General features: G+C 71.5%; 42 protein-coding genes and 3 pseudogenes. 20 read left to right on the forward strand and 25 right to left on the reverse strand.

Features of this window, described 5'->3' with window-relative positions:
- Positions 1-52: 52 nt before the first annotated feature.
- Complete coding sequence (locus IEZ17_RS23880) at positions 53-589, reverse strand: DUF4245 domain-containing protein (protein ID WP_189303497.1); 537 nt, start codon at positions 587-589, stop codon at positions 53-55.
- Between the two features lie 217 nt (positions 590-806).
- Between IEZ17_RS23880 and glpX the strand changes: the two genes are divergently transcribed.
- A complete protein-coding gene (glpX, locus tag IEZ17_RS23885) occupies positions 807-1838 on the forward strand; it encodes a class II fructose-bisphosphatase (RefSeq protein ID WP_189303344.1) in 1032 nt (343 codons plus the stop codon).
- A gap of 105 nt (positions 1839-1943) precedes the next feature.
- On the opposite strand, the gene IEZ17_RS23890 is transcribed toward glpX, so the two are convergent.
- Both IEZ17_RS23890 and IEZ17_RS23895 read right to left on the reverse strand, forming a co-directional pair.
- Positions 1944-2303: a WhiB family transcriptional regulator gene (locus IEZ17_RS23890; RefSeq protein ID WP_189303346.1), complete on the reverse strand. Its 360-nt coding sequence runs from the start codon at positions 2301-2303 to the stop codon at positions 1944-1946.
- Positions 2304-2550: 247 nt separating this feature from the next.
- The gene (locus IEZ17_RS23895) at positions 2551-3432 is read right to left on the reverse strand and encodes a DUF1707 SHOCT-like domain-containing protein (RefSeq protein ID WP_308427690.1); all 882 of its coding nucleotides are present in this window, start codon (positions 3430-3432) and stop codon (positions 2551-2553) included.
- Positions 3433-3602: 170 nt separating this feature from the next.
- On the opposite strand from IEZ17_RS23895, the gene IEZ17_RS23900 reads away from it, so the two are divergent.
- Positions 3603-5300 carry a fumarate hydratase gene (locus tag IEZ17_RS23900; protein WP_189303348.1) on the forward strand — a complete coding sequence of 566 codons (1698 nt, stop codon included), beginning with the start codon at positions 3603-3605 and terminating at the stop codon, positions 5298-5300.
- A gap of 384 nt (positions 5301-5684) precedes the next feature.
- On the opposite strand, the gene IEZ17_RS23905 is transcribed toward IEZ17_RS23900, so the two are convergent.
- The gene (locus IEZ17_RS23905; protein WP_189303350.1) at positions 5685-5888 is read right to left on the reverse strand and encodes a hypothetical protein; all 204 of its coding nucleotides are present in this window, start codon (positions 5886-5888) and stop codon (positions 5685-5687) included.
- A gap of 480 nt (positions 5889-6368) precedes the next feature.
- Here IEZ17_RS23905 and IEZ17_RS44540 point away from each other — a divergent pair.
- Positions 6369-6632, forward strand: a pseudogene (locus tag IEZ17_RS44540) (Scr1 family TA system antitoxin-like transcriptional regulator); the annotation flags it as partial.
- On the opposite strand, the gene IEZ17_RS44545 reads toward IEZ17_RS44540, so the two are convergent.
- Positions 6540-6728: a hypothetical protein gene (locus IEZ17_RS44545; RefSeq protein ID WP_189303352.1), complete on the reverse strand. Its 189-nt coding sequence runs from the start codon at positions 6726-6728 to the stop codon at positions 6540-6542. The pseudogene IEZ17_RS44540 and the gene IEZ17_RS44545 sit on opposite strands and share 93 nt — an antisense overlap.
- On the opposite strand from IEZ17_RS44545, the pseudogene IEZ17_RS44550 reads away from it, so the two are divergent.
- From IEZ17_RS44550 to IEZ17_RS23940, 7 genes and pseudogenes are all read left to right on the forward strand, one after another.
- Positions 6727-6831 (forward strand): annotated as a pseudogene (locus tag IEZ17_RS44550) (transcriptional regulator); the annotation flags it as partial. The gene IEZ17_RS44545 and the pseudogene IEZ17_RS44550 overlap by 2 nt on opposite strands.
- Before the next feature lie 82 nt (positions 6832-6913).
- Positions 6914-7117: a DUF397 domain-containing protein gene (locus IEZ17_RS23915; RefSeq protein ID WP_189303354.1), complete on the forward strand. Its 204-nt coding sequence runs from the start codon at positions 6914-6916 to the stop codon at positions 7115-7117.
- An 82-nt stretch (positions 7118-7199) separates the two neighbouring features.
- Positions 7200-8594 carry a class II fumarate hydratase gene (locus IEZ17_RS23920; RefSeq protein WP_189303356.1) on the forward strand — a complete coding sequence of 465 codons (1395 nt, stop codon included), beginning with the start codon at positions 7200-7202 and terminating at the stop codon, positions 8592-8594.
- Positions 8595-8696: 102 nt separating this feature from the next.
- Entirely contained in the window at positions 8697-9422 is a 726-nt protein-coding gene (gene fomD / locus IEZ17_RS23925) for a cytidylyl-2-hydroxypropylphosphonate hydrolase (protein WP_189303501.1), read from the forward strand.
- Positions 9423-9643: 221 nt separating this feature from the next.
- Complete coding sequence (locus tag IEZ17_RS23930) at positions 9644-10327, forward strand: class I SAM-dependent DNA methyltransferase (RefSeq protein WP_189303358.1); 684 nt, start codon at positions 9644-9646, stop codon at positions 10325-10327.
- Between the two features lie 87 nt (positions 10328-10414).
- On the forward strand, positions 10415-12724 hold the full coding sequence (locus tag IEZ17_RS23935; RefSeq protein WP_189303360.1) for a SpoIIE family protein phosphatase: 2310 nt from the start codon (positions 10415-10417) through the stop codon (positions 12722-12724).
- A gap of 194 nt (positions 12725-12918) precedes the next feature.
- On the forward strand, positions 12919-14382 hold the full coding sequence (locus IEZ17_RS23940) for a catalase (protein WP_189303362.1): 1464 nt from the start codon (positions 12919-12921) through the stop codon (positions 14380-14382).
- A gap of 86 nt (positions 14383-14468) precedes the next feature.
- Here IEZ17_RS23940 and IEZ17_RS23945 read toward each other — a convergent pair whose 3' ends face one another.
- Positions 14469-16769 carry a transglycosylase domain-containing protein gene (locus IEZ17_RS23945; protein ID WP_189303364.1) on the reverse strand — a complete coding sequence of 767 codons (2301 nt, stop codon included), beginning with the start codon at positions 16767-16769 and terminating at the stop codon, positions 14469-14471.
- 275 nt (positions 16770-17044) lie between these two features.
- Between IEZ17_RS23945 and IEZ17_RS23950 the strand changes: the two genes are divergently transcribed.
- From IEZ17_RS23950 to IEZ17_RS23975, 6 genes are all read left to right on the forward strand, one after another.
- On the forward strand, positions 17045-18025 hold the full coding sequence (locus IEZ17_RS23950) for an SPFH domain-containing protein (protein ID WP_189303366.1): 981 nt from the start codon (positions 17045-17047) through the stop codon (positions 18023-18025).
- A gap of 22 nt (positions 18026-18047) precedes the next feature.
- A complete protein-coding gene (locus IEZ17_RS23955) occupies positions 18048-18332 on the forward strand; it encodes a type II toxin-antitoxin system antitoxin (protein ID WP_189303368.1) in 285 nt (94 codons plus the stop codon).
- A gap of 110 nt (positions 18333-18442) precedes the next feature.
- Positions 18443-18967 carry a PadR family transcriptional regulator gene (locus tag IEZ17_RS23960; protein ID WP_189303370.1) on the forward strand — a complete coding sequence of 175 codons (525 nt, stop codon included), beginning with the start codon at positions 18443-18445 and terminating at the stop codon, positions 18965-18967.
- A complete protein-coding gene (locus IEZ17_RS23965; RefSeq protein WP_189303372.1) occupies positions 18964-19650 on the forward strand; it encodes an ABC transporter ATP-binding protein in 687 nt (228 codons plus the stop codon). The genes IEZ17_RS23960 and IEZ17_RS23965 overlap by 4 nt, the downstream gene beginning before the upstream one ends.
- 200 nt (positions 19651-19850) lie before the next feature.
- Entirely contained in the window at positions 19851-22157 is a 2307-nt protein-coding gene (locus tag IEZ17_RS23970; RefSeq protein WP_189303374.1) for an FtsX-like permease family protein, read from the forward strand.
- Between the two features lie 108 nt (positions 22158-22265).
- Positions 22266-22865, forward strand: coding sequence for a Uma2 family endonuclease (locus IEZ17_RS23975; protein WP_189303375.1), 600 nt, complete (start codon positions 22266-22268; stop codon positions 22863-22865).
- A 74-nt stretch (positions 22866-22939) separates the two neighbouring features.
- On the opposite strand, the gene IEZ17_RS23980 is transcribed toward IEZ17_RS23975, so the two are convergent.
- A complete protein-coding gene (locus IEZ17_RS23980; protein WP_189303378.1) occupies positions 22940-23899 on the reverse strand; it encodes a hydrogen peroxide-inducible genes activator in 960 nt (319 codons plus the stop codon).
- 139 nt (positions 23900-24038) lie between these two features.
- On the opposite strand from IEZ17_RS23980, the gene IEZ17_RS23985 reads away from it, so the two are divergent.
- Both IEZ17_RS23985 and IEZ17_RS23990 read left to right on the forward strand, forming a co-directional pair.
- Positions 24039-24593 carry a peroxiredoxin gene (locus tag IEZ17_RS23985; RefSeq protein WP_189303380.1) on the forward strand — a complete coding sequence of 185 codons (555 nt, stop codon included), beginning with the start codon at positions 24039-24041 and terminating at the stop codon, positions 24591-24593.
- Between the two features lie 5 nt (positions 24594-24598).
- Complete coding sequence (locus IEZ17_RS23990) at positions 24599-25132, forward strand: alkyl hydroperoxide reductase (RefSeq protein WP_189303382.1); 534 nt, start codon at positions 24599-24601, stop codon at positions 25130-25132.
- Between the two features lie 77 nt (positions 25133-25209).
- Here IEZ17_RS23990 and IEZ17_RS23995 read toward each other — a convergent pair whose 3' ends face one another.
- The 4 genes from IEZ17_RS23995 to IEZ17_RS24010 form a co-directional block, all read right to left on the reverse strand.
- A complete protein-coding gene (locus IEZ17_RS23995) occupies positions 25210-26790 on the reverse strand; it encodes an AI-2E family transporter (RefSeq protein ID WP_189303384.1) in 1581 nt (526 codons plus the stop codon).
- Between the two features lie 123 nt (positions 26791-26913).
- A complete protein-coding gene (locus tag IEZ17_RS24000; RefSeq protein ID WP_229852584.1) occupies positions 26914-27609 on the reverse strand; it encodes an aggregation-promoting factor C-terminal-like domain-containing protein in 696 nt (231 codons plus the stop codon).
- 408 nt (positions 27610-28017) lie between these two features.
- The gene (gene phoH2, locus IEZ17_RS24005; protein ID WP_189303388.1) at positions 28018-29355 is read right to left on the reverse strand and encodes an RNA 5'-3' helicase PhoH2; all 1338 of its coding nucleotides are present in this window, start codon (positions 29353-29355) and stop codon (positions 28018-28020) included.
- Between the two features lie 479 nt (positions 29356-29834).
- Positions 29835-30614, reverse strand: a complete 780-nt coding sequence (locus IEZ17_RS24010; protein WP_189303503.1) for an isoprenyl transferase — start codon at positions 30612-30614, stop codon at positions 29835-29837.
- 134 nt (positions 30615-30748) lie between these two features.
- Here IEZ17_RS24010 and mgrA point away from each other — a divergent pair, with 134 nt between their 5' ends.
- Positions 30749-31786 (forward strand): L-glyceraldehyde 3-phosphate reductase, encoded by a 1038-nt coding sequence (gene mgrA / locus IEZ17_RS24015; protein ID WP_189303390.1) that lies wholly within the window; start codon positions 30749-30751, stop codon positions 31784-31786.
- A 208-nt stretch (positions 31787-31994) separates the two neighbouring features.
- Here mgrA and IEZ17_RS24020 read toward each other — a convergent pair whose 3' ends face one another.
- A complete protein-coding gene (locus IEZ17_RS24020) occupies positions 31995-32732 on the reverse strand; it encodes a prepilin peptidase (protein WP_189303392.1) in 738 nt (245 codons plus the stop codon).
- A 41-nt stretch (positions 32733-32773) separates the two neighbouring features.
- On the opposite strand from IEZ17_RS24020, the gene IEZ17_RS24025 reads away from it, so the two are divergent.
- The gene (locus tag IEZ17_RS24025; protein WP_189303394.1) at positions 32774-33130 is read left to right on the forward strand and encodes a DUF192 domain-containing protein; all 357 of its coding nucleotides are present in this window, start codon (positions 32774-32776) and stop codon (positions 33128-33130) included.
- 74 nt (positions 33131-33204) lie between these two features.
- Here the strand turns inward: IEZ17_RS24025 and IEZ17_RS24030 are convergent, their stop codons facing one another.
- From IEZ17_RS24030 to IEZ17_RS42760, 13 genes and pseudogenes are all read right to left on the reverse strand, one after another.
- Positions 33205-33810 (reverse strand): OmpA family protein, encoded by a 606-nt coding sequence (locus tag IEZ17_RS24030; protein ID WP_189303396.1) that lies wholly within the window; start codon positions 33808-33810, stop codon positions 33205-33207.
- Positions 33811-33820: 10 nt separating this feature from the next.
- Positions 33821-34408: a hypothetical protein gene (locus IEZ17_RS24035; protein WP_189303398.1), complete on the reverse strand. Its 588-nt coding sequence runs from the start codon at positions 34406-34408 to the stop codon at positions 33821-33823.
- A 53-nt stretch (positions 34409-34461) separates the two neighbouring features.
- Complete coding sequence (locus IEZ17_RS24040; RefSeq protein WP_189303400.1) at positions 34462-35136, reverse strand: pilus assembly protein TadG-related protein; 675 nt, start codon at positions 35134-35136, stop codon at positions 34462-34464.
- 20 nt (positions 35137-35156) lie between these two features.
- Positions 35157-35321: a hypothetical protein gene (locus IEZ17_RS24045; protein WP_189303401.1), complete on the reverse strand. Its 165-nt coding sequence runs from the start codon at positions 35319-35321 to the stop codon at positions 35157-35159.
- A gap of 382 nt (positions 35322-35703) precedes the next feature.
- Positions 35704-36135: a hypothetical protein gene (locus IEZ17_RS24050; RefSeq protein ID WP_189303403.1), complete on the reverse strand. Its 432-nt coding sequence runs from the start codon at positions 36133-36135 to the stop codon at positions 35704-35706.
- A gap of 3 nt (positions 36136-36138) precedes the next feature.
- Positions 36139-37032 (reverse strand): DUF5936 domain-containing protein, encoded by an 894-nt coding sequence (locus tag IEZ17_RS24055; protein WP_189303405.1) that lies wholly within the window; start codon positions 37030-37032, stop codon positions 36139-36141.
- Between the two features lie 54 nt (positions 37033-37086).
- Positions 37087-38034, reverse strand: a complete 948-nt coding sequence (locus IEZ17_RS24060) for a type II secretion system F family protein (protein WP_189303407.1) — start codon at positions 38032-38034, stop codon at positions 37087-37089.
- Positions 38031-39371: a TadA family conjugal transfer-associated ATPase gene (locus tag IEZ17_RS24065; protein WP_189303409.1), complete on the reverse strand. Its 1341-nt coding sequence runs from the start codon at positions 39369-39371 to the stop codon at positions 38031-38033. Before IEZ17_RS24065 ends, IEZ17_RS24060 begins: the two co-directional genes overlap by 4 nt.
- Positions 39368-39805 (reverse strand): TadE family protein, encoded by a 438-nt coding sequence (locus IEZ17_RS24070; RefSeq protein WP_189303411.1) that lies wholly within the window; start codon positions 39803-39805, stop codon positions 39368-39370. The genes IEZ17_RS24065 and IEZ17_RS24070 overlap by 4 nt, the downstream gene beginning before the upstream one ends.
- On the reverse strand, positions 39805-40188 hold the full coding sequence (locus IEZ17_RS42755; RefSeq protein WP_229852586.1) for a TadE/TadG family type IV pilus assembly protein: 384 nt from the start codon (positions 40186-40188) through the stop codon (positions 39805-39807). Before IEZ17_RS42755 ends, IEZ17_RS24070 begins: the two co-directional genes overlap by 1 nt.
- Before the next feature lie 3 nt (positions 40189-40191).
- On the reverse strand, positions 40192-41637 hold the full coding sequence (locus IEZ17_RS24075) for a CpaE/TadZ family protein (protein ID WP_229852587.1): 1446 nt from the start codon (positions 41635-41637) through the stop codon (positions 40192-40194).
- Positions 41638-41650: 13 nt separating this feature from the next.
- Positions 41651-42370, reverse strand: a complete 720-nt coding sequence (gene cpaB, locus IEZ17_RS24080) for a Flp pilus assembly protein CpaB (protein WP_189303413.1) — start codon at positions 42368-42370, stop codon at positions 41651-41653.
- A 78-nt stretch (positions 42371-42448) separates the two neighbouring features.
- A pseudogene (locus IEZ17_RS42760) lies at positions 42449-42767 on the reverse strand (hypothetical protein); the annotation flags it as partial.

The raw sequence follows: 42767 nt of genomic DNA on the forward strand, positions 1-42767 counted from the left end.
GCATCCGCCGGGCCGGGGCTCCGTGAGCCCGGCCGTCGGCGCCCCGCGGCGCTCAGCCCTTCTTCGCCACCAGGGCCGCGGCCAGCTCCGCGAGCCGCCCGTACGGGGCGGTGCCGGTGACGACCGTGGTCACCCCGGGCTCCTCGTGGACCAGCGCCTTGTACGTGTCGCCCTGGTAGCGGTCCCACTTCTTGTTGCCGACGGCCTGCTCGCCCTCGACCTTCGCGGCGCCCAGCGTGACGTCCTTGATGAACTGCTTCGGGGACGCGTCGCTCTGCTCGATGGCCGCGTACTCCTGCTCCGGGTCGAGCATGCCCAGGTGCCAGGCGCCGCCCTTGCCGTCGTCGCTCGCCTTGTACGAGACGGAGGTGGCCCGCCAGGCGCTGGGCAGGCCCTCGGGGCCGGCGACCGGATACGGGGCCGCTCGCCGGGCCGTGGTGATCTCGACGCGGTAGTCGACCGTCTTGACCGCGCTCTTCTCGGCGCCCGCGCTGTCGTCGTGCGGGATGAAGAAATAGATCGCCCCGACCAGGACGCCGATCACCGCCAGTGACAGGACCATGTCCTGCACCCTTTGCCTGCCTCGCATACCAGCCACGTCCCTATCGTCCCCCATGCCCGCCGAGGCCCGGACACGCCCCCCTGGGACGTCACTCACCTGCGCAAACAGGTCGCCGGCCGCCGTCGCCGCCGGGTGGCCGAGGGCTTGCTCATGCGAAGCCCCCCCTGCTCATTTTCGCGGCCTACCGATAAAGTCGTGCTCACCCTCATCAATCCGGCCGTCGCCGTACAGAAAGGTGCGCTCGATGACCGAGCATCATCTCCCGTCCCAACTCGAAGTCAGCCCCGAGGCGCCGGACCGCAACCTCGCCCTGGAACTGGTCCGGGTGACCGAGGCCGGTGCCATGGCATCGGGCCGCTGGGTGGGCCGTGGTGACAAGAACGGCGCGGACGGTGCTGCGGTGAGGGCCATGCGCGCCCTGATCCACACCGTCTCGATGAACGGCGTCGTGGTCATCGGGGAGGGCGAGAAGGACAACGCCCCGATGCTCTACAACGGCGAGCGGGTCGGCGACGGCACCGGCCCCGAGTGCGATGTGGCCGTGGACCCGGTGGACGGTACGACGCTGACCGCCAAGGGCATGGCCAACGCGGTGTCCGTGATGGCGGTCGCCGAGCGCGGCACGATGTTCGACCCGTCCGCGGTCTTCTACATGGACAAGCTGGCGACCGGCCCGGAGGCGGCGGACTTCGTCGACATCACGGCCCCGGTGGCGGTGAACATCAAGCGGATCGCCAAGGCGAAGAAGTCCGCGGTCGAGGACGTGACCGTCGTCATCCTGGACCGGCCGCGCCACGAGGGCCTGGTCAAGGAGGTCCGGGAGGCCGGCGCCCGGATCAAGTTCATCGCCGACGGGGATGTCGCCGGCGCCATCATGGCGGCCCGCGAGGGCACCGGCGTCGACCTGCTGCTGGGCATCGGCGGTACGCCCGAGGGCATCATCGCGGCCTGCGCGCTGAAGTGCATGGGCGGCACCTTCCAGGGCAAGCTGTGGCCCAAGGACGACGAGGAGCGCCAGCGCGCCCTCGACGCCGGGCACGACCTGGACAAGGTCCTCCAGATCGACGACCTGGTCAGCGGCGACAACGTCTTCTTCGTCGCCACCGGCATCACCGACGGCGACCTGCTGCGCGGCGTCCGCTACCGCGCCGAGACCGCCTACACCCAGTCCCTGGTCATGCGGTCGAAGTCGGGCACCATCCGCCAGATCGACTCCCAGCACCGCCTCTCCAAGCTGCGCGCGTACAGCTCGGTCGACTTCGAGCGCCCGAGCTGAGGCCCGCGCACACCCCTCAACTCCACACCCCGCACAGACACTTCGCCCCCGTCGGAGACTCTCCGGCGGGGGCGAAACGGTCCATACGGCCCGACGATCCGGCGGTCAGCCGGCCGCGGGCATATGGGCGGCGCGCTGGAGCTCCGACTCACGGCGCCGTCGCCGGGTCAGCACGACCCGGCGCTCGGCCGCGGTCAGGCCGCCCCAGACGCCGTACGGCTCCGGCTGGAGCAGCGCGTGCTCCCGGCACTCGACCATCACGGGGCAGCGGGCACAGACCCGCTTCGCGGCTTCCTCCCTGGCCAGCCGTGCGGCGGTCGGCTCCTTGGACGGGGCGAAGAACAGCCCGGCTTCGTCCCGGCGGCACACCGCCTCCGAATGCCAGGGGCCGGCCTCGTCGCGAGCGTGCACCCGCTGGGACGGTACGACAGCGGCATCCTGCAGGGGCTGATGCGGTAGCAGCACGGTCTACTCCTGACGACGGCTTCGGCGAGAGAAATCACCCTTGCCCGTCTCGCTGCGCACGGCCTTTTCGCACCCCGCAGCCGTACGAGAGACGATGCACCAGCCCTACCCGCTGTACGCACGCTTATGCACACCGTGGCGATCGAGAGCGCGGGGCGCGGTGGACGGCGCCCCCGTCAGTCGACCGGGTCGGCGCCCTTCAGCCGCCGTATCGCAGGCGGAGCCGCCGGCCCGTGCAGCCGGCCGGTCAGCCGCGGTAGCGGTCCCGCCGCTCCCGGCGCTCGGCCCGCCGCCGGTCCATCAGCTCGTGCCGCTCCGCCCGGATGCGGTCCATCCGCTCGTGCCGCTCGGCACGCAGCCGGTCGAGCCGGTCGTGCCGCTCCCGGCGCTGGTCGCGCAGCCGGTCGTGCAGATCGTGGATCCAGGCGCCGCGCTTCGGCCTGGCCTCCACACTCCCCAGCAGCGCGAAGCCGTTGACGTGCACGACCGGGGCGTCGGCGTCCTCCGCGTCGTTCGTCTCGACCTCGAAGCTGCCCAGGATGCCGGAGCCGCTGCTGCGCAGCGTGATGTTCTCCGGGACCCGGATCTCGACGCTGCCGCAGAAGGAGGTGACGTTGATCTGGATCTGCTGCTGGGGGAAGACCGCCTCGGTCAGATCGATCTCCACGCTGCCGAAGACCGCGACCGCGTTGATCCGCGCCGGGACCCGCCAGCGGCCCTTCCGGGCGGCGGCGCTGAAGATCGCGACGAGATTCTGGTCCGGGAGGTGGCCGGCCGGCTCGGCCTCGTACGCCGGGCCGGGCTGCCGGCCGCGCTCGCCGGCCACGGGCAAGTCCCGTACGACGGGCTCCAGTTCGCCGAGGGTCTTGGCGCGGTAGACCGCGTCGATCCGCTCGGCGTGCTCCTCGGCGTCCAGCCGGCCCTCGGCGAGCGCCTCGCGCAGGATCTCGGCGATCCGGTCGCGGTCGGCGTCCGAGGCACGCAGGTCGGCCTCGGCGACCGGTTTGGCCTGCGGCCGGGCGGCGTCCTTGGTCAGCTGCACCCGCTGGTCCTCCTGCTTCTGCTGCTTCTGAAGCGTTCCGGGCGGGGTCTCGGGGCCCGGTCGTCCCCCGTTGTCTGAAGCGTCCACGACCACAGCGTACCGAAACGCGATAGATCGCGACTAGGGAACTCGCGAGCCCTGTCCCCTGTCCTTACTGAGCCCTACCTCACAGCAGGGCCCGCCGGCCGGGGTTCTACGCTGTTCTGGCGCTGCCGTAGACGTCAGCCACACCCCTCCGAGTTAGGAATCACCCTCAAATGCCTGCCTCCTCCCACCCGGCCCGCCCGGCATTTGCCTACACCGACCTGCTCCCCGCCGGGGAGGACACCACCCCCTACCGCCTGGTCACCTCGGAGGGTGTGAGCACCTTCGAGGCCGACGGCCGGACGTTCCTCAAGGTCGAGCCGGAGGCGCTGCGCAAGCTCGCGGCCGAGGCGATGCACGACATCGCGCACTACCTGCGCCCGGCCCACCTCGCCCAGCTCCGCAAGATCCTGGACGACCCCGAGGCATCGGCCAACGACCGGTTCGTCGCCCTGGACCTCCTCAAGAACGCCAACATCGCCGCCGCGGGCGTGCTGCCCATGTGCCAGGACACCGGCACCGCGATCGTCATGGGCAAGCGCGGCCAGAGCGTGCTGACCGAGGGCGGCGACGAGGAAGCGCTCTCCCGCGGCATCCACGACGCGTACACCCAGCTGAACCTGCGCTACTCCCAGATGGCCCCGCTGACCATGTGGGAGGAGAAGAACACCGGCACCAACCTGCCGGCGCAGATCGAGCTGTACGCGACCGACGGCGGCGCGTACAAGTTCCTCTTCATGGCCAAGGGCGGCGGCTCGGCCAACAAGTCCTTCCTCTTCCAGGAGACCAAGGCCGTCCTCAACGAGACGTCCATGATGAAGTTCCTGGAGCAGAAGATCCGTTCGCTCGGCACGGCCGCCTGCCCGCCGTACCACCTCGCGATCGTCGTCGGCGGCACGTCGGCCGAGTACGCGCTCAAGACCGCCAAGTACGCCTCCGCGCACTACCTGGACGAGCTGCCCACCGAGGGCTCGCCGACCGGCCACGGCTTCCGCGACAAGGAGCTGGAGGAGAAGGTCTTCGAGCTGACCCAGAAGATCGGCATCGGCGCCCAGTTCGGCGGCAAGTACTTCTGCCACGACGTCCGCGTCGTCCGGCTGCCGCGCCACGGCGCGTCCTGCCCGGTCGCCATCGCCGTCTCCTGCTCCGCCGACCGCCAGGCCGTCGCGAAGATCACCGCCGAGGGCGTCTTCCTGGAGCAGCTGGAGACCGACCCGGCGCGCTTCCTCCCGGAGACCACCGAGGAGGAGCTGACCCAGGGCGCGGGCCCGGACCTCGACGCCGTGAAGGTCGACCTCAACCAGCCGATGGCCGACATCCTGGCCGAGCTGACCGAGCACCCGGTCAAGACCCGGCTCTCGCTCACCGGCACCCTGGTCGTCGCCCGCGACATCGCCCACGCCAAGATCAAGGAGCGCCTGGACGCCGGCGAGGGCATGCCGCAGTACCTCAAGGACCACCCCGTCTACTACGCCGGCCCGGCCAAGACCCCCGAGGGCTACGCCTCCGGCTCCTTCGGCCCGACCACCGCCGGCCGGATGGACGCGTACGTCGAGCAGTTCCAGGCCGCCGGCGGCTCCAAGATCATGCTCGCCAAGGGCAACCGCTCCCAGCAGGTCACCGACGCCTGCGCCGCGCACGGCGGCTTCTACCTCGGCTCCATCGGCGGCCCGGCGGCCCGGCTCGCCCAGGACTGCATCAAGAAGGTCGAGGTCCTCGAATACGAAGAACTCGGCATGGAAGCCGTCTGGAAAATCGAGGTGGAGGACTTCCCCGCCTTCATCGTCGTCGACGACAAGGGCAACGACTTCTTCCAGGACCCGGCCCCGGCCCCGACGTTCACCAGCATTCCGGTGCGCCGGGAGGCGTAAGGCCCCGGCACAACGCCCCGGAATCCCGAATAACGTTCCGGACGGTACGGTTCACGGCCGTCACCCGCTGCGCGCGGGTGGCGGCCGTGAACGTTTCACCGAACTCCCGCAGCACTCGGTTTTCCGCCCGCTGCGACCTGGATACGCGCCATGGAGCACTTTTTCCGCACGGCCGGAAAACCGGCCAGGGGGGCAGACGCCGGCTCTCCGGATCCCGGGGGAAGTGCCCTCCGGAGGGCAGGAGATGCCCGTAGGCGTCACTCGACTTCACACGTGCATTCCGGTGCCCCGGAAGGATGCGCCGGGGGAACAAACCCTGGAGGACTTCCGGCGGCAGCAGACGGCCCGGTCCCCGGTGCCTCCGCCGGCTCCGCCGCCTCGGCGCTAACACCCCTTGTGGCGCGGGCAGGCGCACGGCGGCCAGGCGTGGGAGAGGCCGTAGAGGTCGAGGCGGTCGCTGGCGACGACGTGGATCTGGGCGCGTTCCTGGGTGACGACGCCGTCGCGGGTCGTCTTGTAGACGCGCATGGTCATCAGCGAATGCCGGGATCGCGGGCCGGGCGATGGGTGGCCGGCGCTCAAATCCATGAGAGACGCTCCTGTAGTGCTCGGCGGGGAGTTGACGCTCCCGGTTAGCCGCGAGGGCGACTGCCGGGATCCGTCGTGGGATCCCCTCAACTTCCAGCGGATTGCTACGTTCCGTGTTCCCATCGTCACCCTGCGAAGTAACCTTGGGAAGGGAGTGAGAACTGATTCCTTCAGCCGTAAGCCGCGGGAAGGGGAAGTGGGGCCGTGCGCAGGGAGATTGATCCGGCGTCATCCATGGCCGCGTTGTTCGGGACGCGGCTGCGGAAGGTGCGGCCCGCCGCCAGGCTGACGCAGACCGCGCTCGGCGAGGCGGTGCGGACGCACAGCACGCGTATCAATCAGGTCGAGCGGTGCACGGGGGCCAAGCCGACGCCGGAGCTGGCGCGGGCGCCGGACGGGACGGTGGGCGCGGACGACTTGCTGGTGGAGCTGTGGCCGTTCGTCTACCGGGAGACGTCTCCGGACTGGGCGGAAGTCTTCATGGCCCGTTCGGCGCGGGCAGTGGTGATCAGGCAGTACGCGGCATCGGTGGTGCCTGGTCTGCCGCAAACCGAGGCTCATGCCCGTGCCGTGCTGAGCGTCGGCCGTACGCTCAGGTCGGCGGAGCAGTTGGAGGAACGGCTGGATTCCCGGCTCATGAGGCAGAGGCGGCTACGGCAGCCCGATGGGCCCGTGTCGCGGGTTGTTCTCGATGAGTCGATTCTTCTGCGACCCGTCGGCGGCCCCGATGTGATGCGGGCCCAGCTCGCCCGGCTGCTGGAGACCGCCGACGACCCGCGTATCACCGTCCAGGTCCTGCCGTTCAGCAGCGGGGCACATGGCGCCGTGGGAAGGATCCATGACGCTTCTGACACTGCCGGGCGAGCCCGAGTGCGCCTACGCCGAAAGCTCCGAATGCGGTCAACTCGTGGACGAGCCGGAGGAAGTGGCCACCTTTGCGGAGACGTACGACCAAGCTCGGGCTCCGGCCCCGCCGCCGAGCATGTCACTTGACATGATGCGATCCGTGATGGAGGGCACCCATCGTGCAGTGCACATCCCGTCCCGACCTGAGCGCCGCCGTCTGGCGCAAGTCCAGCTACAGCAACAAGGAGGGTGGCGACTGCGTCGAGGTGGCGGACGGCAGCGCCGGTCTGGTTCCCGTCCGTGACTCGAAGGCCCCGCAGGGCCCCGCCCTGGTCTTCCGTGGGGGTGCCTGGACCGCCCTCATACGCGCCCTGAAGGGCTGACGCCGCCGGCCTGCGCCCCGCACCCAGGTGACAAAGCACCAGGCCCGGGAAGAGATCGGCGTTCTCGGGCACTGTCATAGGCATGAGCGAAAACAGCGCGTACAGGATCGAGCACGACTCGATGGGTGAGGTGCGGGTGCCCGCGCATGCCAAGTGGCGGGCGCAGACGCAGCGTGCCGTGGAGAACTTCCCGATTTCGGGGCAGCGGCTGGAGCGGGCGCACATCGAGGCGCTGGCGCGGATCAAGGGGGCGGCGGCGGTCGTCAACGCCGAGCTGGGGGTGCTGGGCAAGGAGGTCGCGGGGGCCGTCGCGGAGGCCGCGGCGGAGGTGGCCGAGGGACGATGGGACGAGGACTTCCCGATCGACGTGTTCCAGACCGGATCGGGGACGTCGTCGAACATGAATGCCAATGAGGTCATTGCGACGCTGGCGAGTGAGCGGCTGGGGAAGGATGTGCACCCCAATGACCATGTCAATGCCAGCCAGTCGTCGAACGATGTGTTCCCGTCGTCGATTCATATCGCGGCGACGTCGGCGGTGCTCAACGATCTGATTCCGGGGCTGGAGCATCTGGCGGCGGCGCTGGAGCGGAAGGCGGAGGAATTCGCCGGGGTGGTGAAGTCGGGGCGGACGCATTTGATGGATGCGACGCCGGTGACGCTGGGGCAGGAGTTCGGGGGGTACGCCGCGCAGGTGCGGTACGGCGTCGAGCGGCTGCGGGCGTCGCTGCCGCGGCTGGCCGAACTGCCGCTCGGGGGCACGGCGGTGGGGACGGGGATCAACACTCCGCCGGGGTTCTCGGCCGCGGTGATCGCGGAGGTGGCGCGGGCGACGGGGCTGCCGCTGACGGAGGCGCGCAATCACTTCGAGGCGCAGGGGGCGCGGGACGGGATCGTGGAGACGAGCGGGCAGCTGCGGACGGTTGCGGTCGGGCTGACGAAGATCGCGAATGATCTGCGGTGGATGGCGTCGGGGCCGCGCACCGGGCTCGCGGAGATCAATCTGCCGGATCTCCAGCCGGGGTCGTCGATCATGCCGGGGAAGGTCAATCCCGTTATTCCGGAGGCGGTGCTGATGGTCACCGCGCAGGTCACCGGCAATGACGCGACGGTCGCGGCGGCGGGGGCGGCCGGCAACTTCGAGCTGAATGTGATGCTGCCGGTCATCGCGCGGAATGTACTGGAGTCGATCCGGCTGATCGCCAATGTCTCGCGGCTGCTGGCTGACCGGACGGTGGACGGCATCACGGCGAATGTGGAACGGGCCCGGGAATACGCCGAGTCGTCGCCGTCGGTGGTGACGCCGCTGAACAAGTACCTGGGGTATGAGGAGGCCGCCAAGGTGGCCAAGCGGTCGCTGGCGGAGCGGAAGACGATCCGCGAGGTGGTCGTCGAGGGCGGCTATGTCGAGCGGGGGCTGCTGACGGAGGAACAGCTCGACGAGGCGCTGGATGTGTTGCGGATGACCCGTCCCTAGCGGCCCCGTAGCAGCGCCGGTGGCCCGTCCGTAACCGCGGGTGCGGTGCATGTCACCACGCGCGTAACGCGCCGCGCCTAAGATCTGCTCATGACGGCGGACATGGTGGAGACGACGGAGGGCGAAACGGCCGGCAGAGGTGCGACGGCGGCCGGGGCGGGGGGATCGGCGGCCGTGCCGGGGCGCTGGGCGCCGGGGGACCACATCCTGTGGCGCTACCGGGACAACGCCGAGGCCGACCGGTTCCACATCTGTCGTCCGGTGACCGTCGTGCAGGACACCGAGGAGTTGCTCGCGGTGTGGATGGCGCCGGGCACGCACTGCATCAAGCCGGCGCTCGCCGACGGGACGCCGGTGCACCGCGAGCCGCTGGCCACCCGCTACACCACACCGCGACGCACCGTCCGCGACCAGTGGTTCGGCAGCGGTGTGCTGAAGCTGGCCCGGCCGGGCGACCCCTGGTCGGTGTGGCTGTTCTGGGAGCCCGGCTGGCACTTCAAGAACTGGTACGTCAATCTGGAGGAGCCGCGCCGCCGTTGGGCGGGCGGAGTCGACTCACTCGATCATTTCCTGGACATCTGCGTCTATCCGGACCGGCATTGGGAGTGGCGGGACGAGGACGAGTTCGCCCAGGCGCGGCGGGACGGGCTGATGACGGACGCACAGGCGGACGCGGTCAGATCCGCCGGGCGCGCCGCGGTCGCACAGATCGCGGCGTGGGCCGGGCCGTTCTCCGACGGATGGGAGGACTGGCGGCCCGATCCGGCCTGGGGCGTTCCGGAGCTGCCGGAGAACTGGGACCGGTCACCCGATCGTTTGCTCTCGTGAGGCAGCAAACGGGAAAAGAGGAGATTGAAGGGAGTGAAGGGGGCGAACGGTGGAAAGGTGCGCCTATGGGCAAAGCTGTTTCCCGCCCCGCGAGAAGCGGTACCCAGCCCCCTTGCTGCGCCCTGGGTCTTCAAACGTAGGATCGTCCTCCGCAGGACTGCACAGGCGCAACTCCAGAACGGGAAAACGAACTTGACCGCGGTCGCAGGAGGGGCGAGGTCGTGAGCGCGACAAGCTACGACGCGTACGAGGGTCTGAACCGGTTAGCGCTGGACCGAGCCGGACAGGCCGAGGCGTTCGACGCGATCGGTGACCAATACGAAACGGCCTTTCCGTACAAGGAAGGGCAGATCGCTTCCGGCGACTGGCTGGCCGGCGCGCTGCCCGCCGGGTCGCGGATCCTGGACGCGGGCTGCGGTACGGGCGTGCCGACCGCTCGTCAACTGTCCGGCGCCGGCCACCGGGTCGTGGGAATCGACCTCTCCCCCGTCATGGTCGAGCTGGCCCGGGACAACGCCCCGGGCGCCGAATTCCACCGGCTGGACATCGCCGATCTGCGCGGTGGCCGGCTCGGCGGTGCCGGTTCCTTCGACGGAATCGCCGCCTATTTCTCGCTCTTGATGATGCCTCGTGCGGAAATCCCTTACGCGCTGGGCATGCTGCATGATCTGCTGCGTCCTGAGGGGCTGATGGCCCTGGCAATGGTCGAGGCGGATGTCGACGACTTCACCATTCCGTTCCTGGGCAAGTCGATCCGGGTATCGGGATACCTGCGGGACGACCTGCGCCGGGTCGTGCGCGACGCGGGATTCGATGTCGTCGGGGAGGACTCGTATGCGTATGCCCCGGCGAGTACGGACGTACCACCGGAAATCCAGCTCTTTATGCACCTGCGACGCGCTTGACCCGCACCGCGTCAGGCGCGCCCGCCCGAGCGGCGCGCCGGGAACGCGGCGCGTAGGCGCCAGCCCCGGACGGATGGAATCCCACGCGTGACGGAGCACCCCACCTCCCACGAATCGCGGCGGTCGGCCCCGACCGCCGCGCCCTCGGCGTCCCCTTCCACGGGGACGGCCGGGACGGCGCCGCCCGGCGGCGTACCGGACCCGCGCAGCGCCCTGCAACAGCCCGCCGCCACCGGATACGTCCCGGTGCCGGGGACGGGCTTCGCGGTGCGCGGCGCGGATGACACCGGCATCGGCGGTGACCGTCCCGTCACCGCCTCCGCGGGTCCGCCGGACGGACAGGGAGCCACGCGGGGGGACGCGGAGCCGGCCGCGGACCACGGCCCGGCCGGTGACGCCTCGCGGGCGTACGGCGATGCCCGCGACAGTTCTTACGGCGCCTCGTACGGGGGCTCGTGCGGCGGGTCGTACGACTCGTACGGGGAGGTGGCCATGCCCGCTGACGGGCCGGGAGGCGTGCCGGGCGACGAGCCGGGGCACGGGCAGCAGCGCCCGCGGCCGGACGGCGAGGGGGCGGAGGTCACCGGAGCGCAACTGCCGCCGCAGGGGCCGCCGACGGTGCCGCCGGCGCGGTCGGCGCATCCGGGCGAGAGCAGTGAGGTGACCGCGGCCCGGCAGGCGAGCGGCGACCGGCTGCGGTTCATCGGGGCGGCGACCCGGCGGATCGCCCGCGGTATCGATCTGGACGAGATCGTGCTGGGGCTGTGCCGGGCGACGGTGCCGACGTTCGCCGACGCGATCCTGGTCTATCTGCGCGATCCGCTGCCGGTGGGCGACGAGCGGCCGACCGGCCCGGTGGTGCTGCGGCTGCGGCGTACCGACCGGATCCCGGAGGAGCCGGACACCAACGGGCTGCGGCTGCCGGTGCTGCCCGCGCAGCCGGATCTGGGGCCCGCGATGGGCGGTACGGCGGCGGAGCTGTCGGAGGTGCGTCCGGGCGGGCCGCTGGCGGAGGTGCTGCGCGGGGTGCGCCCGCTGTTCGGTGAGGCGCAGGCGGCGCGGACCGCGCTGCCCGAGCTGCTGGGGCCGGACACCCGGCTGCCGGGCGGCCACCGGGTGATCCTGGCGCCGCTGCGCGGGCGCCGGCGGGTGATCGGTGCGGCGGTGTTCCTGCGCCGCCCGGACCGGCCGGCGTTCGAGCCGGACGATCTGCTGGTGGCGGCCCAGCTGGCGACGCACACCGCGCTGGGCGTGGACAAGGCGGTGCTCTACGGCCGGGAGGCGTACATCGCCGACGCGCTCCAGCGCACCATGCTGCCGGACTCGCTGCCGCAGCCGACCGGCGTGCGGCTCGCCAGCCGCTATCTGCCGGCCGCGGAGACGGCCCGGGTGGGCGGCGACTGGTACGACGCGATCCCGCTGCCGGGCAGCCGGGTGGCGCTGGTGGTCGGCGACGTCATGGGGCACTCGATGACCTCGGCGGCGATCATGGGCCAGCTGCGGACGACGGCGCAGACGCTGGCGGGGCTGGACCTGCCGCCGCAGGAGGTGCTGCACCATCTCGACGAGCAGGCCCAGCGGCTGGGCTCGGACCGGATGGCGACGTGCCTGTACGCGGTCTACGACCCGGTGGCGCACCGGATCACCATCGCCAACGCCGGGCACCCGCCGCCGGTGATGCTGCACCGCGGCGGGCGCGCGGAGGTGCTGCGGGTGCCGTCCGGGGCGCCGATCGGGGTCGGCGGGGTGGACTTCGAGGCGGTGGAGCTGGACGCTCCGGCGGGCGCCACCCTCGTGCTGTACACGGACGGCCTGGTCGAGTCGCGGATCCGGGACGTGTGGACCGGTATCGAGCAGCTGCGGGAGCGGCTGGCCGAGACGGCCCGGCTGACCGGTCCCAACCCGCCTCCGCTGGAGCCGATGTGCGACGAGGTGCTGGACATGCTGGGGCCCGGCGACCGCGATGACGACATCGCGCTGCTGGCGGCCCGGTTCGACGGGATCGCGCCGAGCGATGTCGCGTACTGGTACCTGGACCCGAAGGCGCAGACGGCCGGCCAGGCGCGCCGACTGGCCCGCCGGGCGCTGGCGCGCTGGGGCCTGGACGAGCTGACCGATCAGCTGGAGCTGCTGGTGAGCGAGGTGGTCACGAACGCGGTGCGGTACGCGGAGCGGCCGGTGACGCTGCGGCTGCTGCGCACGGACGTGCTGCGCTGCGAGGTCGGCGACGACGTTCCGCAGCTGCCGCGGCTGCGCCAGGCCCGGCCGTCCGACGAGGGCGGGCGCGGGCTCTACCTGGTCAACCGGATGGCGCGGCGCTGGGGCGCGACCCGGCTGAGCATGGGCAAGGTCGTCTGGTTCGAGCTGTCGATGCCGCCGGGAGCGCCGCGCGGCTGACCGCAGCGCCGCGCCGTCCGCGCAGGGACCCCGTCCGGGACCGGGCGGGGTCCCGGGCGTTGCGGGCCCTTTCGCCCTTGCCGACATGCCGCGGACGGCGTTGACTGCTTGGGTGGGGGCAAAAGGGACTGAAGGGGCCATTCACCCCTGCTCCCCGCCCCACGGCCAGTCATCGAACGGGAGGCACTCCTCCAATGACCAGCACCGCCCAGAACGTCCCGCGCACGACGAGCAACACCGGCATCCCGGTGGAGAGCGACGAGCACTCGCTCACCGTGAGTCCGGACGGCCCCATCCTGCTCCATGACCACTACCTCATCGAGAAGATGGCCCAGTTCAACCGCGAACGGGTCCCCGAGCGGGTGGTGCACGCCAAGGGCAGCGGCGCGTACGGATTCTTCAAGGTCACCAACGACGTCAGCCAGTTCACCAAGGCGGATCTCTTCCAGCCGGGCAGGACCACGGAGATGCTGGCCCGCTTCTCGACCGTCGCGGGCGAGCAGGGCTCCCCGGACACCTGGCGCGACCCGCGCGGCTTCGCCCTCAAGTTCTATACCGAGCACGGCAATTACGACCTGGTGGGCAACAACACGCCGATCTTCTTCGTACGGGACACGATCAAGTTCCAGGACTTCATCCGCTCCCAGAAGCGCCGCCCGGAGAACGGGCTGCGCGACAACGACATGCAGTGGGACTTCTGGACGCTGTCGCCGGAGTCGGCCCACATGGTCACCTGGCTGATGGGCGACCGCGGCATCCCGAAGACCTACCGCAACATGAACGGCTACGGCTCGCACACCTACATGTGGGTCAATGCGGGCGGCGAGAAATTCTGGATCAAGTACCACTTCAAGACCGACCAGGGCATCGACTTCCTCACGCAGGAGGACGCGGACCGGATCGCCGGCGAGGACGCGGACTGCCACCGTCGCGATCTCTACGAGGCGATCGACAGCGGTAACGCACCGTCGTGGACGCTGTACGTGCAGGTCATGCCGTTCGCGGACGCCGTGGACTACCGGTTCAACCCGTTCGACCTGACCAAGGTGTGGCCGCACGGCGACTACCCGCTGATCGAGGTCGGCCGGATGACGCTCGACAGGAATCCGGAGGACTACTTCATCCACATCGAGCAGGCCGCGTTCGAGCCGTCCAACATGGTGCCGGGCATCGGCCCGTCCCCGGACAAGATGCTGCTCGGCCGGCTCTTCTCGTACCCGGACACCCACCGCTACCGGATCGGCCCGAACTACGCGCAACTGCCGCCCAACCGGCCCCATGTGCCCGTCCACTCGTACGCCAAGGACGGCCCGATGCGCTTCGACCCGTCGCGCGCGGCCCGGCCGTACGCCCCGAACTCCTACGGCGGCCCGGCGGCCGACACCGCGGGTTTCGGGGAGCCGGCGGGCTGGGAGAGCAGCGGCGAGATGGTGCGGCACGCGTACACCCTGCGGAGCGACGACGACGACTTCGGGCAGCCGGGGACCATGGTCCGCAACGTCCTGGACGACGCGGCCCGGGAGCGGCTGGTCGGCAACGTGGCCGGGCATCTGCGGAACGGCGTGAGCCGTCCGGTGCAGGACCGGGCGCTCCAGTACTGGCGCAACATCGACAAGAACGTGGGCGACCGGATCGCCGCCAAGGTCAACGGCGGCTGACCGCCCTCCCGCACAGCACCGCAGCGCGACACCGCGGCCCCCACCCGGAAAGGTGGGGGCCGCGGTGTGCTGCGACGGGGCGGGCGTCAGCCGCCGAAGTTGTTCGGCACGGGGTTGCCGCCGTTGGTCCCGTTGGCGCCGCCTGGTGTGCCGTTCCCGCCGGTGCCGTTGCCGCCGCCGATCCCGTTGGCCCCGCCGGTGCCGTTGGTGCCGCCGTTGGGCGGGCCGGAGGTGCCGCCGGTCGGCGTCGGGCGGCCCGTCGGGCGGCCGGACTCGCTGCTCGACGGGGAGCCGGACGGCGTCGGGGTGCCGGACGGGGTGTGGCTGGGCGTCGGGGTCGGGGTCGTCGACGGGATGCGGCTGGGCGTCGGCGTGGGCGTCGGGGGCACCCCGGCGCCGAGGTCCGTCTCCAGGTCGAACTCGCCGGCGCCGCTGTCGCCCAGCGCGCTCTGGGTGTAGTCGGCCCACACCCGCGCCGGGTAGCCGCCGCCGTTGACCCGGCCGCCGCCCCCGGCGCCCTTCAGGGAGACCTGGGCGCCGCCGGACGGGGCCTCGCCGAACATGCCGACCGCGGTGACGAGCTTGGGCGTGTAGCCCACGAACCAGGCCGACTTGTTGTCGTCGGAGGTACCGGTCTTGCCCGCCGCCTTGTACGAGGCGTTCTTCACGGCGTCCGACGCGGTGCCGTCGTTGACCACGCCGGTCAGCACGGAGGTGACGGTGTCGGCCGTCCTGCGGGACAGGACCTGGTCGCCGATCGGGTTCTTCAGCCGGACGCTCTTGTCGCTGCCGTTCGTGCTGTGGACCGCCTTCACGACCAGGGTCGGAGTGACCTTCGTGCCGTGGTTGTCGAGGGTCGCGTACGCGCCGGCCATCTGGAGCGGGCTGGCGCCCATGGTGCCCAGGGTCATGGCGGGCTTGACGTCCATCCTGGAGCCGTTCAGGCCCAGGCTGACCGCGGTCTGCTTGACCTTGTCCAGGCCGACGTCGGCGCCCATCTGCGCGAAGACCGCGTTGACGGAGTTGTTGGTGGCCGTCTGGACGGTGATCTTCCCGTACTCGTGCTCGTCCTCGTTGGGCGGCGCGAAGGGGATGGTGCCGCCGACGACCGGACGGCGGTTGTGGCCGTCGTAGATCGCGTTCGGGGTGATCGGGACGCCGCCCTGGGTCTGCGCGTGGTTCTCCATCGCGGACGCCAGGATCAGCGGCTTGAAGGTGGAGGCCGCCTGGTAGTCCTCGCGGGTCGCGTTGTCGGTGTAGTGCTTCGGGTACCCGGCGCCGCCGTACAGCGCGACGATGTAGCCGGTCTTCGGGTCCACCGACGTGGCGCCGAGCTGGGCGTCCGCGTCGACCGAGCGCGTCTTGGGGTCGAGGTCGTCGGTCAGCTTGCGCTTGACCGCCTGCTCCAGCGCCTTCTGCTTGTCCTTCTCGATGCCGAGGGTCACGGTCCAGCCGCCGGCCTCGAACTCGGTCTCGTCGACGCCCTGGGCGAAGAGCTCCTTCTTCGCCTCGGTGACGAGGTAGCTGGTCTGGCCGGTCAGGCCGGGCAGCGGCTTGGGCGGCTTGGGTATCTCGAACTTCTGCTGGGCGCGCTCCTCGGGCGAGAGCCACTTCATCTCGACCATGTTGTTCAGGGTGTACGCCCAGCGCTCCTTGACCAGCTGCTTGCCGGTGTCGCTGGCGAGGGCCCAGTCGTACTGGTTCGGCGCCTGGAGCAGCGAGGCGAGGTAGGCGCCCTGGGAGACGGTGAGCTTGTCGACGTCCACGCCGTAGTACGCCTGCGCGGCGGCCTGGATGCCGTACGCGCCGCGGCCGTAGTAGCTGGTGTTGATGTAGCCGGCGAGGATGTCGTCCTTGGAGTACTTCTGGTCCACCTTGAGGGAGATGACGATCTCCTGGAGCTTGCGGGAGACCGTCTGCTCCTGGCTCAGGTAGTAGTTCTTGACGTACTGCTGGGTGATCGTCGAACCGCCCTGCTTGCCCTGGCCCTTGAGGGTGTTCAAGATGCCGCGCAGGGTGCCCTTCAGGTCGACGCCGGAGTCCTGGTAGAAGGTCTTGTTCTCGGCGGCGACGAAGGTGTGCTGGACGTCCTTGGGGATCCGGCTGAGCGGGACGGTCTCGCGGTTGAGCTGGCCGACCCGCGCCATGACCGAGCCGTCCGCGTACTTGAAGACGTTGCTCTGGAACTGGGCCTGCTTGTTGCCGGCCGGTATGTCCACGTACAGGTAGAGGCCGATGAAGCCGAGGATGCCCAGCAGGCAGACCCCGAGGAACGCCCCGAGGATCTTCTTCCAGGTGAAGAACCGGCGTATGCCGGACCCCTTCTGCGCCGGTTTGCCCCGGCGGGCGCTCCCCTGCCGCGCCCGTCTCACGTCCGCTCGGCCCATCGCTCCAGCAACTCCAGTCGTTCCGCCCCCGGATAACTCAGCTGTCGAAGCTAACACCGCATCTATAAACAAATCCTCATCGATCAAGGCTTTTCCCGACGTGACATACAGCACGGGGCAGACGCGCAACCGTCGGAGGGGTCAAGCGGTACGGGCCTGGACCACGCCGGGTCGAGGGGTTAAAGTGCTATCACTTTGCTAGACCAGCGAAAGCACGCACTGCGGCGCACATCACGCGCCGCACGGTGCGCCTTCCTTGAGAAACGGGGACCCCCATGTCCGACCCGACACCGACCCGCTCCGACTCCGCACCGGCCGACCGGGCCGCCGCGGACACCGTCGACGCCCCCGAGATGCCGGCCCCGCAGGTCCGCGAGCGGACCGCGCACAGCATCCCCGGCGGCCTGGCCATGCTGCTGACCGTCCTCGGCGTCGCCCTGGGCATCGTGGTGATCGCCGTCGGCGGCGTCATCGGCAACGGCGGCAACAACGCCGCCGCCGTCCCGATGGTCATCGCCGGCGCCCTGCTGCTGATCGGCTCGCTCTTCTGCATGACCGGCGTGAAGATGGTCGCCCCCGGCGAGGCCCGGGTGATCCAGCTGTTCGGCCGGTACGTCGGCACCATCCGCACCGACGGCCTGCGCTGGGTGAACCCGCTCACCACCGCCCGCCGGATCTCCACCCGCGTGCGCAACCACGAGACCGCGGTCCTCAAGGTCAACGACGCCTACGGCAACCCCATCGAGCTGGCCTCGATCGTCGTCTGGAAGGTCGAGGACACCGCGCAGGCGCTCTTCGAGGTCGACGACTTCCTGGAGTTCGTCGCCACCCAGACCGAGGCGGCCGTCCGGCACATCGCGATCGAGTACCCCTATGACGCCCACGACGAGGGCGGCCTCTCGCTGCGCGGCAACGCCGAGGAGATCACCGAGAAGCTGGCACTGGAGCTGACCGCGCGGGTCCAGGCCGCCGGCGTCCAGATCATCGAGACCCGCTTCAGCCACCTCGCCTACGCCCCCGAGATCGCCTCCGCGATGCTCCAGCGGCAGCAGGCCGGCGCGGTCGTCGCGGCCCGCCAGCAGATCGTCGAGGGCGCCGTCGGCATGGTCGAGTCGGCCCTGGAGCGGATCAACGAGCAGGGCATCGTCGAACTCGACGAGGAGCGCAAGGCCGCCATGGTCAGCAATCTGATGGTGGTGCTGTGCGGCGACCGGGCCGCCCAGCCCGTCCTCAACACGGGCTCCCTCTACCAGTGAGCGAGCGGAGCGAGGTCTCATCATGAGCACCGACTCCGCCGGGGAGGCCGGAGCCGACCGCGAACGGCCCGCCGGAAGCCGGCCGCAGCAGCGCAAGCAGGTGCTGCTGCGGCTGGACCCGCTGATCCACGACGCGCTCACCCGCTGGGCCAACGACGAACTGCGCAGCGCCAACGCCCAGATCGAGTTCCTGCTCCGCAAGGCCCTGTCCGACGCGGGGCGGCTGCCGCGGGGGGCCGGGGCGCCGCCGCGGCGGGGGCGCCCGCCCAAGCAGCCGCGCACGGAGGACGGACCCTCCGGGGACTGACCGGGCCGGACCGCACCCGCGGGCTCCGCGCACCGGCCGGCCGACCGGAAATTCCTTCTATACACCACGCGTATACACCAGCGATACACTCCCCGAGTAAGGTGGTCCGCATGTCAATCGGTCATACGCTGCTGGGCCTCCTGGAGTCCGGCCCCCGCCATGGCTACGACCTCAAGCGGGCCTTCGACGAGCACTTCGGACAGGACCGCCCGCTGCATTACGGGCAGGTCTACTCCACGATGTCCCGGCTGCTGAAGAACGGCCTGGTCGAGGTGGACGCCGTCGAGGCCGGGGCGGGCCCGGAGCGCAAGCGGTACGCCATCACGGACGCCGGGATCACCGACGTCGCCCAGTGGCTGGCCCGCCCGGAGAAGCCCGAGCCGTACCTCCAGTCGACGCTCTACACCAAGATCGTGCTGGCGCTGCTGACCGGCCGGGACGCCGCCGAGCTGCTCGACACCCAGCGCACCGAGCATCTGCGGCTGATGCGCGGACTGACCGAGCGCAAGCGCTCCGGCGACCTCGCCGACCAGCTCATCTGCGACCACGCGCTGTTCCACCTCGAAGCCGATCTGCGCTGGCTGGAGCTGACCGCCGCCCGCCTGGACAAGCTGGCGGAGGCGGTCCGTACATGACGCCCGAGGGTTCCCTGCTCGCGGCGGAGGGGCTGTCCAAGGCGTACGGGCCGACGCCTGCCCTGGACGGCGCGGACTTCTCCGTCCACCCCGGCGAGGTCGTCGCCGTCATGGGGCCGTCCGGCTCCGGCAAGTCCACGCTGCTGCACTGCCTCGCCGGGATCGTCGCGCCGGATCGCGGCACCGTCCGCTACGGCCCGCACACCCTGACCGGGCTCACCGACGCCCAGCGCAGCGCGCTGCGCCGCACCGACTTCGGGTTCGTCTTCCAATTCGGCCAGCTGGTACCGGAGTTGACCTGCCTGGAGAACGTCGCGCTGCCGCTGCGGCTGAACGGCACCAGGCGCAAGGACGCCGAACGGCAGGCCCGCGACTGGCTGGAGCAGCTGGAGGTCGAGGGGGCGGCCGGGCAGCGCCCCGGCGAGATCTCCGGCGGCCAGGGCCAGCGGGTCGCGGTCGCCCGCGCACTGGCCACCCGGCCCCGGGTGATCTTCGCCGACGAGCCGACCGGCGCCCTGGACTCGCTCAACGGCGAGCGCGTGCTGACCCTGCTGACCAACGCCGCCCGGGACACCAACGCGGCCGTCGTACTGGTCACCCACGAGGCCCGGGTCGCCGCGTACTCGGACCGGGAGATCGTCGTCCGCGACGGACGGGTGAAGGACATGGCGGGCCGGATATGAGCCCGCTCCACCCGGGAGCCGGCAGCGCCGGCGGGCGGGGCGCCTCCGCACCCACCGCTCCCCCGTCGCCCGCCGCGCCTCCTCCCCCGCCCGCAGCTCCTCTTCTCCCGCCCGCCGGACCTTCTCTCCCGCCCGCCGGCCCTTCTCTCCCGCCCGCCACCCAGCGTTCCGGCCCCCTCACCTGGGCCCGCGACCTCGCGATGGGGATGCGGTTCGCGGCCGGCGGCGGCCGGGAGGGCTGGATCCGTACGGCACTGACGGCCGCCGGCGTCGCCCTGGGCGTGGCCGTCCTGCTGATCGGCGCGTCCGTGCCGACGCTGATGGACGCCTGGCACGGCCGGGAGAAGGCCCGCGAGAACCTCGGCCAGGAACACCCACCGAAGGCCGGCGACCGCACCGTGCTCTACTCCCCGGCGGACACCACGTTCCACGGGGAGCGGATCCGCGGCCGACTGATCCGCCCGGACGGCGCGCACCCGCCGGTACCGCCCGGCATCCGCCGACTCCCCGGCCCCGGCCGGATGCTGGTCTCCCCGGCGCTGCACAAGCTGCTGGCCTCCCCCGAGGGCGCCCTGCTGCGCGACCGCCTGCACTACACGACCGCCGGCGTGATCGGCGACGAGGGCCTCCAGGGCCCTCAGGAACTCACCTACGTCGCGCAGAGCGACACCCTGCGCGAGCGCGACGGCTACCGCGTCGACCACTTCGGCAAGAGCTGGGACCCGGCGCCGATGCGGGCGCCCGCCGTGGTCCTGGTGATCATGACGTGTGTGGCGCTGATGACGCCGGTGATGGTCTTCATCGGCACCTCCGTCCGCTTCGGCAACGAACGCCGGGAACGCCGGCTGGCCGCGCTCCGGCTGGTCGGCGCCGACGTCCCCACGACCCGCCGGATCGCCTCCGGCGAGGCGCTGTTCGGCTCCCTGCTGGGGCTGCTGGGCGGCGGCGCGCTGTTCCTCGCGGCCCGGCAGCTGGCGTCGGTGATCACCCTCTGGGAGATCAACGTCTTCCCTTCGGACGTCACCCCCGCCCTCCTGCCCGCCGCGCTGATCGTGCTGCTCGTCCCGTCGGCGGCGGTCCTGGTCACCCTCCTCGCCCAGCGCGGCATCACCGTCGAACCGCTCGGCATCGTCCGCAACCGCCCGCCCGTCCGCCGCCGCCTGTGGTGGCGGCTGGTGCTGCCGATCGCCGGCGTCCTGCTGCTGTTCCCGCTCACCCGGGAACAGCCCTGGCACGACACCCCGCTCAACACCGTCCGCCTCGCCGCCGGTTCGACGCTCCTCCTCTTCGGCGTCACGGCGCTGCTGCCCTGGCTGGTCGACGCCGTCGTCGGCCGGCTGCGCGGCGGCCCGGTCCCCTGGCAACTGGCTGTCCGCCGCCTCCAGTTGAGCAGCGGCTCGGCCACCCGCGCGGTCAGCGGCATCACCGTCGCGGTGGCCGGCGCGATCGCCATCCACATGCTGATGACCGGCATGCAGGCGGGCTACCAGGCCGCGTACGCCAAGTCCGGACGGATCCCCCAGATCGGCTTCTGGGGCAGCGCCGCCGACTGGCCGCAGACCCAGCAGGCGCTGACCTCGCTGCGCGCCACCCCCGGGGTGACCAAGGTCCGCGGCACCGTCATCGCCAACATCGGCCGGCTGCCCGCCGCCGGCGTCGACACCAGCCGCGACGTCCCGTCGACCGTCGCGCTCGGCAGCTGCGCCGAACTCAACCGGCTCGTCCACGTCCCCTCCTGCCGCGACGGCGACGTCTTCATCGCCGCACCCGCCCGGGAGGCGGCCCGGGACATCGGCCTCGCACCCGGCGCCACCATCGACCTCAACCCCCCGCGCGACTACGGCGAACGCACCGCGCCCCGCCCCTGGACGATCCCCCGGGCCGCCCGCCCCGCCCCGTCCCGCGCGCTCTCCGACGCCCGCCCCTTCGCCTACGACCTGCTGGTCACCCCGGCGGCCCTCGGCGCCGACCGGCTCAGCAGCCCGGACCAGGAGCTGCGGGTCGACTTCGACCGCAGCACCCCCGACGCCGTCGAGCACATCCGCAACACCGCGGCCCGCATCAACCCGTCGATGTTCGAGTCCTCCTCCATCGACAACCCGCACGACAAGCAGTACGGCGGCGTCCGCAACGCGCTCTTCCTCGGCGCCGTGATCACCCTGCTGCTGATCGGCGCGGGCCTGATCATCTCCACCGTCGAGCAGCTCCACGAACGCCGCCGGCTGCTCTCCACCCTCGACGCCTACGGCACCCGCCGCGCCACCCTCGGCTGGTCCGTCCTGTGGCAGACCACGCTCCCGGTGATCCTCGGCCTGGCCCTCGCCCTGGCCTGCGGCCTCACCCTGGGAGCGCTGCTACTGGTCATCACCGGCAGCGGCGTCACCGTCGACTGGCCGGTGGTCGCCGGCATGGCCGGCATCGGCGCCGCGGTCATCCTCTTCGTCACGGCCCTGAGCCTCCCGCCCCTGTGGCGCATGATGCGCCCGGAGGGCCTGCGCACGGAGTGAGACGGGGACGGCGGTCCAGCACGGACGGGTGAACGGCGTCGGACGGGCCGCACGGAGGCGGCTGAGCCTACGATGATGACCTCGATACCAGCCATCAGGAGGCACCGCATGTCTGCCGCAGCAGTCGAACGACCTCATGTGGGCAAGCTGCCGAGTCTGCTTGAGGAAGCCGAGAAGCTCACTCACTTGCTGCCCGGGCACCGCGTCGAGATCCTCGGGGGATCCCTCACCGTGACACCGCCTGCCGACGGCTCGCACGCCGAGTCGCTGACCGACCTCATCATCGCCTTCCTACCCGCTCACCGCGGCGAGACCCGAGTACACCAAGCCATGGGCGTATGGCTCCCCGACGGCCCCGAGGACTACGCCATTCCGGACCTCGCCGTCGTGGACGCCGACTACCGCGACCACCTCGTCGAGGCCAACTGCTACGACCCCGCCATCTTCCGCATGGTGCTGGAAGTGACGTCGTCCAACTACGCCGCCGACCTCAAGACGAAGGTCGCCGCCTACGCCATCGCCAAGATCCCGGTCTACGTCATCGTCGACCGCCGCAAGGAGCGCATCCACGTCCTGACCGACCCGTTCGCGAACGAGTACCGCACCCACCAGATCCACGCCGCCGGCCAGCAGGTCACGCTCCCCGACTCCATCGGCGCCGAGATCACCCTCGACGTCAAGGCGATCCTCGAAACCGCCCGTCCTTGAGGACCCCCGCCACACGCCCGCCGGGGCGTACCGCGAAGGACGCCCGGCGCCGCGACCCGCGCCGCTCCTGACCCTCACCCCTTCACGATCCGCACCGGCAGCCCCCGCAGCGCCCCCCGCAACGCCCCCGCGAACTCCTCGAATTCGCGCTGGCGGGCCGAACCGCTGCGCATCGCCAGGGCGATCCGGCGGGCCGGGGCCGGGTCCGCGAAGTAGCCGGTGGTCAGCTGGTCGTTGCGGGCCGTCTCGACCCGTAGCGCGGTACGCGGCAGCAGCGTCACGCCCAGGCCGCCGGCCACCAGTTGGACGAGGGTGGACAGGCCCGCCGCGCTGGTCGTGACGGGGGTGTTCTCGTCCCGGCCCGCCTCGCGGCAGATGTCCAGCGCCTGGTCGCGCAGGCAGTGGCCTTCGTCCAGCAACAGCAGATCGAGTTCCTTCAGCGCCTCGCGGGGGATGTCGCCGCGCCCGCCGAGCCAGTGCTCCTTGGGGGCGACCAGGACGAAGTCCTCGTCGAAGAGCGGGAGTTCGGTGACCTGCGGGACGCCCAGCGGGACGGCGAGCAGGAGCAGGTCGAGCCGCCCGTGCGCCAGGCCGTCCAGGAGCGAGGCGGTCTGCTCCTCGTGCACCTGGAGGTCCAGGGCGGGGTAGGTGTCGTGGACGAGGCGGAGCACGGTCGGCAGCAGATACGGCGCGACGGTGGGGATGACGCCGAGGCGCAGGACGCCGGTGAAGGGCGCGCGCGCCGCCTCCGCCTCCTCCATCAGGGCGCCGACCGCGTCCAGGACCGTACGGGCGCGGGCCGCCACCCGCTCCCCTGCCGGTGAGAGCAGCACCTTGCGCGTCGTACGCTCCAGGAGCTGCACCCCGAGCGCCTCCTCCAGTGCGGAGACGGCACCGGAGAGCGCGGGCTGGCTCATACCGATGTCGGCCGCCGCCTCCCGGAAGTGCAGATGCTCGGCGACCGCGGCGAAGGCCCGCAGCTGGGCGAGGCTGGGCTGGCGGGGCCGCCCGCCGGGGCTCGTGGGGGAAGCCACTGATAACCACCTCCGATCAACATCTACCAGTCTAGCTATTTCCCTGATCAATGCCTGCTGTGGCACGGTGTAACCGTCCAAGCCTCAAAGAAAGACCCGAAAGACCCCACAAGGGACTTTCATGCACCAAGGAGAGCGCGTGCTCACTGTCGGAGACAAGTTCCCCGAGTTCGACCTGACTGCCTGTGTCTCGCTGGAGAAGGGCAAGGAGTTCGAGCAGATCAACCACAAGACCTACGAGGGCAAGTGGAAGATCGTCTTCGCGTGGCCCAAGGACTTCACCTTCGTGTGCCCGACCGAGATCGCCGCGTTCGGCAAGCTGAACGACGAGTTCGCCGACCGTGACGCGCAGATCCTCGGCTTCTCCGGCGACTCCGAGTTCGTGCACCACGCCTGGCGCAAGGACCACCCGGACCTGACCGACCTGCCCTTCCCGATGCTCGCCGACTCCAAGCACGAGCTGATGCGCGACCTGGGCATCGAGGGCGAGGACGGCTTCGCGCAGCGCGCCGTCTTCATCGTCGACCAGAACAACGAGATCCAGTTCACCATGGTGACCGCCGGCTCCGTCGGCCGTAACCCCAAGGAGGTCCTCCGGGTCCTCGACGCGCTCCAGACCGACGAGCTGTGCCCCTGCAACTGGAGCAAGGGCGAGGACACCCTGGACGCGGTCGCCCTGCTGGCCGGTGAGTGACACCCATGGCTCTCGATGACCTCAAGTCCGCGGTTCCGGACTACGCCAAGGACCTGAAGCTGAACCTCGGTTCGGTGATCGGCAACTCCGACCTGCCGCAGCAGCAGCTGTGGGGCACCGTGCTGGCCTGCGCCATCGCCTCGCGCTCCCCCAAGGTGCTGCGCGAGCTGGAGCCCGAGGCGAAGGCGAACCTCTCCGCCGAGGCGTACACGGCCGCCAAGTCGGCCGCCGCCATCATGGCGATGAACAACGTCTTCTACCGGACGCGCCACCTCCTCTCCGACCCGGAGTACGGCACCCTGCGCGCCGGTCTGCGGATGAACGTCATCGGCAACCCGGGCGTGGACAAGGTCGACTTCGAGCTGTGGTCGCTGGCCGTCTCGGCGATCAACGGCTGCGGGATGTGCCTCGACTCGCACGAGCAGGTGCTCCGCAAGGCCGGTGTCGACCGCGAGACGATCCAGGAGGCCGTCAAGATCGCGGCCGTCCTCCAGGCCGTCGGCGCCACCCTCGACGCCGAGGCCGCGCTCGCCGGGTAACCGGCGGACCCCTCGCAACACACGGAACCCCGCGGACATCGTGTCCGCGGGGTTCTGCGCGTTCCGGCAGCCGTGCGCTACTCCTCGCCGCGCCGTTCGGTACGCACCGGAGCGGGCGTCGGCGCCACCGCGATCGCCGTCGCACCGCGCGGCGGCACCGTCATCCGCAGCGCCTGCTCCCTGGAGTACGAACGCAGATAGCCGACCACGGTGTTGGTGACGGCCACCAGCGGCACCGCCACGACCGCACCGCCGACACCGGCGATCAGGCTGCCCGCGGCGACGGACAGGATCACCGCCAGCGGATGGACCCGCACCGCCCGGCCGAGGATGAACGGCTGGAGGACATGGCTCTCGATCTGGTTCACGGCCAGCACCACCGCCAGCACCAGCAGGGCGACGCCGCCGCCCTGGGTGACCAGCGCGACCACGCACGCCAGCGCGCCCGAGACCACCGCACCGATCAGCGGGATGAAGGCGAAGAGGAAGATGAAGACGGCGAGCGGCACGGCCAGCGGCACATTGAGGAAATAGAGGCCGACGCCGATGAAGAACGCGTCGATCAGCGCCACGAGGACCGTGCCGCGGACGTAGGCGGTGAGCGTCCGCCAGGCCCGCGGGCCGGCGCCCGCCACGCCCTCGCGGGCCGCGCCCGGGACCAGCTTGAGCAGCCAGCTCCAGATGCGCGGGCCGTCGTAGAGGAGGAAGAGCGTGGTGAACATCGCCAGCAGGATGCCGGTGAACACTTCGAGGACGACGGTGACGCCCTCCAGCCCGGCCGACGTTATGGCCTCGGTGTTGGCGCCGACCGCGTCCTGGAGGTTCTTGGCGATGTGGTTGATCTGACTCTCGGTCACATGGAACGGGCCGCTCAGCAGCCAGCCCTTGAGCTCGGTGATGCCCTCCTGGATGCGGCTGGAGACCGAGTCGATGTTGTCCTGGACCTGCCAGACCACGAACCAGCCGACCAGGCCCATGATGACGAAGCCGCCGATGAAGGTCAGCGCGGTCGCCAGCCCGCGCGGCACATTGCGCTGACGCAGCCAGGCAACGGTCGGCTGGAGCAGCGCGGTGATCAGCAGCGCCGCGACGAACGCCAGCACCACCAGCTGGATGGTGGTGATCACCTTCGCCAGCACCCACAGCGTCCCGGCCAGCACCAGCAGCCGCCAGCCGGCCTCGGCGGCCACCCGGACTCCCCAGGGCACGGCCGAGACCGGGTCCGGGGGAGCCGCGACGGCCGGGGCGTACGAGGGCGGCGCCGGGACCGACTCCGGCTGCCGGACGGCGGCCGGCGCGGCGGCCTGTGCCGTCTCCACCGGCTCCGCCGTCTCCACCGACTCCGCCGTCCCGGGCTGCGGTACGCCGTCGGTCGCGTCCGGCAGCCGCGTCCGGTTCGCGGTGAGCGTGCCGGCCCGCCGACCGTCCGCCGGTGCGCCGTCCACCGCCGCGCGGACGCGGTACCCGTCCAGGCCGCCAGCCGGCCCGGAAGGCCGCAGCTCGTCCGGCTCGCCGGGGACCTCCCCCAAGGAGTCCGACAAGCTCCCTCCAGGGGGGACCCCCATGGCCTCCGCACGGCGGCGCTGCTCCTCCAACCGCTGCGAGAGCCGCGTCAGACCGGCGCCTAGGCCGCCGACCCACTGAGGCAATCTGGACATGTCGCTTCCTCTTCCCCGCCCTCACGGCACAACTGACGTAACGACGTTACCTGTGCCGGGTGCGCGAAACCCCCGACGCGTCGCGTTCGGGGGTTTCGGAGCGTGGTGAAGCTGCCAGGCGGCCTAGTACCAGCTGTTCGCCTGCCAGAACGACCAGGCGCCGCAGGGGCTGCCGTAGCGGTCGTTCATGTAGTTGAGGCCCCACTTGATCTGGGTGGCCGGGTTGGTCTGCCAGTCGGAGCCCGCGGAGGACATCTTCGAGCCCGGCAGCGCCTGCACGAGGCCGTAGGCACCCGAGGAGGAGTTGGTGGCGCGGTAGTTCCAGCCGGACTCGTGGTCCACGATGTGGCTGAAGCACTGGAACTGGTCGGAGGCCATCATCTGGCGGGCCATCGCCTGCGTCTCGGCGATGCTGTACGACGCCTTGACGAGGAAGTCGCTGGCGTCGCGGACCGCGGAGCGGGACGCGGCCTGCTCCTTCGCGCGCTGCTCGGCGTCCTTCTTGGCCTTCGCCTGGTCCGCGGCGTCCTTCTTGCTCTGCGCGGTTTCCGCGGCTGCCTTACGGGCCGACTCCTGTGCCGACTTCAGAGCTGCCGCGTCCGCCTGGGAGGACGCGGAGTCCGCCTGCTGCGTCAGGGAAGCCGTCTGCACCTGGGCCTGCTGGCCCGCGGGGATGTCGGCGATCGTCGCGTCGGCGGCGGTGGCTTCGGTGTTGGCGACCGATGCCTGGCTGCCCGATGCAACGCCGACGACTGCGCCGACGGTGGTGACTGCGGTGGCGGACGCCACGGCGAATCCCCGGACCGAGATCCGGCTCACACGTTTTCCTTCCAGCATCGCCCGCTTAGGTGACCTCGCGGACGCAATCGTGCCCCTGGCGCTGACCTCCCCTTGTTCCGACCCCTGTTGAGCGGGGGAGCCGGCTGGCCACGGGAGGCACTGGCCCGGTACGTCCCCCTCCGGGGTCCGCGTGGTGCTCGGGCGGCATACGGCAACTCGCTATGAAGTTCGGGTCGTCCAATACACCCCGGAGGGTGCTGCTGGGCCGTATGCGGGGCCTGACAGGACCCAGACTCTGCCCGAACGGGCTACCGGGAATCAATTCTCTGCCGGGTGTGAAAGCTCACACCTTGTTTGCCGCCCGGGATTTCCGGATATCCGAGCGCAGACGAACGCCGCCCGGCTAAGCTCCCTCGCTTCGCCGGGCGGCGCCGTGTTCACAACCGGTCAGATCCTGCCGTCCTCCAGCATTTCGGTCACCAGCGCCGCGATCGGCGACCGCTCGGAGCGGTTGAGCGTGACGTGGGCGAACAGCGGATGGCCCTTCAGCTTCTCGACGACGGCGACCACCCCGTCGTACCGCCCGACCCGGAGGTTGTCGCGCTGGGCGACGTCATGGGTCAGTACGACCCGGGAGTTGGCGCCGATACGGGACAGAACCGTCAAAAGGACGTTCCGTTCCAGCGACTGGGCCTCGTCCACGATGACGAACGCGTCATGCAGCGACCGCCCGCGGATATGGGTCAGCGGCAGCACCTCCAACATGCCGCGCCCGACGACCTCTTCGATGACGTCCTTGGTGGTCACCGCGGACAGCGTGTCGAAGACCGCCTGGGCCCAGGGGCTCATCTTCTCGGCCTCGCTGCCCGGCAGGTACCCCAGCTCCTGCCCGCCGACCGCGTACAGCGGGCGGAACACCATCACCTTGCTGTGCTGCCGGCGCTCCAGCACCGCCTCCAGCCCCGCGCACAGCGCCAGCGCCGACTTGCCGGTGCCGGCCCGCCCGCCCATCGACACGATGCCGACCTCCGGGTCCAGCAGCAGGTCCAGCGCGATCCGCTGCTCGGCGCTGCGGCCGTGGATGCCGAACGCCTCCCGGTCGCCGCGCACCAGCCGGACCGCGCCCTCCGGCGTGACCCGGCCGAGCGCCTTGCCGCGCTCGGACTGGAGCACCAGTCCCGTATGCACCGGAAGTTCGGATGCGCCCGGTACGTGCGCGGTCTCGGCGGCGAAGAGGTCGTCCACCTGCTCGGCGGCGATGGCCAGTTCCGCCATGCCCGTCCAGCCGGAGTCGGTGATCGCCAGCTCGGCGCGGTACTCCTCGGCCAGCAGCCCCACCGAGGACGCCTTGATACGCATCGGCAGGTCCTTGGAGACGACCGTGACGTCGAACCCCTCGGCCTGGAGGTTGCGGGCGACCGCGAGGATCCGCGAGTCGTTGTCGCCCAGCCGGCTGTGCCCGTTCAGGAAAGCCGCGGGCAGCAGTCCCGGGTCGGAGTGGTTCAGCTCGACCCGGAGCGTCCCGCCGAGTTCCCCGATGGGGATGGGGGCGTCCAGCCGCCCGTACTGCACCCGGAACTCGTCCAGCCGGCGCAGCGCCTGCCTCGCGAAGTAGCCGAGCTCGGGGTGGTGCCGCTTGGCCTCCAGCTCGGTGACCACGACGACCGGCAGCACCACCTCATGTTCGTCGAAGCGGGACATGGCGGCCGGATCCGCCAACAGGACGCTGGTGTCGAGGACATAGGTGCGCCGGTCGTTCTCACGGCGCTTCTTGCTGTTCACCACGGGTGGACGAACCCCCTCGGATGAGGTTGGGGTGCGACGACGTCGCCGGGGACAGGACCGGGTTCTGGCCACGCTGCGCGGGCCGAACGCCGGCCCCTCGCGTCGTCCGTGCGGTACGCACGATCCTCCGTGATGCGCAAAGGGCCTCCCGGGCGGACGGCCCCATGCCGTCCGCTGAGATCCGGCGCCCGATGGCTTGTTTCCGGACGCCGACCTGGAAGGGATATTCCCTCGAACCCGCGCGCCCATGCCACGGCATATGACGCACGCTCGATGAACCTTTGGTTACGGGTGACGGCTGACCGGCGGGAATGCGGGCGAAGCCGCCGGAAGCGGTCCGGCCGAGGGCCCGAATCACCCGAAGGAGCAGCCGTCCGAGGGGGCGTCAGAAGGCGTCCGGAAGTCCGTCCTGGGCCTGTCCGGCGGGTCGGGCGCGCCGGCCCCGACCCACCGGAGAGGGCCTGGAAGCCCTGGAACCCCTAGAAGCCGTAGCGCCGGTGCCGGGCGGCGTAGTCGCGCAGCGCGCGCAGGAAGTCGACCTTCCGGAACGCCGGCCAGAAGACCTCGCAGAAGTAGTACTCCGAATGTGCGCTCTGCCAGAGCATGAAGCCCGACAGCCGCTGCTCGCCGCTGGTCCGGATCACCAGGTCCGGGTCCGGCTGGCCGCGGGTGTAGAGGTGCTCGGAGATCAGGTCGATGTCGACGATCTCGGCGAGCTCCTCGAAGGACGTCCCGCGCTCGGCGTGCTCCAGCAGCAGCGACCGCACCGCGTCCGCGATCTCCTGACGGCCGCCGTAGCCGACCGCGACGTTCACCAGGATGCCCTTGTTGGCGAGCGTGGCCTGCTCGGCCTCCTTGAGCACCCGCTGGGTGGCGTCCGGCAGCAGATCGCGGTTGCCGACGTGGTGCACCCGCCAGCGGCCGTCGGCGGCCAGGTCGCGCACGGTGTTCTCGATGATCCCCAGCAGCGGGGTCAGCTCGGCCTCGGGCCGGTCGAGGTTGTCGGTGGACAGCATCCAGAGCGTGACGACCTCGACGTCGGTCTCGGCGCACCAGCCGAGCAGCTCCTCGATCTTGGCCGCGCCGGCCTGGTGGCCCTGCTCCGCGGTCCGCCCGTCGGCGCGCGCCCAGCGCCGGTTGCCGTCCAGGATGACGCCGATGTGCTTGGGCACCTGGGTGTGGTCGAGGCGTCCCTCCACCCGGCGGGCGTACAGCCGGTAGACGAGATCGCGCAGTGCAGGCGGATATGGGATGCGCATCCCGGAAGATCGCAGCATGTGTGGTCCAGCCCCTCCGTGCCGATCGCCCCCGTCGCCTAAGGGGCCAACTTTACTTCTCGGCTGTCTCAACAGCCCAATCAGGTAGGTCACAAGTCCGTGATAGGGAGATGAGCATGACCACTGGCACCGACTACCGCGCCGCGGATTCACGCTATGCCTCCATGGAGTACCGGCGTACCGGCCGCAGCGGCCTCAAACTCCCTGCCATCTCCCTCGGACTCTGGCACAACTTCGGGGACGACCGCACCCTCAGCTCCCAGCGAGCCATCCTTCGCCGCGCCTTCGACCTGGGCGTCACCCACTTCGATCTGGCCAACAACTACGGGCCGCCGCCCGGGTCCGCCGAGCTGAACTTCGGAAAGATCTTCGCCCAGGACTTCCGCGGCTACCGCGACGAGATCATTCTCTCGACAAAGGCCGGATATCTGATGCACCCCGGCCCTTACGGCGAATGGGGCTCGCGGAAATATCTCCTCTCTTCGCTGGATGCCTCACTGAAGCGGATGGGTGTCGATTACGTCGATATCTTCTACTCGCACCGCTTCGATCCGGACACCCCGCTGGAGGAGACGATGGGCGCCCTGGCGTCCGCCGTCCAGCAGGGCAAGGCGCTGTACGTCGGCGTCTCGTCGTACAACGCCGAGCAGACCCGCGAGGCGGCCCGGCTGCTGCGCGGCATGGGCGTCCGCCCGCTGATCCACCAGCCCTCGTACTCGATGATCAACCGCTGGATCGAGGACGACGGGCTGCTGGACACGCTGGCCGACGAGGGCATGGGCTGCATCTCCTTCGCCCCGCTGGCGCAGGGGATGCTCACCGACAAGTACCTGAACGGCATCCCCGAGGGCTCGCGCGCCTCCCAGGGCAAGTCCCTGGACCCGGACCTGCTCTCCGACGACGTCGTCCGCCGGCTGCGCGGCCTCGACGAGATCGCACAGCGCCGCGGCCAGTCCCTCGCGCAGCTCGCGCTGAACTGGGTGCTGCGCGACGAGCGGATGACCTCGGCGCTGATCGGCGCCAGCAGCGTCGCCCAGCTGGAGGCCAATGTGGCGGCGCTCGACGCACCCAAGATCACGGATGACGAGCTCGCCGAGATCGACGCGTTCGCGCGCACCACCGAGGGCGTCAACATCTGGGCCCGCCGGAGCTGAGCGGGCGCCCACCGGGCCCGCGATCGCCGGTTTTCGGCCAGGGTCCGGGGCGGCCACCGGTGCGGGCAAAAAAAGCGGGCCGGTCCGTGGGGGGGATACGGACCGGCCCGAGGGGGGGTTTCCACCATAACCCCACGGGAGGGGTGCTTCGTGCATCGCGGGTGCTCGCGGCGTGGCTCGGGGCGGCGGCGGGAGCGGAGCGCGGGGTTCAGCGGGACGCGGCGGCGCCCAGGAGGAGGGCGCAGAAGGCGCCGGCGATCATGAAGGGGCCGAACGGCATGGTCGTGTTCCGGCCGGAGCGGCGGGTGAGCAGCAGGCCCGCGCCGTAGAGGGCACCCAGCAGGATTCCCGCCGCGCCCCCGGTGACCAGCGTGCGCCAGCCGTACCACCCAAGGGCGACCCCCAGCCCGATCGCGAGCTTGACGTCGCCGAGTCCGATGCCGGACGGGTTGACGAGGTGGAGGACGAGGTAGCAGGCGGCGAGCGCGGCGCCGGCGAGCAGCGCGCGGAGCCAGGGGCCGGGCTCGCCGGTGCACCAGGCGGCAAGGCCCAGGGCCAGGGCGAGCACCCCGGCCAGGGGGAGGGTCAGGACGTCCGGGAGGCGGCGTACCCGCCAGTCGATGATCGCCAGCAGCACGGCCACCGGTGCCGTCAGCAGCCAGGCGGCGAGCTCCGGGCGGGCGCCGGCGACCGCCGCCAGGGCCGCGCAGACCAGCGCGCCGGCCGCGGCCGGCGGCAGCGCGCCGGGCCCGTACGGCGCCCGGCAGGCCGGGCAGCGGCCGGGGCCCAGCCAGCCCCGCAGCGCGCCGGTGATCGGATGGCCCGCGGGACAGCCCGCGCGCCAGTCGTCCTCCGGTTCCACGGACATCCGGTGCGCGGGCCGCGGCAGGAGCAGCCCGGTGGCGGCCCCGTAGGCGGCGGCGAGAATCATCAGGAGGACGGACACCGGACAGACCCTAGAGCGCGCGGGTTGATAGAACGGCGGACATGGCGCGCAGGGAGAACGGGCGAGGTGTCCTGTACGGGGCGGAAGTTGAGGTTCCGGTGGAGATCGCGGCCTCGTACCGGGCCCGTACCCGGGGGCTGCTGGGCCGGGACGGGTTCGCGGGGGCGCTGCTGCTGACGCCGGCGAGCGGGGTGCACACCTTCGGGATGCGGTTCGCGATCGATGTCGCGTATCTGGGGCGGGACTTCACGGTGCTCGGCGTACGGACCATGCGGCCGGGGCGGTTGGGGCGCCCGCGGCTGCGGGCGCGGCACGTGCTGGAGGCGGAGGCGGGGGCGATGGCGCGGTGGGGGGTGCGCCGGGGCGTGCGGTTGCGGGTGGGCGCGGAGGGCGGGTGAACTCCCCCGGGGCGCCCGCCTGCCGCGCCCTTCCCACCGGGGAAGGGCTTCACCTCCGTACGGGCGGTGCCTGCCTACGAGCCGGTGCCGCGCGGGAAGCTGACCTCGACGCGGCGGTTCTTCTTGCGGCCGTCCTCGGTGCTGTTGTCGGCGATCGGGTACTGCTCGCCGTAGCCGCGGATCTGGAAGGTGACCGACGAGCCGAGACCGTCGGCCAGTTCGCGCTGGACGGCGTTGGCGCGCTCCTTGGAGAGGACCAGGCCGTGGGCGGCGGAGCCGAGGTTGTCGGTGAAACCGAACACCCGCAGGCTGGTGGCGTGCTGCTTCTTGGCCTCGTCGGCGATGGCGCCGATCCGGGACAGCGCGTCCGGCGACAGCTCGGCGCTGTCCTTGCTGAAGAGGACCTCGGCCTGGAGCGCGAAGGTCACGTTGTCGTTGGTGTCCTGGCGGCGCTCGGAGCCGTCGTCGGTCTCGACGACGGACTTGATGTTGAGGACCTTGGGCGGGGCGAGCTTGGCGCCCTGGACCATCCGCAGGTGGGGGTTGGTGGGGTCGATGCGTACGGGCGCGTCGGTGCCCTCGGTGATGCCGGGCGGGTCGGCGTGGGCGGCCGGGGCGGTGAGCGCAACGGTCAGCAGGAGCGCGGCGGTGGCGGTGAGGGCCCTACGGGAGGCGGTCATCGGCGGCGGCTCAATCCGTGATCTGGACGGTGGCCGGCGGCATGGTCGGCAACTGGAAGTCGACCTCGGTGACCTTGGCGGGCGGCGCCGGGAACTGCGCGAAGACGGGCCGGCTGGCGCCCGGCATGAGGCCGCTGAGGCCGGTCGTGCAGAGGCATTCGCCGGTGGTGTCGCGCAGGACCAGATAGCGCTTCTTGCCGGACTTGTCGACGAGGGTGGCTCCGGAGATGGACGAACGGGACTTCAGCTCGGTCTCGTTGGAGCGCCAGCCGATGGCGTTGAAGGGGCGGGTGCCGTGGTTGGTGACGGTCCCGTTGACGGTGACGAAGCCGCCGGAGTCGCGGATGACGGAGTGCAGGGTGACCACTATGCCGTCCGCGCCCTTCATCTCGCCGATGACCTTGTCGGCGTCGGCCGCGGGGCTGCCGGCGCCGTCGTCCTTGTGGGCGGAGGCGTGGGCCGCCGGCTTCTTGCCGTCCGACGCCTGCGCACCGTCGTCGTCGCCACCACCGCAGCCGGCCGCGACAAGAGCCAGGCCGACCGCGCTCGCCAGGGCGACCACTCCCCTGGCGGCCTTGGTGGTGAGCCGAATGCTCATGGATGCGTTCCTTTGATCGTGAGTCGGGGGTGTCCTGGGGGCGTCGGTGCGGCTCACTGCGCCAGGCGTACGGAGAACAGGTCGGCGGCAGCGGGGAGATCGCGGGGGTGTGCGGGGTCGAGCGTCCAGCCCTTGCCGTCGCAGGTGAGGGTGACCGGGGCGGACCCGGTGCCCTTGCCGTCGCCGGGCGTGGGGGTGGGCGTGGGGGCGGGTCGCCCGCCGGGCGGGGGTGTGGGCGCGCCGAGGGTGCAGCGGGGCGCGACGATCGCCTTCGCGCGGGCCGCGGCGTGCGTGCCCTCGGTGCCCGGAATGACCGAACGGCCCACTGTGTTACGGGTCCTGACGGTGACCGCGAAGGAGGTGGGCCAGGAGTCCGGGGTGCACGACGAGACCGCGGCGTCGTTGCGTCCGGCGTACCAGTCCGCGCTCCGGCAGGCCGCCGCGGAGGGGACGCCGCGGCCGTTGAGGATCTCCTCCCAGGCGGTCGGGTCGCCGGTGCTGTTGCGCAGCGCGTCGAGGAATCCCTTGCCGAGTTCGTCGCGGTATTTCTGGCCGGCGGCGAGCGCGGCGGCGTCGGCGGCGGTCTGGGCGCCGTTGCGGGTGGCCGCCGCCTGGCCGACGGCGAAGAAGGCGAGCGCGAGGAAGAGCAGGCCCGCGATCGCGACGATGTAGATCGGCAGGGTCTGCCCCGCGTCGCGCCGGTGGCGGCGCGTGAGGGTGGCCGGCACGGGAGTGGCGGCGGCTGCGCCTAGATTCCGACGACGTCGGAGATCTTGTTGGCGATGGCGTTCGCGATCTGGCTGCCGAAGTCCGTGGTCGACAGGACCAGGACGATCGCCACGACCACCGCGATGATGCCGAGGTACTCGATCGAGGTCTGTCCCCGGTCGTTCCCCACAATCCGCTTCGCCATCGTCTTCCCCTCCATGGGCTGCCGTCCCGCTCTGGTCCGGCTGGTCTGCCCCCGTGGTGCCGGCGCGGTCGTCCGCGCGCGTGACACGAGAAAAGTACGTCGGAACAGCGTTCCCGGAACAGAGGTTCCGAACCTCATCCTCGTCCGAAACCACGAGCGGTGGGTACGCCGGTGCGTTTCGGCCACTGCGCAGCACCTCAACCACCCCCGTTCCCCCTCCGGATACACCTGACACGTCTCTCACTGCCCCGGCGTCCATGCCCATGCGGTCCGGCCGGTACCCCCACACCCCTGTGCGAGCGGTCCCGCCCGGCGCCACCACTGTGGCACAACTCGTTGCGCTTGCGAAGGCGTTGGCGAGAAGCGGGCCCCGCTACCGCACTCATCCGGCCGCGTACGGAACCGCGCCGGCGAGCGCGTACGCCAGTCCCGAGCAGTCGTTGCCGCCGGACGGGTCGGGGGCGTACAGCGCCCAGACCCCGAACGCCTCCAGAAACAGCGGCAGTACGCCCAGGATCACAAAGGCCAGCGCGACCCCGGAAGCCCGGGTCTCCTGGGGCCGCCAGCCTCTGCGGACCGCGCCGCGGGACAGCGCGGCATAGCCCGCCGGCGCCGCGAGACCGCAGGCCAGACCGGCCCAGGCGGCGATGTGCATCCGCAAGGACGGGCCGAAGTAGTGGCAGTTGTGGAAGGTGTCGTGGGCGAAGGCGGTGCCCTGGAGGAGGGCGAGCCCGGTGCCGAGGAGGACCAGGCCGGGCACGCCGAGGCCGGTCCAGCGGCGCCAGGCCGCGGAGGGAGATGCGGTGTGGTCCATGGGTCAGCGGCCCATCAGGGAGCCGAAGTTGGTGCCGGATCCGAGGAAGAAGCCGGCGATGAGCAGGATCATCGTGGCCGGGACCATGAACGTGGTGACGACCATGGTGGCCTTGGGGACCGCACGGGCGGCCCGCCGTCGGGCGTTCTGGGCGTCCGTGCGGCGCATGTCGTTGGCGATCTGGATCAGCGTCTCGACGATCGGCGAGCCCAGCTCCTCGCCCTGCTGGAGGGCGGTGACGAACTGCGCGACCTGTTCGGAGTCGTTGCGTTTGCGCAGTTCCTCGAAGGCGGCGCGGCGGCTGACGCCCATGTCCATCTGGCGCAGGGTGATGCGGAGTTCGTCGGCCCAGGGGCCCTCGTACTTCTCGGCGACCCGGTCGAGAGCCTGGCGGAACCCCAGGCCGGCGCTCACCACGACGGCCAGCACGTCCAGAAAGTCCGGAAGGGTGCGTTCGATGGTGTCCTTGCGCTGCCGGATCGCCGCCCAGATGCCGACCTCGTTCCAGAACAGGCCGAACAGCACCATCAGGACACCGAGCAGCGGCTGGCCGCGCAGGAACATCACCAGCGCCCCGAAGAAGCCCAGCGCCCCGTAGACGGCCCGGCGGGCGGCGTAGCGGTCGACGGTCAGCCCGCCGGGATTGCCCGCCAGGTCGATCCGCCGGCGGACCCTGGCGACCCGCTTGTCGCCCATCAGCCGCAGGACGAGCGGGGCGTAGCGCATCCCGGTGCGGTCCACGGCCGAGCCGACGGCCGTCGTACGGGTCGAGCCGACCTCCAGCGACAGCGCGAGGTCGGGCGGGAGCCGGGCCTCGCGGCGGTAGAGCGCGATACCGCAGCAGATGCCGGCGACCGAGAGGGCGAGGGCGAGGGCCAGCAGTATTCCGAGTGTCATGGGGATACCGGCTATCTGTACCTGGGCGTCGGGGGACGGGACTTCGGGCGGGTGCTACACGTCGATCTTGGAGAGGCGGCGGATGAAGAAGAAGCCGAGCCCGTAGAGGGCGAAGGCCACCACGACCGCGAGCTGGCCGAGGAAGGACGAGGTCATCCGGTCGATGGCGCCCGGGGCGATGCGGTTCATCAGCAGCAGGGTGCCGATGCCGAGCAGCGGGACGACGTACGCGGTGACCACGACCTGGGAGAGCTGGGTGCGGACCTCGCGGCGGGTCTCCTTGCGCTCCTCCAGGGTCTTGGTGAGGTTGCGCAGCGAGCCGACGACGGTGCCGCCGGCGCGGTTGGCGAGCACCAACGTGGTGACCAGGACGACCAGTTCGCGGGAGGGCAGCCGTTCGGCCAGCTCGCCCAGCGCCTCGTCGACGGAGTGGCCGACGGCGAGCTTGTCGGCGACCTTGGCCAGCTCCTCGCCGGCCGGGGCCTCCAGTTCCTCGGCGGCCATCCCCAGCGCGGTGCGCAGCGCCAGGCCGGCCTGGGTGGCGTTGGCGAGGATCCGGGAGAGCTCGGGGAGCTGGTTGATGAACTTCTCGATCCGCTTCTGCCGCTGCCAGTTGAGGAAGGCGAACGCGGCCCAGACGGCGACCAGCGCGGCGATCGGGCCGAAGAACGGGGCGAGCACGGCCTGCGCGACCACCCACAGGACGAGCACCGCGGTGACCATGTAGACGAAGAACTCGCCGGGGGTGAGGTCCAGGCCGGTGGCGGCCAGCCGCAGTTCGAGGCGGCGGCCGAAGCGGGTGGTGCGCAGGGTGCGGTCGACGGACGGGAAGCGGCGGCGCCGGCCGGTCACCGGCGGCCCGTACTCGTCCGCGAGCCGGTCGACCACGGCCTGCCGCTGGGCGCGCCCGGACGCGTACGTCCGTACGCCGGCGATGGCGAGCGCGCCGCACAGCACGGTGGCCCCGATGGCGAGCAGGGCGAGCGGGTTCCCGCCGGTCATGTGGTGGCCTTCCGGGTGGCGAGTTGGTCGTCGGTGGCCGCCACGCCGAAGGCGGGCGGGGTGGGCTCGCCGGCCATGAAGAGGCGTTCGGCGACCCGGCGGGGCAGCGGGAAGTAGCGGAAGGCGCCGTGCACCACGCGGTCGGCACCCATCGGTGCGGCCTCGAAGCGGCCGACCGTGACGAGCCGGTAGTCCTCGTGGCCGCGCGAGTCGAGGAGGGCGATCTCGCTGATCCGGCGGGAGCCGTCGGCGTGCCGGGTGAGCTGGACGATGCAGTCGACGGCGCTGTTGATCTGGTCGCGCAGCGCCTCGAAGGGGATGGTGACGTCCGACATGGAGGCGAGCGTCTGGAGCCGCATCAGGGCGTCCTCGGCGCTGTTGGCGTGGACGGTGGCGAGCGAGCCGTCGTGGCCGGTGGACATCGCCTGGAGCATGTCGAGGGTCTCGCCGCCGCGGACCTCGCCGACGATGATGCGGTCGGGGCGCATGCGCAGGGAGTTGCGGACCAGGTCGCGGATGGTGATCCGGCCCTTGCCCTCCACGTTGGGCGGCCGGGATTCCAGCCGGATGACATGGGTCTGCTGGAGCTGGAGTTCGGCGGCGTCCTCGACGGTGATGATCCGCTCGCCGTCCGGGATCAGCCCCGAGAGGGCGTTGAGGAGGGTGGTCTTGCCGGCGCCGGTGGCCCCGGAGACCACCACGTTGAACTTGGCGCGCACCAGCCCCGCCAGCAGCATCAGCATCTGCTCGTCGAGCGTGCCGATGCCGATGAGTTCGGCGAGGGTGTAGGCGCGCGGGAAGCGGCGGATGGTGAGGGTGGCGCCGTTGAGGGCCAGCGGCGGGATGATGACGTTGACGCGCTCGCCGGACGGAAGTCGGGCGTCGACCATCGGATTGGACTCGTCCACCCGGCGGTTGACGGTGGAGACGATCCGCTCGATGGTCTGCATCAGCTGCTCGTGCGAGGCGAAGCGGACCGGGACCAGCTCGACCCGGCCGGACCGCTCCACGTAGACCTGGTCCGGGCCGTTGACCATGATCTCGGTGACCGAGGCGTCTTCGAGGAGCGGTTCGAGCACGCCGAGGCCCAGCGCCTCGTCGACGACCCGGCGGATGAGCTGGGCGCGCTCGGCGGTGGACAGGACCGGGCCCTCGCGGCTGATGATGTGCCCCAGCACGCGTTCCAGCCGGGAGCGGCGCTCCACGGCGGCCAGCGAGGACATCTCGGCCAGGTCGATCTCCTCCAGCAGCTTGGCGCGGTAGACGGCGACCAGATGGCCGTCCTGGCGCGCCTCACCGGCCGGTTCGGGTGCGACGATCCGGGCTTTCAGGCTCATCGCGGTGGTGCTCCTTCGGGGCGGGGCATGGTGGCGGTGCGGCTGGCGGAGCCGAAGTCGGTGCCGGGGACGATCGAGGGGATCTGCACGGTCGCGGTCGCCTGGACCGTGTCGCCCGAGCCGCCGACGGTGATCGAGGCGCGGTCGGCGACCCAGCCGGTCAGCGCGGCGCGGCCGGCGTCCTGCGGATCGGCCTCCCGGTCGGCCCGGTCCATCGAGGCGGTGCGGGCGGCGGCGCGGGCCGCGGTGCCGGCCTGCTGGACGGCGTAGGCGGCGAGGCCCAGCTGGATGACGGCGAGGGCCAGCACGAGGAGGATCGGCAGGACGCCGAGGAACTCGATGGAGGCGGAGCCCCGGTCGCGCTCCCGGCAGCGGGTGCGGCAGCGGGTCGGGAGGCGGAACCGCCGGGCGGGGAAACGGGAGTTGCGGACCATCACCCTCGCGCCTCCTTGGCCGCGCCGGCCGTGCCGGTGACCGTCCACGGGAACTGGCCGGCGCCCGGGAAGAGCGCCGGGACCTTGATGCGGACCGTCGCCTTCCACAGGCCCGCCTCGGTCCGGCAGTCGGTCTCGGCGCCGTCGTGCCAGGCGCGCGGCAGCTCGCGCTCGGCGGCGGCGCGGCAGGCGCCGGTGCCGCCGCCCTCGATGGCGGTGGCGGCCCGTGCGCCGCGGTCGGCGGAGTCGGCGGCGAGCGAGTAGGTGTAACCGACCAGCGCGAACTGCCAGAGCAGCACCAGCACCAGGAGGATCAGCGGGAGGACCCCGAGGAACTCCACCGAGACCTGGCCGCGGTCGCTGCCGCCCACCGGACGCCGCACCGGTCAGCCCTCCTCGTACGGGCCGGCCGGATCGAACGGACCCGCGCCGCCGGACGGGGACGGGGCGCCCCGCCGGACGCCGAACCGCCCGGCGCCCGCCGGGGCCGGGGTCGGACCCGGCACCGGGCCGGATTCCGCTGCCGCGCCCGCCGTTATGGCCTTGCGCCTGCGCCCGGTCAGCGTCGGGCGGGCCCGGTGGCCGCCCCTCCCCTGCCGGGCGGCCGGTGCGTCGACCAGGCCCAGTTCGCCGGCGAGCGTCCACAGCGCCTGCTTGACCGCCGAGCGGCTGTCGAGATCCTGCATGCGGCCGGCGTCGACGCAGGGCTGGAGTTCCTTGAAGGCGGCCGGGACCGTGGTCCTGGCGACCTGGGTGCCGGTGGCCTTGGCGACCAGCGGCGGCTGGATCTCGGTGTTGCGGGTGAGGCGGTTGAGGACCGTGACGGTGTCCTCCGCCTTGCGGATCTGGAGCCGGTCCCACAGCCGCACCTGCCGCTTGGCGGCCCGTACGCAGACCACGTCCGGGGTCGTCACCAGCAGGGCCACATCGGCGAGTTCGACGGCCGCGGCGTTGGCGGACTGCATCTGGGAGCCGCAGTCGACGATCACCACTTCGTAGCGGGAGCGCAGCGCGGTGACGATCTGGCGGGCCGCCCGGTCGTCGACCTCCTCGCCGCGCTCGCCCTCCTCGGGGGCGAGCAGCAGCCCGAGACCGGTGTGGTGGTCGTGCACCGCGTCCTGGAGCACCCGTACGGAGATGTCCTGGATCCCGGCCAGGTCGACGACCGAGCGGCGGAACTGGACGTCCAGATAGGAGGCGACGTCGCCGGACTGGAGGTCCAGGTCGACCAGCGCCACGCTGCGGCCCGCGGCCCGCGCGGCGAGCGCCAGCTGGACGGCGGCGACGGTGGTGCCGACCCCGCCCTTGGCGCCGGTCACGGTCACCAGCGTGCCGGCCGGACCCGGGGCCGCTTCCGGGCCGCCACCCAGGTGCACGCGGACCCCGGCCGCCCACTGGGCCGCGGCCTGCACCCGGGCGGCCAACTCGTCGTAGCCCAGCGGCAGTCCGACGATGCCGCGGGCGCCCGCGTCCATCGCCGCGGAGAACAGCGCGGGCCCGGCGTCGGTGGTGATCAGTACGACGCCGACGGCGGGGAAGCGGAGCGCCACCTCGCGGATCAGCTCCAGCGCCGGCATCGGGCCGATCCGCTCGTGGACGAGGACGACCTCGGGCAGCGCCTCGACGCCGGACGGCACACCGGCGGGGGGCAGCCCCTGGCCGGCCGGCGGGGCGCCCGCTCCGGGACCGGCGGCGCCGGCCAGCGCGGTGAGGAGCGCGGTGGAGTCGGCGACCGCGGGCGCCGGTTCGGCGTCCGGCAGCTGGCCGAGGAGCGCGGAGACGGCCCGGGCGGCGTCCGGGTCGCCGACTGCCGGGAGGATGCGGATGGTCACCTGTGCCTCCGGGTCACTTGTCGCCGTCGAGGGTGTAGGTGCGCTCGGCCGGCGGGATGGTGGCCTCGGTGCCGGGGGCGAGCAGGGCGAGCCGCACGTGGGAGGCGAACGACTCCGCGTACGCGACCCGTTGGGCGTCCTCGGTGTCCAGCGCGAAGGTGATCGGGACGGCCTGGCCGGGCTGGCGGGTGGTGCCGCTGGTGGTGCCGGGGTCCTTGGCCTCCAGCGGCGTCAGCTTGCCGACGTCGATGACCTGGGCGCCGGCCACGATGACCTTGGACACCGGCTTGTCCTCGGGGCGCCGGCCGTCGAAGGTGGCGTAGATGTTCACCCGGGCACCGGGGTTGATCTTGCCGGCCACTCCGGTGGACGCGTCGATCATGATGGCGATCTCCTGCTGGCCGGGCTTCAGCGCCGGCCGGTCGACGATCATGTCGTCCTGGAGGAGCGACCCCTTCTTCAGCGGGGTCACCGCGATCCTGCCGCTGACCTTGTCCAGGTCGGTCACGGCGGTGGGCGGCAGCCACCGCTGGGGCATCTTCACCTCTTCGAACTGCCCGGGATCCAGCGTTTTATAGGCCGCGACGTCCGCCTTGAGCCGGTACGCGGTCTCTTCCGGACCGACCTCGGACTCGACGTTCCGGATCACCGACAGCACGCCGACGAACGCGCCGACCGCACAGAGGACGGACAGGAGCAGCAGGATCACTCCGCGGCGCTGGCGTGAGTTCATGGGTGGGGGACCTCGATCGATACGGGCTGCGGACGGTCGGGCGGTCGTGGGGCGGATGCCGGCGGGTGCCGGGCGGGTTCAGCGCACGCGGGCCACCGCCCGCGCGGTTCCGGGGGCGTCCGGGCGGCCGGGGAGGTCGGGGTGGCCGGGCAGGTCCCAGCGGCCCGGCGCCTGCGGTGCGCCGGGCGGCGCCGGGTCTCCGGTGCCGCTCATGATGTTCGGTCCCCGGACGTCGGGTTGGCCGGATCCGCCGCGCGGATCGCCGGGTCCCCGGCCACCCTGGACCCCGTACGGCGCCACCGGTGAGAGCCCGCGCTGCCGCAGCGGCGAGGCGGGGCAGTCGGGTGGGGCGGCGGGGGGCTGTGCGGGCGCCGGAGCCGCGGCGGCGGGCGGCGCG

Source organism: Streptomyces albospinus (assembly GCF_014648695.1).
In the GTDB taxonomy this organism is placed as follows: Bacteria; Actinomycetota; Actinomycetes; order Streptomycetales; family Streptomycetaceae; genus Streptomyces; species Streptomyces albospinus.

What these genes read in the sequence shown, in the direction of transcription:
- mgrA (WP_189303390.1), top strand. Translation starts at nt 30,749, where the DNA reads ATGACCACTGGCACCGACTACCGCGCCGCGGATTCACGCTATGCCTCC.
- IEZ17_RS23945 (WP_189303364.1), bottom strand. Translation starts at nt 16,769, where the DNA reads ATGGGCCGAGCGGACGTGAGACGGGCGCGGCAGGGGAGCGCCCGCCGG.
- IEZ17_RS23960 (WP_189303370.1), top strand. Translation starts at nt 18,443, where the DNA reads ATGTCAATCGGTCATACGCTGCTGGGCCTCCTGGAGTCCGGCCCCCGC.
- IEZ17_RS24050 (WP_189303403.1), bottom strand. Translation starts at nt 36,135, where the DNA reads ATGGACCACACCGCATCTCCCTCCGCGGCCTGGCGCCGCTGGACCGGC.
- IEZ17_RS23880 (WP_189303497.1), bottom strand. Translation starts at nt 589, where the DNA reads ATGCGAGGCAGGCAAAGGGTGCAGGACATGGTCCTGTCACTGGCGGTG.
- IEZ17_RS24070 (WP_189303411.1), bottom strand. Translation starts at nt 39,805, where the DNA reads ATGGTCCGCAACTCCCGTTTCCCCGCCCGGCGGTTCCGCCTCCCGACC.
- IEZ17_RS23955 (WP_189303368.1), top strand. Translation starts at nt 18,048, where the DNA reads ATGAGCACCGACTCCGCCGGGGAGGCCGGAGCCGACCGCGAACGGCCC.
- IEZ17_RS23990 (WP_189303382.1), top strand. Translation starts at nt 24,599, where the DNA reads ATGGCTCTCGATGACCTCAAGTCCGCGGTTCCGGACTACGCCAAGGAC.
- cpaB (WP_189303413.1), bottom strand. Translation starts at nt 42,370, where the DNA reads ATGAACTCACGCCAGCGCCGCGGAGTGATCCTGCTGCTCCTGTCCGTC.
- IEZ17_RS23940 (WP_189303362.1), top strand. Translation starts at nt 12,919, where the DNA reads ATGACCAGCACCGCCCAGAACGTCCCGCGCACGACGAGCAACACCGGC.
- IEZ17_RS24055 (WP_189303405.1), bottom strand. Translation starts at nt 37,032, where the DNA reads ATGACACTCGGAATACTGCTGGCCCTCGCCCTCGCCCTCTCGGTCGCC.
- IEZ17_RS23970 (WP_189303374.1), top strand. Translation starts at nt 19,851, where the DNA reads ATGGGGATGCGGTTCGCGGCCGGCGGCGGCCGGGAGGGCTGGATCCGT.
- IEZ17_RS23965 (WP_189303372.1), top strand. Translation starts at nt 18,964, where the DNA reads ATGACGCCCGAGGGTTCCCTGCTCGCGGCGGAGGGGCTGTCCAAGGCG.
- glpX (WP_189303344.1), top strand. Translation starts at nt 807, where the DNA reads ATGACCGAGCATCATCTCCCGTCCCAACTCGAAGTCAGCCCCGAGGCG.
- IEZ17_RS24060 (WP_189303407.1), bottom strand. Translation starts at nt 38,034, where the DNA reads ATGACCGGCGGGAACCCGCTCGCCCTGCTCGCCATCGGGGCCACCGTG.
- IEZ17_RS24010 (WP_189303503.1), bottom strand. Translation starts at nt 30,614, where the DNA reads ATGCGCATCCCATATCCGCCTGCACTGCGCGATCTCGTCTACCGGCTG.
- IEZ17_RS23950 (WP_189303366.1), top strand. Translation starts at nt 17,045, where the DNA reads ATGTCCGACCCGACACCGACCCGCTCCGACTCCGCACCGGCCGACCGG.
- IEZ17_RS23900 (WP_189303348.1), top strand. Translation starts at nt 3,603, where the DNA reads ATGCCTGCCTCCTCCCACCCGGCCCGCCCGGCATTTGCCTACACCGAC.
- IEZ17_RS44545 (WP_189303352.1), bottom strand. Translation starts at nt 6,728, where the DNA reads ATGGATCCTTCCCACGGCGCCATGTGCCCCGCTGCTGAACGGCAGGAC.
- IEZ17_RS24035 (WP_189303398.1), bottom strand. Translation starts at nt 34,408, where the DNA reads ATGAGCATTCGGCTCACCACCAAGGCCGCCAGGGGAGTGGTCGCCCTG.
- IEZ17_RS24030 (WP_189303396.1), bottom strand. Translation starts at nt 33,810, where the DNA reads ATGACCGCCTCCCGTAGGGCCCTCACCGCCACCGCCGCGCTCCTGCTG.
- IEZ17_RS24065 (WP_189303409.1), bottom strand. Translation starts at nt 39,371, where the DNA reads ATGAGCCTGAAAGCCCGGATCGTCGCACCCGAACCGGCCGGTGAGGCG.
- IEZ17_RS23920 (WP_189303356.1), top strand. Translation starts at nt 7,200, where the DNA reads ATGAGCGAAAACAGCGCGTACAGGATCGAGCACGACTCGATGGGTGAG.
- IEZ17_RS24045 (WP_189303401.1), bottom strand. Translation starts at nt 35,321, where the DNA reads ATGGCGAAGCGGATTGTGGGGAACGACCGGGGACAGACCTCGATCGAG.
- IEZ17_RS23975 (WP_189303375.1), top strand. Translation starts at nt 22,266, where the DNA reads ATGTCTGCCGCAGCAGTCGAACGACCTCATGTGGGCAAGCTGCCGAGT.
- IEZ17_RS23995 (WP_189303384.1), bottom strand. Translation starts at nt 26,790, where the DNA reads ATGTCCAGATTGCCTCAGTGGGTCGGCGGCCTAGGCGCCGGTCTGACG.
- IEZ17_RS23905 (WP_189303350.1), bottom strand. Translation starts at nt 5,888, where the DNA reads ATGGATTTGAGCGCCGGCCACCCATCGCCCGGCCCGCGATCCCGGCAT.
- fomD (WP_189303501.1), top strand. Translation starts at nt 8,697, where the DNA reads ATGGTGGAGACGACGGAGGGCGAAACGGCCGGCAGAGGTGCGACGGCG.
- IEZ17_RS24025 (WP_189303394.1), top strand. Translation starts at nt 32,774, where the DNA reads ATGGCGCGCAGGGAGAACGGGCGAGGTGTCCTGTACGGGGCGGAAGTT.